49 protein-coding genes (1 of these 49 cut by a window edge) are annotated in these 56740 nt (G+C 72.8%); 17 read left to right on the forward strand and 32 right to left on the reverse strand.

Annotated features, from left to right (window positions below; genetic code table 11):
* Positions 1-86: 86 nt before the first annotated feature.
* The gene (locus ABTY04_RS32650) at positions 87-890 is read right to left on the reverse strand and encodes an SGNH/GDSL hydrolase family protein (RefSeq protein ID WP_352217112.1); all 804 of its coding nucleotides are present in this window, start codon (positions 888-890) and stop codon (positions 87-89) included.
* A 206-nt stretch (positions 891-1096) separates the two neighbouring features.
* Here ABTY04_RS32650 and ABTY04_RS32655 point away from each other — a divergent pair, with 206 nt between their 5' ends.
* Together ABTY04_RS32655 and ABTY04_RS32660 are read left to right on the forward strand one after the other, a co-directional pair.
* Positions 1097-2197 (forward strand): DUF5925 domain-containing protein, encoded by a 1101-nt coding sequence (locus tag ABTY04_RS32655; protein ID WP_502996763.1) that lies wholly within the window; start codon positions 1097-1099, stop codon positions 2195-2197.
* Between the two features lie 134 nt (positions 2198-2331).
* Positions 2332-2880: a heme-binding beta-barrel domain-containing protein gene (locus tag ABTY04_RS32660; protein ID WP_352217060.1), complete on the forward strand. Its 549-nt coding sequence runs from the start codon at positions 2332-2334 to the stop codon at positions 2878-2880.
* Here ABTY04_RS32660 and ABTY04_RS32665 read toward each other — a convergent pair.
* Positions 2877-3296: a GntR family transcriptional regulator gene (locus ABTY04_RS32665; RefSeq protein ID WP_352217061.1), complete on the reverse strand. Its 420-nt coding sequence runs from the start codon at positions 3294-3296 to the stop codon at positions 2877-2879. The two genes, ABTY04_RS32660 and ABTY04_RS32665, sit on opposite strands and share 4 nt — an antisense overlap.
* A gap of 196 nt (positions 3297-3492) precedes the next feature.
* Between ABTY04_RS32665 and ABTY04_RS32670 the strand changes: the two genes are divergently transcribed.
* Together ABTY04_RS32670 and ABTY04_RS32675 are read left to right on the forward strand one after the other, a co-directional pair.
* On the forward strand, positions 3493-3975 hold the full coding sequence (locus ABTY04_RS32670; RefSeq protein WP_352217062.1) for a ribonuclease FAU-1 family protein: 483 nt from the start codon (positions 3493-3495) through the stop codon (positions 3973-3975).
* Positions 3976-4227: 252 nt separating this feature from the next.
* Positions 4228-5247, forward strand: a complete 1020-nt coding sequence (locus ABTY04_RS32675; RefSeq protein ID WP_352217063.1) for a lytic polysaccharide monooxygenase — start codon at positions 4228-4230, stop codon at positions 5245-5247.
* Positions 5248-5298: 51 nt separating this feature from the next.
* Here ABTY04_RS32675 and ABTY04_RS32680 read toward each other — a convergent pair whose 3' ends face one another.
* Positions 5299-6165: an esterase/lipase family protein gene (locus tag ABTY04_RS32680; RefSeq protein WP_352217064.1), complete on the reverse strand. Its 867-nt coding sequence runs from the start codon at positions 6163-6165 to the stop codon at positions 5299-5301.
* Between the two features lie 202 nt (positions 6166-6367).
* Between ABTY04_RS32680 and ABTY04_RS32685 the strand changes: the two genes are divergently transcribed.
* The gene (locus ABTY04_RS32685; RefSeq protein ID WP_352217065.1) at positions 6368-7495 is read left to right on the forward strand and encodes an acyl-CoA dehydrogenase family protein; all 1128 of its coding nucleotides are present in this window, start codon (positions 6368-6370) and stop codon (positions 7493-7495) included.
* 91 nt (positions 7496-7586) lie between these two features.
* Here the strand turns inward: ABTY04_RS32685 and ABTY04_RS32690 are convergent, their stop codons facing one another.
* The gene (locus tag ABTY04_RS32690; RefSeq protein WP_352217066.1) at positions 7587-8576 is read right to left on the reverse strand and encodes a DNA polymerase Y family protein; all 990 of its coding nucleotides are present in this window, start codon (positions 8574-8576) and stop codon (positions 7587-7589) included.
* A complete protein-coding gene (locus ABTY04_RS32695; RefSeq protein ID WP_352217067.1) occupies positions 8573-12094 on the reverse strand; it encodes a DNA polymerase III subunit alpha in 3522 nt (1173 codons plus the stop codon). The genes ABTY04_RS32690 and ABTY04_RS32695 overlap by 4 nt, the downstream gene beginning before the upstream one ends.
* A 215-nt stretch (positions 12095-12309) precedes the next feature.
* Between ABTY04_RS32695 and ABTY04_RS32700 the strand changes: the two genes are divergently transcribed.
* Positions 12310-13170 carry an alpha/beta fold hydrolase gene (locus tag ABTY04_RS32700; protein ID WP_352217068.1) on the forward strand — a complete coding sequence of 287 codons (861 nt, stop codon included), beginning with the start codon at positions 12310-12312 and terminating at the stop codon, positions 13168-13170.
* 2 nt (positions 13171-13172) lie between these two features.
* Here ABTY04_RS32700 and ABTY04_RS32705 read toward each other — a convergent pair whose 3' ends face one another.
* The 4 genes from ABTY04_RS32705 to ABTY04_RS32720 form a co-directional block, all read right to left on the reverse strand.
* Complete coding sequence (locus ABTY04_RS32705) at positions 13173-13946, reverse strand: hypothetical protein (RefSeq protein ID WP_352217069.1); 774 nt, start codon at positions 13944-13946, stop codon at positions 13173-13175.
* A 100-nt stretch (positions 13947-14046) separates the two neighbouring features.
* The gene (locus tag ABTY04_RS32710; protein WP_352217070.1) at positions 14047-14922 is read right to left on the reverse strand and encodes a S1 family peptidase; all 876 of its coding nucleotides are present in this window, start codon (positions 14920-14922) and stop codon (positions 14047-14049) included.
* Positions 14923-15069: 147 nt separating this feature from the next.
* A complete protein-coding gene (locus tag ABTY04_RS32715; protein WP_352217071.1) occupies positions 15070-15438 on the reverse strand; it encodes a hypothetical protein in 369 nt (122 codons plus the stop codon).
* A 77-nt stretch (positions 15439-15515) separates the two neighbouring features.
* Entirely contained in the window at positions 15516-16826 is a 1311-nt protein-coding gene (locus ABTY04_RS32720) for a DUF5685 family protein (RefSeq protein WP_352217072.1), read from the reverse strand.
* 282 nt (positions 16827-17108) lie between these two features.
* Here ABTY04_RS32720 and ABTY04_RS32725 point away from each other — a divergent pair, with 282 nt between their 5' ends.
* Positions 17109-17558: a cell division protein SepF gene (locus ABTY04_RS32725; RefSeq protein ID WP_352217073.1), complete on the forward strand. Its 450-nt coding sequence runs from the start codon at positions 17109-17111 to the stop codon at positions 17556-17558.
* Between the two features lie 61 nt (positions 17559-17619).
* Here the strand turns inward: ABTY04_RS32725 and ABTY04_RS32730 are convergent, their stop codons facing one another.
* The gene (locus ABTY04_RS32730; RefSeq protein ID WP_352217074.1) at positions 17620-18789 is read right to left on the reverse strand and encodes an acyl-CoA dehydrogenase family protein; all 1170 of its coding nucleotides are present in this window, start codon (positions 18787-18789) and stop codon (positions 17620-17622) included.
* Positions 18790-19047: 258 nt separating this feature from the next.
* On the reverse strand, positions 19048-20829 hold the full coding sequence (locus ABTY04_RS32735; protein WP_352217075.1) for an MFS transporter: 1782 nt from the start codon (positions 20827-20829) through the stop codon (positions 19048-19050).
* Positions 20830-21123: 294 nt separating this feature from the next.
* On the opposite strand from ABTY04_RS32735, the gene ABTY04_RS32740 reads away from it, so the two are divergent.
* Both ABTY04_RS32740 and ABTY04_RS32745 read left to right on the forward strand, forming a co-directional pair.
* Positions 21124-22239: a putative hexosyltransferase gene (locus ABTY04_RS32740; RefSeq protein ID WP_352217076.1), complete on the forward strand. Its 1116-nt coding sequence runs from the start codon at positions 21124-21126 to the stop codon at positions 22237-22239.
* A gap of 261 nt (positions 22240-22500) precedes the next feature.
* The gene (locus ABTY04_RS32745; RefSeq protein ID WP_352217077.1) at positions 22501-23580 is read left to right on the forward strand and encodes a phosphatase PAP2 family protein; all 1080 of its coding nucleotides are present in this window, start codon (positions 22501-22503) and stop codon (positions 23578-23580) included.
* A gap of 364 nt (positions 23581-23944) precedes the next feature.
* On the opposite strand, the gene ABTY04_RS32750 is transcribed toward ABTY04_RS32745, so the two are convergent.
* On the reverse strand, positions 23945-24910 hold the full coding sequence (locus ABTY04_RS32750; protein WP_352217078.1) for a helix-turn-helix transcriptional regulator: 966 nt from the start codon (positions 24908-24910) through the stop codon (positions 23945-23947).
* A gap of 83 nt (positions 24911-24993) precedes the next feature.
* Complete coding sequence (locus ABTY04_RS32755; protein WP_352217079.1) at positions 24994-25770, reverse strand: LysM peptidoglycan-binding domain-containing protein; 777 nt, start codon at positions 25768-25770, stop codon at positions 24994-24996.
* 299 nt (positions 25771-26069) lie between these two features.
* On the opposite strand from ABTY04_RS32755, the gene ABTY04_RS32760 reads away from it, so the two are divergent.
* Together ABTY04_RS32760 and ABTY04_RS32765 are read left to right on the forward strand one after the other, a co-directional pair.
* The gene (locus ABTY04_RS32760; RefSeq protein ID WP_352217080.1) at positions 26070-26885 is read left to right on the forward strand and encodes a DUF8842 C-terminal domain-containing protein; all 816 of its coding nucleotides are present in this window, start codon (positions 26070-26072) and stop codon (positions 26883-26885) included.
* 179 nt (positions 26886-27064) lie between these two features.
* The gene (locus ABTY04_RS32765) at positions 27065-27532 is read left to right on the forward strand and encodes a hypothetical protein (protein ID WP_352217081.1); all 468 of its coding nucleotides are present in this window, start codon (positions 27065-27067) and stop codon (positions 27530-27532) included.
* Between the two features lie 19 nt (positions 27533-27551).
* On the opposite strand, the gene der is transcribed toward ABTY04_RS32765, so the two are convergent.
* The 4 genes from der to ABTY04_RS32785 all read right to left on the reverse strand — a co-directional run bounded on the left by der (position 27552) and on the right by ABTY04_RS32785 (position 31733).
* On the reverse strand, positions 27552-29015 hold the full coding sequence (gene der / locus ABTY04_RS32770) for a ribosome biogenesis GTPase Der (protein WP_352217082.1): 1464 nt from the start codon (positions 29013-29015) through the stop codon (positions 27552-27554).
* Between the two features lie 75 nt (positions 29016-29090).
* Entirely contained in the window at positions 29091-29678 is a 588-nt protein-coding gene (locus ABTY04_RS32775) for a lysophospholipid acyltransferase family protein (protein WP_352217113.1), read from the reverse strand.
* A gap of 56 nt (positions 29679-29734) precedes the next feature.
* Positions 29735-30433, reverse strand: a complete 699-nt coding sequence (gene cmk / locus ABTY04_RS32780) for a (d)CMP kinase (protein ID WP_352217083.1) — start codon at positions 30431-30433, stop codon at positions 29735-29737.
* Between the two features lie 211 nt (positions 30434-30644).
* Positions 30645-31733: a prephenate dehydrogenase gene (locus ABTY04_RS32785; protein ID WP_352217084.1), complete on the reverse strand. Its 1089-nt coding sequence runs from the start codon at positions 31731-31733 to the stop codon at positions 30645-30647.
* A 189-nt stretch (positions 31734-31922) separates the two neighbouring features.
* On the opposite strand from ABTY04_RS32785, the gene ABTY04_RS32790 reads away from it, so the two are divergent.
* The 3 genes from ABTY04_RS32790 to ABTY04_RS32800 all read left to right on the forward strand — a co-directional run bounded on the left by ABTY04_RS32790 (position 31923) and on the right by ABTY04_RS32800 (position 33593).
* Positions 31923-32264 (forward strand): DUF952 domain-containing protein, encoded by a 342-nt coding sequence (locus tag ABTY04_RS32790; protein ID WP_352217085.1) that lies wholly within the window; start codon positions 31923-31925, stop codon positions 32262-32264.
* An 89-nt stretch (positions 32265-32353) separates the two neighbouring features.
* The gene (locus tag ABTY04_RS32795; protein WP_352217086.1) at positions 32354-32854 is read left to right on the forward strand and encodes a Rieske (2Fe-2S) protein; all 501 of its coding nucleotides are present in this window, start codon (positions 32354-32356) and stop codon (positions 32852-32854) included.
* 28 nt (positions 32855-32882) lie between these two features.
* Positions 32883-33593, forward strand: a complete 711-nt coding sequence (locus tag ABTY04_RS32800; RefSeq protein WP_352217087.1) for a nucleotidyltransferase domain-containing protein — start codon at positions 32883-32885, stop codon at positions 33591-33593.
* Positions 33594-33643: 50 nt separating this feature from the next.
* Here ABTY04_RS32800 and ABTY04_RS32805 read toward each other — a convergent pair whose 3' ends face one another.
* The 13 genes from ABTY04_RS32805 to pyrG form a co-directional block, all read right to left on the reverse strand.
* Complete coding sequence (locus ABTY04_RS32805) at positions 33644-34651, reverse strand: ADP-ribosylglycohydrolase family protein (protein WP_352217088.1); 1008 nt, start codon at positions 34649-34651, stop codon at positions 33644-33646.
* Positions 34648-35376, reverse strand: coding sequence for an NUDIX hydrolase (locus tag ABTY04_RS32810; RefSeq protein WP_352217089.1), 729 nt, complete (start codon positions 35374-35376; stop codon positions 34648-34650). Before ABTY04_RS32810 ends, ABTY04_RS32805 begins: the two co-directional genes overlap by 4 nt.
* Entirely contained in the window at positions 35373-36461 is a 1089-nt protein-coding gene (locus tag ABTY04_RS32815) for an AAA family ATPase (RefSeq protein WP_352217090.1), read from the reverse strand. The genes ABTY04_RS32810 and ABTY04_RS32815 overlap by 4 nt, the downstream gene beginning before the upstream one ends.
* Positions 36458-37063, reverse strand: a complete 606-nt coding sequence (gene pnuC, locus ABTY04_RS32820; RefSeq protein ID WP_352217091.1) for a nicotinamide riboside transporter PnuC — start codon at positions 37061-37063, stop codon at positions 36458-36460. The genes ABTY04_RS32815 and pnuC overlap by 4 nt, the downstream gene beginning before the upstream one ends.
* Before the next feature lie 126 nt (positions 37064-37189).
* Positions 37190-38455 (reverse strand): pseudouridine synthase, encoded by a 1266-nt coding sequence (locus ABTY04_RS32825; RefSeq protein ID WP_352217092.1) that lies wholly within the window; start codon positions 38453-38455, stop codon positions 37190-37192.
* Positions 38455-39075: an SMC-Scp complex subunit ScpB gene (gene scpB, locus ABTY04_RS32830; RefSeq protein ID WP_352217093.1), complete on the reverse strand. Its 621-nt coding sequence runs from the start codon at positions 39073-39075 to the stop codon at positions 38455-38457. Before scpB ends, ABTY04_RS32825 begins: the two co-directional genes overlap by 1 nt.
* The gene (locus tag ABTY04_RS32835) at positions 39072-40205 is read right to left on the reverse strand and encodes a segregation and condensation protein A (protein WP_352217094.1); all 1134 of its coding nucleotides are present in this window, start codon (positions 40203-40205) and stop codon (positions 39072-39074) included. Before ABTY04_RS32835 ends, scpB begins: the two co-directional genes overlap by 4 nt.
* A gap of 791 nt (positions 40206-40996) precedes the next feature.
* The gene (locus ABTY04_RS32840) at positions 40997-41485 is read right to left on the reverse strand and encodes a hypothetical protein (protein ID WP_352217095.1); all 489 of its coding nucleotides are present in this window, start codon (positions 41483-41485) and stop codon (positions 40997-40999) included.
* The gene (locus ABTY04_RS32845) at positions 41470-42630 is read right to left on the reverse strand and encodes a ParA family protein (protein ID WP_502996764.1); all 1161 of its coding nucleotides are present in this window, start codon (positions 42628-42630) and stop codon (positions 41470-41472) included. The genes ABTY04_RS32840 and ABTY04_RS32845 overlap by 16 nt, the downstream gene beginning before the upstream one ends.
* 326 nt (positions 42631-42956) lie before the next feature.
* Positions 42957-44072: an alanine dehydrogenase gene (gene ald, locus ABTY04_RS32850; protein ID WP_352217097.1), complete on the reverse strand. Its 1116-nt coding sequence runs from the start codon at positions 44070-44072 to the stop codon at positions 42957-42959.
* 152 nt (positions 44073-44224) lie between these two features.
* Entirely contained in the window at positions 44225-46279 is a 2055-nt protein-coding gene (locus ABTY04_RS32855; RefSeq protein ID WP_352217098.1) for a tetratricopeptide repeat protein, read from the reverse strand.
* A gap of 105 nt (positions 46280-46384) precedes the next feature.
* A complete protein-coding gene (locus ABTY04_RS32860) occupies positions 46385-47014 on the reverse strand; it encodes an NUDIX domain-containing protein (protein ID WP_352217099.1) in 630 nt (209 codons plus the stop codon).
* Positions 47015-47097: 83 nt separating this feature from the next.
* Positions 47098-48750, reverse strand: coding sequence for a CTP synthase (gene pyrG, locus ABTY04_RS32865; RefSeq protein ID WP_352217100.1), 1653 nt, complete (start codon positions 48748-48750; stop codon positions 47098-47100).
* 476 nt (positions 48751-49226) lie between these two features.
* Between pyrG and ABTY04_RS32870 the strand changes: the two genes are divergently transcribed.
* Together ABTY04_RS32870 and ABTY04_RS32875 are read left to right on the forward strand one after the other, a co-directional pair.
* On the forward strand, positions 49227-51038 hold the full coding sequence (locus ABTY04_RS32870) for a glycoside hydrolase family 15 protein (protein ID WP_352217114.1): 1812 nt from the start codon (positions 49227-49229) through the stop codon (positions 51036-51038).
* Between the two features lie 99 nt (positions 51039-51137).
* The gene (locus tag ABTY04_RS32875) at positions 51138-52517 is read left to right on the forward strand and encodes an FAD-binding oxidoreductase (RefSeq protein ID WP_352217101.1); all 1380 of its coding nucleotides are present in this window, start codon (positions 51138-51140) and stop codon (positions 52515-52517) included.
* A 7-nt stretch (positions 52518-52524) separates the two neighbouring features.
* On the opposite strand, the gene ABTY04_RS32880 is transcribed toward ABTY04_RS32875, so the two are convergent.
* Together ABTY04_RS32880 and ABTY04_RS32885 are read right to left on the reverse strand one after the other, a co-directional pair.
* The gene (locus tag ABTY04_RS32880; protein WP_352217102.1) at positions 52525-54150 is read right to left on the reverse strand and encodes a flavin monoamine oxidase family protein; all 1626 of its coding nucleotides are present in this window, start codon (positions 54148-54150) and stop codon (positions 52525-52527) included.
* Between the two features lie 12 nt (positions 54151-54162).
* On the reverse strand, positions 54163-55608 hold the full coding sequence (locus ABTY04_RS32885) for an APC family permease (RefSeq protein ID WP_352217115.1): 1446 nt from the start codon (positions 55606-55608) through the stop codon (positions 54163-54165).
* A gap of 315 nt (positions 55609-55923) precedes the next feature.
* On the opposite strand from ABTY04_RS32885, the gene ABTY04_RS32890 reads away from it, so the two are divergent.
* Positions 55924-56740, forward strand: partial view of a PucR family transcriptional regulator gene (locus tag ABTY04_RS32890; RefSeq protein WP_352217103.1) — the 5' portion only. The gene runs 809 nt beyond the window's last position; 817 of the gene's 1626 nt are visible here — the first part of the coding sequence; its start codon is at positions 55924-55926; its stop codon lies off the right edge, out of view.

Consider the following 56740-nt stretch of genomic DNA (forward strand, 5'->3'; position numbering starts at 1 on the left):
ACCTCAGAGCTCGAAGGCTCCGGCGTCGAAAGTGCTCACCTACCGGCGGCTACGGAACCGAGCATTCCCCGGTTCCGTAGCTCCCATTAGGCGGCGCTGGTGAAGACGGGCAGGTAGCCCCCGGACTGTCCGGCGGCCGTGGGGTGGTACGACTCGCCGATGTTGAGCCAGTTGACACTGTGCAGCCACGCGTCGCCGGAGCAGATCTCGTGGCCGGTGAAGGCGCCGGCGACCGAGGCGAAGGTGAACCCGTGGTCGGCGGCGCGTTTGGCGATGGCCGCGTTCAGGTAGTCGGCGGCGCCGTTGATGGCGGTCCGCTCGCCCTCCGTGAGCCCGGTGACGCAGGTGCCGTTCAGCTTGTAGAAGCGGGGATAGCCGAGGACGACGACGTGGGCGCCGGGCGCCCGGCCGTGAATGGCGTCGTAGACCTGGTCGAGTTGGCCGGGGAGGGTGGTGTCGACGTACGTCTTGGCCTGGTTGACGCGGTTGACACAGGTGGACTCGGACTGGAGCACACAGGTCGTCATGACGTCGGAGAATCCGGCGTCGTTGCCGCCGATGGTGATGCTGACCAGGTCGGTGCCGGAGTTCAGCGGGCCGAGCTGGCCGGAGAGGACATCACCCGTGCGGGCTCCGGAGCAGGCGGTGAAGGAGAAGGTCTGCGGGGAATGGGTTGCGGCCCACAGGGCGGGGTAGGCGCGGGAGGTGCGTTTGCAGTTGCCGCTCCCGCTGTCGTAGTTGCCGGCGCCGACGCCGGAGGAGTACGAGTCGCCGAGGGCGACGTAGCCGAAGTCGGCCGTGGCGGCGGCCGCCTGTCCGGCGCCGAACAGGGCGGCGCCCGCGGCGAGTAACAGGGAGGAGGTCAGGGCGGCGAAGCGCGACATCTTCATGCTCATGTGTGCGGCTCCTTGTGGGGGTTACTCCTGAGTCCGTGGTACTGGGAGCCGGGGTTGGCCGGAAGTGTTCATGCCAAGAATTTTCTGGGCGGAGTTGCGACCCGAATCTTCACCACCGGGGCGTTTGAAGAGGGAACTCGGACACCCGATCCGGCGAAACACGGGTGCGCGGCGCCACTTCGTGCCGGATCATGGGCGCCATGCCAGCCAACCCGCATGACGCGCTGCCGATCCGGCTCAATGTCGACGACAGCGATTCGCCGTCGGATGTCGTGGACGCCCTGTTCCTCGGCCGGTTCGCGTCCGGCGAGCAGCCGTACTCGCACAGCGTGACGATCGAGCGGGTGAAGGCGGAAGCGACCCTGCTGCCGCCCGAGGCCACCGTGCTGCGCTCGGCGCGCGACTCCGACCGCAGCGCCACCCTTGCGGAGGGCGAGGGCTGGACGATGCTCGTCTCCCGCTGGAGCCGGGGCGCGGACGTGACCGTGACCGCGGTCAGCGACGAACTCGCCTCCAGCGTGCTCGGCGAGGCCACGGACGGGGCGCAGGACGAGCCCGAACCCCAGCCGGAGAACGTGACGATGGGGTTCTGGTATGTCTCCCCGCGCCGCGGTCCGTACCGGACGACCCGCCAGATCGCGGCCGGGACCTGGGCGGAGGTGCGGCCCAACTACACGGCGCCGGTGGCCGGGGCGATGGACCGGCTGATGAAGGTGACCCCGGACGACATCGCGGGGCGGCTGCTCCTGCTGCACGGCCCGCCGGGCACGGGCAAGACCTCGGCGCTGCGGACGCTGGCTCGCTCGTGGCGGGACTGGTGCCAGGTGGACTGCGTCCTGGACCCGGAGCGGCTGTTCAACGACGTGGGCTATCTGATGGACATCGCGATCGGCGAGGACGAGGGCAACGCGAAGGGCCGCTGGCGGCTGCTGCTGCTGGAGGACTGCGACGAGCTGATCCGCGGCGAGGCCCGGCACACGGCGGGCCAGGCGCTCTCCAGGCTACTGAACCTGACGGACGGGCTGCTGGGGCAGGGCCGCAACGTGCTGGTCGGCGTGACCACGAACGAGGACCTGGAACGGCTCCACCCGGCGGTGGTCCGGCCGGGCCGCTGCCTGGCCCGCATCGAGGTCGGCCGCCTGACGCACGGCGAGGCGGTGGACTGGCTCGGCACGGACGAGGGGGTGCCGCGCGAGGGCGCCACGCTGGCCGAACTGTTCGCGATGCGGCGGGGCACGGGCCCCGCGTCGCTGCTGCCGCCGCAGGGCCGGCCCGGTTCGGAAGCGGGCCTGTACCTGTAGGCGGCCGGTTCCCGGCGCTTACGGGCGGGGCGGGGCGGGGCGGACCCTCGCGCCGACGACAATGGGCCCCGGACGAACGCCCCGACGGCCGTGCGCGTACGGCACGCGGGGACACACCGAACAGGAGCGTGCACGTGCCCGAGCCGGCGCAGCGGAATCCGTACCCCGACAGCCACGTCCCCGGCGAGGGCCCCGAACCGCACCCGCAGCTCCGGCCGGTGCTGCCCCTGCTCGGACGCTGGCACGGCCGGGGCCGCGGCGAGTACCCGACCCTGGAACAGGGCTTCCGGTACGAGCAGGAGATCACCTTCAGCCACGACGGCCGGCCGTTCCTGCGCTACGAGTCGCGGGCCTGGCTGATCGACGAGTCGGGCACGGCCCTGCGTCCCTCGGGGCGGGAGTCCGGGTGGTGGCGGATCATGCCCGACGCCTCCCTGGAGGTCGTCCTCGCGCACCCGACGGGCATCGTGGAGACGTACACCGGCCGCGTCCTGGGCACGGAGATCGAGATCGCGACCGGCACCGTGGCCCGCACGCCGAAGGCCAAGGAGGTCACCGGCATGCGGCGCCGGTACTCCTTCCGCGACGGGGTGCTGACGATCGAGCAGGACATGGCCGCGATGGGTCAACCGATGCAGCACCACCTCCGGGCGCAGCTGCGCCCGTACGAGGACCGGGACTAAGGCCTGGCCGGCTGGTTGCCGTACCGGGCGCGCAGGGCGTCCAGCGCGGCCGCCGTCGCCTCGTCGAAGGTCAGGCCCAGCCGCTGGGCGCGCTCCGCATAGGCCTGCGCGGCGGTGGCCGCCTCCCGGGCGGCCCCGTCGGCGGCCGCCGCGACGAAGGTCCCGTGCCGGCCCCGGGTCTCGACCACCCCGTCACCCTCAAGGGCCCGGTAGGCCTTCGCGACCGTGTTCGCCGCCAGCCCCAGCTCTTCCGCGAGCCCGCGCACCGTCGGCAGCTTGTACCCCACGGGCAGGTCTCCCGCCCGTGCCGCCTGCGCGATCTGGGCGCGCAGCTGCTCGTACGGGGCGGCTGCGCCGGCCGAGCCGTCGATCCGGATCTTCAGGTTCGTCGAGGTCACCCGGCGATTCTCCCCCATCCCCCGGAAATTCGGAGGCGTCCGCCCGCTCTTCGCGCCTACGGTCGCGGACATGACCTTGAGACGTACGCCTGGGTCCTCGACGAGCCGGCCCACCGCGGCATCGCCGAGCGGCGCGGCTACCGCGCCGGCCGCTCCGCGCACTTCCTGCGATCTGCGCGACCGAGACGCGCTTCACGAAGAAGGAGAACCGGAAGTGACCGACCAGCTCACCGTCGCCCTGACCAAGGCGGGCCGCACCAAGATCCGCTACCCCGCCGCCCTGGTCGCCGACACGGGCGACCGGATCTCCGTACGCGCCCCCTGGGCCGCCGACGGCGTACGGGACTTCGGCTTCGTGCGCTTCGAACCCGGCGACGTGTTCACCGAGCACTTCTGGCGGACGCGCTGGTACGCGGTCAAGGAGGTGCGGACGGGCGAGGGCGTCCTCAAGGGCTGGTACTGCGACGTCACGCGCCCGGCGGTGGTGCAGGGCGGCGAGATCCTCGTCGAGGACCTGGACCTCGACTTGTGGGTCTCGGCGGACGGGAGCGCGGTGCTGCGGCTGGACGAGGACGAGTTCGCGGCGAGCGGCCTCGCGGAGAGCGACCCGCAGGCGGCGGCCGAGGCCGTACGAGCCCTCGACGCCCTGGCCGCCCAGGCCCACGCGCCGGCCGGTCTGACCGCGCTCCTGGCCTGAGCCCGGCAGGGCCGCACAGGCCGTTGGGGCCCGGTTCCTGAGGGGCCGCTTACCCCTGCCTTAAGCGGAGCGTAAGGATCTTCGGGAGGGCCTCGAAACGGGTGGAACCGCTGGTGCGGGGGGCTAGCTTGGCGGGGCCAGGGAGGCCTGGGGCGGCGTCGGATCCCACGGGGGGCGGCGCCGCGCAGCCGGATCCCGGCACGCCCACGACCGCCGTGGTGCCCGCATCGCCGCTCCGAAGGAGATCCATCCATGCCCGCACGCCGCACCGTGACCCGTATCGCCGCAGTCGGCCTCGCCCCGCTCGCGGTGGCCGCGTACGCCGCCGGGCCCGCGGCCGCCCACGGCTCGATGACGGACCCGGTCAGCCGCGTGGCGGCCTGCTATGCGGAGGGGCCGGAGTCGCCGAAGTCGGCGGCCTGCAAGGCTGCGGTGGCGGCCGGCGGCACGCAGCCGTTCTACGACTGGAACGCGGTCAACATCGCCAACGCGGCCGGCAACCACCGGTCGTTGATCCCGAACGGGCAGCTCTGCTCCGCCGGGAACGACAAGTACCGGGGCCTGGACCTGGCCCGCGCCGACTGGCCGGCCAGCCCCATGACCGCGGGCGAGCACACCTTCCGGTACAAGGGGACCGCCCCGCACAAGGGCTCCTTCGAGCTGTACGTCACGAAGGACGGGTACGACCCGGCGAAGCCGCTGAAGTGGTCCGACCTGGAGCCGGAGCCGTTCGCGAAGGCCACCGACCCGGGCATGCAGAACGGGGACTACGTCTTCTCCGGCAGCGTGCCGAACAAGTCGGGCCGGCACCTGATCTACAGCATCTGGCAGCGCTCGGACAGCCCGGAGGCCTTCTACACCTGCTCGGACGTGGTGTTCGGCAAGGACGGCGGCGGCAGCACGGGCACCGGCGGCAGCACCGGAACCGTCCCGGGCACGAAGCCGAGCTCCAAGCCGAGCTCCAAGCCCTCCGCCACCCGCCCGTCGGACGCGCCCAAGGCCCCGACGGACCAGCAGATCTCGGACGGCGAGAGCAAGTCCACGGTGGAGCACAACGGCCACGGAGACAACGACCCGAGGACGAACGGCAGCACCGCCCTCGCCCCGGTCCCGTCGCAGTCCCCCGTGGGCACCAACCTCGCCGAGACCGGCGGCAGCGCCGCCACCCCGGTGATCGCGATCGCCGGGGCCGGCGTGCTGGCCCTCGGGGCCGCCGTGCTGTTCGGCGTGGCCCGACGCCGTGCGACGACGCCGGGCCGCAAGGGTCTCTAGACGCGGACCCCGTCCGGCTGCTTCACCGTCCGGGCCGCCTGTGCGTCGTCGTCACTCGAAGACCGATGCGCAGGTGGTCCGGGTGGCGTGCGCCGGGTCGAGGGAGTTGAGCGCCTCGTGCCAGGCGATCCGGTCGGTGAGCCCGATGGCCACGTGCTCGGAGAGGTCCAGGGGGCACAGGTCCTGGAGCACGACGTTGCGCACGTTGGATTCGGTCCCCTGGAGGAACGCGGTCCGGTACGGCGTGACGACCTCGTCGTACTTCGTCGCGATGACCGTGTACCGGACCCCGGGGACGGTGTCCCCGCCGGCGTTCAGCTTGGTCACGAAGTCCGATCCGGCGATCTGGTCGGCCAGCCCCGGGGTCGCGGAGCTGATCAGGTCCTCGGCGCCGGGGAAGTACGGGAGCAGCTGGGTGAGCCCGTCCAGGGTGGTTCCGTGGTTGTCGGGGGCGAGCCCGATCAGGGCGTTGACCTTGGAGGCGCCGCCCAGGTACTTGAGGTAGTAGTTCGGCATCATGCCGCCCTGCGAGTGGCCGACGATGTCGGTCTTCGCGGCACCCGTGGAGGCCAGCACCCGGTCCACGAACACGTCGAGCTGTCCGGCCGACTTGTCGATGGGGCCGAGCCCGTTGAAGAACGGCACGCCGGGCAGTTGCCCGTAGTCGAGCGAGTAGACGCAGTACCCGCGGTGGACGAGGTACGGCGCGAATCCGAGCCAGTTGTCCACGGAGTTCCCGAACGTGCCGTGTACGAGGACGACGGGGCGGGGGTGGGCGGCGGAGGGTTTGCAGGACCAGTCGTTCCAGCCACTGCTGGGTGCGGACGCGGCCTGCGCGGCGCCGGTGGGGGCGACGAGGGCGGCAGCGGCAAGGGTGAGGACGGCCAGCGGGCGGAGCAGGCGTCGCCAGGGCAGCATCGTGTGGTCTCCTTGCTGGGTCAGGGGAAATACGTGGGGGTTCGTCCCGTGATCCGGATCACAAGGGAGTGCTGCTTCGGCCAAATTACGGTCGAGTAGCAAAACTTGGAAGTTACGCGTCAGTAAAGAATGCGTGTCCGCCCCGCCCCCACACGCGCCCGGGACAATGAAGGCCCCTACTCCGCGTGAGGTGAGTGCTCTGATGCAGTGGGCTCCCGGTGCAGGAACGGCCCTGGCGACCCCGCCCGATCTGGCCGCCGACCCGCTCGTTTCCGCAGTCACCGAGGTCGCCGTGGGCACACTGGGGCCCGTCGCCGAGGAGACCGCCCAGGAAGGTGTGCCGCGTTCGCACCTCGACGCCCTCGCCCGCTGCGGCGCGTACGGGGCCCTCGGCCACACGCCCCGCCCCGACAGCGGGCTGACCACACGCCAGGTGGTCCGCGAGGTGAACGAGCTGCTGTCGGCGGCGGACCCGTCCACCTGGTTCGTCCACACCCAGCACTTCGCCCTGGTGAAGGCGCTCCACGCAGCCACCGGGACGGAGGCCGCCGCGCTGCGCGAGCAGTGGGCGCCCGCCCTCGCCTCGGGGGCGTGGCGCGGGACGGCGGGCTTCGCCTTCCTGCGGCACGCCCGGCCGCCCGTCACCGCCGAACCGGTCGCCGACGGGTGGCGGCTGCGCGGCCGGGTGCCGTGGATGACCGGCTGGGGCCTCGCCGACGTGGTGTACCTCGGCGCCCTCGCCCCGGACGACCGGGTGCTGTTCGCCGCGGTGGCCTGCGGTCCGGACGGCGATCCCGGGCTGGTCGCGGCCGGATCGGCCCCGCTGTGGGCGATGAACGGCACCCGCACGGTGGCGGTCGAGGTACGCGACGTCCTCGTCCCGCCGAGCGCGGTGATCTCCGTGCAGCCCCGGGCGGAGTGGGCCCGCGCCTACGACCTGGAGAACGCGAACGCCCACCCCGCCGTCTTCGGGCACGTGCGCGCCGCGGCCGATTTCCTGCTGCGGTCGGCCCCGGCGGCCGGCGCCGCGTACGAGGAGCTCGGCCACCGGGTGGCGCAGGAGGCGGCCCGGCTGCGCGCGGAGGCCTACGCCCTGCGCGACGAACTCCGGCCGGAGGAACGGGTCGAGGACCGGCTGGCGCTCCGGGCGGCCGCCTTGGCACTCGGCGTGCGGGCGGCCACCGCCTGTGTCGCCGCGACGGGCGGCCGGGCGATCTCGTACGGGAACACCGCCGGCCGCCTCGCCCGCGAGGCCCAGTTCCACCTGATCCAGGCCCAGACCTCCCAGCTCCGCGACGAAATGGCCCGGCTCCTGCTGGGCGGCCCGTAGTACGGCCGCACCGCCCCTCCCGAGGAGGGCCGCCGCCTCGCCGCCGCCCCGCCGCCGCCCCGCCGCCGCCCCGCCGCCGCCTCGCCGCCGCCTACGCGGCCCGGTGGAAGGTGGCGGCCGGGCGGACCGTGCCCGGGCCGAAGCGGGCGTTCGCGCGGTCGATCGCCGCCTCCACCGTCAGGCGGGCCTCGCGGACCGGGTCCAGCGAGATCTGCCGGGACGCCCGCTCGGCGCCCGTGAGGTCCTCGGCGCGCAGCACCATGCCGGTCAGCCGGGCCCGTTGCAGCCCGGCCGCGTCCAGCAGGCGGTACGCCGCCGACCGCAGGTCCTCGTCGTGCGCGGACGCCTCCGTGAGCCGCCGGGTCCGCTCCCAGCGGGTGCCGCCGGCGAACTGGAGCGTCAGCGTCAGGGCCCGGGCGGCCTGGCGGCGACCGCGCAGCACCCCGCCCAGCCGGACCACCAGGCCGAGGAGCACGGCCCGGGCGTGCGGGCCGTCGAGCTCGTGCCGGGTGAAGCCGCTGCGGACGGCGGCCGACGCGGGCAGGTCCTTCGGGGTGACGGGGCGCGGGTCGATCCCGCGGGCCCGCTCCGCCGCCAGCCGGCCCGCCCGCTGCCCCAGGATCCGTTCGACGGTGCCCGGGGGGACGGCCGCGACCGCACCGACCGTGTGCAGGCCGTACCCGCGCAGCGCCTCTGCCTGCTTGGAGCCGATGCCGTGCAGGGCCTCCACCGGCAGCGGCCCCAGGAAGGCGTCCGCCGCGCCCTCGGGCACGGCCAGGACGCCGCCGGGCCCGGGCACCCGGGCGGAGGCCGTCGCCGCCACCGCCCAGGTCCCGGCGACCCCGATCCGCACGTCCGTGCCGAGCCGGGCGACCGCGCGCAGCCGCACCAGCTCGGCGATCCGGCAGGCGTCCGCGCCGAAGTACCGCCGGGCGCCGCGTACCTGCACCAGCGCCGTCCGGGGCGGCAGGGCCTGGACGGTCGGGGAGAACTCCCGCAGCAGTTCCAGGACTTCGCGGTACCCCTCCTCGGACACGGTCGGAGCGCACCGTACGTGCAGGACGCCGCCCGCCGGGGTCATCCCGCGCTCCCCGGGCTGGAGTGCCACAGCTTGCGGCCGGTCGCGGCGCGGTCGCCGGCCGGCTGGAGGTCGGCCCACGGACTCATCTCGTACCCGGTGGGCAGGTGGATGCGGCGCCCGGAGCCGGCGGCGCCCGCCGCGCCGGACTGCGGCTGCGGCTGCGCCAGGCGGGCCGCGACCGCGTCCAGGCCACCCGCCGCCCGCAGTTCCGCCAGCTCCGCCAGGTCCCAGGCCGCCGCGCCGACCACGCTCAGGCTCTGCGGTCCGCGCCGCTGTACGACACCCCGTACGAGCAGCAGGAACGAGTGGAAGACGGTGTGCGCGCACGCCTCGTGGCTGTCGTCGAAGAAGGCCAGGTCGACCAGGCCCGTCCCGTCGTCCAGCGTGGTGAAGACGACCCGCCTGCCGGACCGGATCGGCGGGGTCTGGGTGGCCGCCTTGGCCCCCGCGACCAGTACCGTCCGGCCGTGTTCGATCTCGCGCAGCCTGCGGGCCGGGACCGCCCCCAGCTCCGCCAGGAAGGCGTGGTGGTCCCCCATCAGGTGCCGCGAGGCGTCCATGCCGAGCACGCCCAGCTCCGCACTGAGCCGCTCCGCTTCGTTCAGGTCGGGCAGGCCGGCCGGGGCCGTGGACCGCCCGCCGTCCAGCGGGAGTTGGACGCTGCCCGGCCGGGCCCCCGCCTGCCGCTGCGCGCCGTGCAGCTCGGCCACGTGCAGCAGCAGGTCGCGCCGGTTGGCGCCGAAGGCGTCCAGCGCCCCGACCTGCGCGAGCCGCTCCGCGACCGGCCGTCCCGGGTGCGCCCGGTCCCAGAAGTCGCGCAGCGATCCGTACGGCTGCCCGTCCTCGATCCGGAGCGCCTCCGCCTCGCTGATGCCGTGGACGTCGGCCAGGGCCAGCCGCAGCCCCCACACCGGAGCAGCCCCGGCCTCGGACACCAGTTCGATGCGGTGGACCACCGCCGACCGGTTCACGTCCAGCGGCAGCACCGGGACACCGCGGCGCCGCGCGTCCGCCAGCAGCAGCCGCTTCGGGTACATCCCCGGGTCGTGCGTGAGCAGCCCGGCGTAGAACGCGGCCGGATGGTGCGCCTTCAGCCACGCCGACTGGTACGTCGGCACGGCGAAGGCCACCGCGTGCGCCTTGCAGAAGCCGTACGAGCCGAACGCCTCCACGATCTCCCAGGTCCGGCCGATCACCTCGGCCGGGTAGCCCCGTTCGGCCGCCTTCGCCGCGAACCACACCCTGATCCGTGCCTGCGACTCCGGGTCGGAGAGCCCGCGCCGCACCCGGTCCGCCTCGTCGCGTCCGCAGCCGGTCATGATGTCGACGATCTCGATGATCTGCTCGTGGAAGACCACCACCCCGTACGTCTCCCGCAGCGGCCCCTCCAGGTCCTCGTGCGGGAAGCGGACCGGGGCCCGCCCGTGCCGCGCCTCGATGAACGGCCGCACCATGTCGGCGGCGACCGGCCCGGGCCGGAACAGCGAGATGTCGACGACCAGGTCGTGGAAGGTCGACGGCTGGAGCCGTCCCACCAGGTCGCGCTGGCCCGGCGACTCGATCTGGAAGCAGCCCAGCGTCTCGGCCGAGCGGATGAGCTCGTACGTCGCCCCGTCGCCCGGCGGCACCTGCGCCGGGTCGTCCAGGTCGAGCTCCTCCCCCGTACCGCGGCGGATCTCCGCGACGGCGTGCGCCATAGCGGACTGCATCCGCACGCCCAGCACGTCGAGCTTGAGCAGCCCGAGCTCCTCCACGTCGTCCTTGTCGAACTGGGACATCGGGAAGCCCTCGCCGCTGGTGGGCACGACGGGGGTGCGGGCGAGCAGCGAGGCGTCGGAGAGCAGCACACCGCACGGGTGCATGGCGATCCCGCGCGGCAGCGCGTCCAGCGCCTCGACGAGCTCCCACAGCCGCCCGTGCTCCTCCTCGCGCACGCCGCGCAGTTCCGGCAGTTCGGCCAGCGCCGCGCGGGCGTCGCGGGCCCGGATGTGCGGGAAGGCCTTGGCGAGCCGGTCGACGGTGGCCGGGTCCATGGACAGGGCGGCGCCGACGTCGCGGACCGCGTGCCGGACCCGGTAGGTCTCGGGCATGGAGACGGTGGCGACGCGCTCGGTGCCGAAGCGGTCGATGATCCGCCGGTAGACCTCCAGCCGGCGGGCGGACTCCACGTCGATGTCGATGTCGGGCAGGACGCGGCGGCGCTTGGACAGGAAGCGCTCCATCAGCAGGCCGTGGGCGACGGGGTCGGCGTGGGCGATGCCGAGGAGGTGGTTGACGAGGGAGCCGGCGCCGGAGCCGCGGGCGGCCACCCGGATGCCCATCGCGCGTACGTCGTCCACGACTTGGGCGACCGTCAGGAAGTACGAGGCGAAGCCGTGGTAGGCGATGATGTCCAGCTCGTGGTGCATCCGCTCCCAGTACGCACGGTCGTCGGCGTAACCGCGCAGCACCATGCCTGCGGAGGCCCGCGAGGCGAGGACCCGCTGGGCGGTGCGGTGCGCCGCGCCGACGAGGTGGGCCTCGGGGAAGTGCACGGAGCCCATGCCGAGGTCGTCCTCGGGGTCCACTGCGCAGGTCTCGGCGGTGCGCCGGGTCTCCGCGAGCAGCCGGCGTGCGTCGGCGGGGCGCAGGCCGGCGGCCCGGGCGATCAGATCGGCGGTCTCGGCCATGGCGCCGGGGTCCTTGAGCCAGCGTTCGCCGCCGTCGAGGGGGCCGCGCGGGTCGACGGGGACGAGACGGCGGGCCGCGTCGAGGATGTCGGCGACCGGGCCCTGGCCGGGGTCGGCGTACCGGACGGCGTTGGTCAGCACGGCCGGGACGCCCTGCTCGGCGGCGAAGCCGACCGTACGGGCGGCCAGGCGCAGCGAGCCGGGGCCGGTGCCGGTGCGGCCGTGGTGGACGGCCTCCAGGCGCAGGGAGTCCCCGTAGACCTCCCGCCAGGGCGCGAGCAGCCGGGCGGCCCGGTCCGGCCGCCCGGCGGCCAGTGCCCGTCCCACTTCGGACCCGGGCCCGAGCAGGACGTACACCCCTTCACCCCTCAGCTCCCCCCAGGGCACGACGGGCGGCCCGCCGGCGCTCGCATGGGCCGCCGTGACCATCCGGCACAGTTCGGCCCAGCCGGCGGCGCCGTCGCGGGCCAGGAAGGTGGCCCGGGGTGCTGACTCGTCGACGAAGGCGCCGCCCGTGACGGGGAGCCGGCGCCGGTGGGACGCCGCCTCCCCGGATCCGCCCGCCGCTGCCGGGCCCGCGGCGGGCGCGGTGGCCAGGTCGGCCCCGAACAGCGGCCGGATCCCGGCCTTCGCACAGGCCTTCGCGAACCGCACCGCACCCGCGAGGGTGTCGCGGTCGGTCAGGGCGAGGGCGTCCATGCCCCGCTCGGCGGCACGCTCCGCCAGCCGTTCGGGGTGCGAGCCTCCGTAGCGCATGGAGAACCCCGAAACGGTGTGCAGATGCGTAAAACCAGGCACCCGCGGCCTCCTGCTTCGCTCGAACGTGAACACCTCCCCCGTGTCCACCATAGAGCAATTCGAATATCCGTGCGAAACGTTTGTTCGATAATCCAGTCGCCGTCTTCCCGTCACCCGCCCGGCGCGCCGCCGACCGCCACCCCTGGGCCGCGACCGGGGCGTCGCGCAGACGGCGCCGGCCTCGCATTCCCCGCGTTTCCCTCTCCGCCCCGGGCGGTCCGTGCTTCCATCGCAGGAGCGGGGCGTCGGAGCGGGAGGGGACCGGGGTGCGCATCGAGGTGGGCCGGGACGGCGGGCGGAAGCTGATCGCGCAGGAGTGGGGGGCTCCCGACGGCTCGCCGGTCCTGCTGCACCACGGCATGCCGGGCAGCCGGCTCGGCGTGGCACTCGGCGACGCCCCCGAGCGCCATCCACACGTCCGCTTCTTCGCCTACGACCGGCCCGGCTACGGGGAATCCGGCCGCGCGCCGGGGCGGCGCGTGGCCGACGCGGCCGCCGACTCCGCCGCCGTCGCGGACGCCCTGGGCATCGGCGACTTCGCGGTCGTCGGCCGGTCCGGGGGCGGTCCGCACGCACTCGCCTGCGCGGCCCTGCTCCCCCACCGGGTGACGGCGGCGGCCTCCCTGGTCGGCCTCGCCCCCCGGGGCGGCGCCGGCCTCGACTGGTACGCCGGCATGACCCCGTACAACGTCGAGCACTACACCCTCGCGGACAGCGACCCGGCGGCACTGGAACTGCGCCTCGCGCCCCGGGCTGAGGCCATCCGCAGCGATCCGGGCCGGCTGCTCGAAGACCTGCGTGCGGACCTTCCGGCCGCGGACCTGGCGGTGCTGGCCGACGACCGGGTCCGCCGGTCCGTCCTGGACAACTTCCGTGAGGCGCTGCGGACTTCCGCGTACGGCTGGCTGGACGACTCCCTCGCGTTCTGCCGGCCCTGGGGGTTCGAGCCGTCGCAGATCACCGGCCGGGTCATGCTCTGGCACGGTGCCGAGGACGTGTTCTCACCGGTGGGCCATTTCCACTGGCTGGCGAAGCACATCGAGCACAGCACGGCGGTGCTCAAGCCCGGAGCCGGGCACTTCGCGGCCCAGTACGCCCTCTCGGAGGCGCTGGACTGGCTCCGCTGAGGTCATTCGGCGGGCGTCCCGGGCCGGGGCACGGGCACGGGCGGTGTCACCCGGGGCCGCTCCACGGGCGCAGCCACGGCCACCCGGGCCCCCCTGAGGCAGTCGACGATCCGCTCGTGCGTGTCGCCGACGCTGTCCACCACCTGGATGCGCAGGTGGAACGCCCGCACTTCGTCGATGAACCGCTTCGAGAACACCCCCACCAATATGGTCTCGTACGTCCCGGTCGCCACCAGCGGGAATCCCGCCCCGAGCGTGACGAGGCGGAAGTCCGCCGTGGGCCGCAGCCCCACCGCGCCCAGCCGCTCACCGGCCTCGTCCAGGCTCATCCACGCCTCGTCGGGAACCGGCCCGTCGAGGGGATCACCGTCCATCACCACGAGGTAGTCGACGCGGTGCACCCCCGCATTGTGCTGGCCGCCGTTGAGGATGCCCGTGCTCCAGGCCTTCGACTCCCCCGGCAGCTCCCCCGCCACGTACTCGGAGCGCCACCCCAGCATCGGCCGGACCGTACGGGCGTACTGGGCGCGGGCGAGCACGGCGCCGGCCGCCACGGCCAGCAGGCTCGCCAGCGGTTCCTGGCTCATCAGCTGGAGCCGCCAGGGCCAGTGGGCGCGGGTCGCCTCGGACAGGTTCCCGCGGACGACCTCCCAGACGAGGACTGCGGTGAGCAGGCACAGCAGCACCAGGGGCGCGGTGAACAGCCAGGGACTGCGCCGGATGCGTCGCTGTGCGTCGGAAACGGGGCCGCCCCGGCCGGATGGTGCCTCGCTCATGCGTGCCGCCTCGATCCTCGACAGTGGGCCCCCGCCCGGGAGTTCGGGCGGGGGTCCACGATTGTGCCGGGTCCTGGCGGGCGGCACCCACCCGTTGCCGTCAGTAGACGCTCACCCCGTAGGCGTTGAGGGCTTCGACGACGGGCTGGAAGAAGGTGGTCCCGCCCGAGGTGCAGTTGCCGCTGCCGCCGGAGGTGAGGCCGACCGCGCGGGTGCCGGAGTAGAGCGGGCCGCCGCTGTCGCCGGGCTCGGCGCAGACGTTGGTGCGGATCATGCCGTAGACGATGTCGCCGCCGCCGTAGTTGACGGTGGCGTTGAGGCCGGTCACATAACCGCTGTGGGTGCCGGTGGTGGAGCCGCGCCGTTTCACGGACATGCCGAGGGTGGCGTTGACGGCGCTGGTGATGTCCTGGCTGCCGACCGTGCCGGAGTGGGCGAGGGAGGTGTTGTCGTAGCGGACGAGGCCGTAGTCGTTGTTGGGGAAGCTGGAGCCCACGGTCGGGCCGATCGTGGTGGTGTGCGAGGAGTTCGTCCACCAGGTGCCCGCGCCGTCGGTGCAGTGGCCGGCGGTCAGGAGGTAGTACGTGGTCCCGCTGCGCACGTTGAAGCCGAGCGAGCAGCGCCAGCCCGAGGTGTAGATGGCGTCGCCGCCCGAGGTCAGCTTGCGCAGCACGCCGGGGGTGCGCTCGATGCGCAGGGCCGCGGCGTCGGCTCCGGCCTCCTTGTAGATCCTGACGATGTCCCCGGCGGAGACGGTGGAGTCCGCGGTGACCACGAGGGTTCCGCTGGCGGGGTCGGCGTACCAGGCGGTGCCGGCGACGTCGGCGCGCTGGACGGAGGCGCTGGCCGCCGCGAGTTGTGCGTCGCTGAAGCCGCTGTCCGCGCTCGCAGCGGTGGGTGCGGCGAGCCCGGCGACGGCTGCCAGGCCGGCGGCCACCGCGAGCAGCCGGGTACGGGTGGTTCTCTTGATCCTCACTTCTCGTCCTCCCGGGAGGGATTGGGGGCCCGGCGGATGTGGGGGCGCCGGAGCCCGTGAGGCGCAGCCGGGGGTACGGCGGGCGCACAGGATTTCGTTGTGTCCCTGACAAGCCCCCGGATGGATGCTGTCGGGAGTGTCTCGGCGTCAGATTCGGGCGGCAAGGGCACCTTTCAGCCTCCGCTCGCCCGCCGTCGCCTCGAAGGGCAGGGCGTTCGCGGGCGGGGCCCCGTCGGCGGCCAGGACGGCTTCACAGGTGAAGGCCTCGCCGTCGGGTTCGAGACCTTCACCGGCGGAAGCGGTCGCTGCCACCCCGCCCTCGGCGGCGCGCCTGCGCCCCGCAACGGCCGGAATTCGACCCTCCGGGTGATCGGAGAGCCTGGGGGTCCCCCCGGACGGCGTCTGGAGGAGGGTGCCGGTGGGGGAAAGGCGGCCGTAGGGGGCGGACAGGGTGACCACCCGGTGCTCGTGCCGTTCCGGCGGGGCGGTCTTCGGATCATCTGTGTCGTCGCTCACGCCGTTGAGCCCTTCCACACGGACCCGGACGGGAATCCCGTTGTACGCCGTCCGGCCCCATCGGATCCGAAAGAGCCTCAGCAGTCGCAGCCGCAGTCACACCCGTCGCAGCTGCAGCAGTCGCAGCCGTCACAGTCGGGGCAGCAGTTGCCGCAGTCGCAGGCCTCGCACCACGCGTCCCGCTTCTTGCGGGACCACGGACCCTCGTGCTCGCTGCAGCACAGCTGGCAGGTGCAGAACAGCCCGAGGGCCACCGCGCAGCCGGCGAGCAGCCCGCGGCGCGGCTTCTGCGGGGGCAGGCCGCCGGGGCCCATGGGCGGTCCGGGTATCCAGGGGCCGCCGGGGCCGCCCGCGCCGCCGCCGTACGGGTTCCCGCCGTACGGGTTGCCCCCCTGGCCGCCCTGGCCGCCGTACGGGGCTCCGCCGTAGGGGCCGCCGCCGTACGGGGCGCCCTGGCCGGGTCCGTAGCCCTGCGGCGGCGCCCCGTATCCGCCGCCCTGCCCCGCGGCGTTCATGCCCGCGTGTCCGCAGCCGGTGACCCCGAAAGCCCGGTCCACGGAGGTCTTCAGCTCGTGCACGAGCAGCCGGTGGGCCAGCCCGGCGTCCGCGAACTCGACCTCACGCAGGGCCAGCCTGATGCCGTGCAGGGCGTCGTCGGCCAGCCGCCGGGCCTCGGCGAGCGAGGTCCCGGTGGCCGTCAGCGGGTTCCAGGCGCCCGCGGCGGCGTCAGCGGCCTGGTCCTCGACGGCGTCCAGCAGGTGCGCGAGGCGCCCGAAGTAGCGGCCCGCCTCGGCGAGCGCGGGGGCGTTGCCCGGCCGTCCGGCCAGCTGCGCGGTATGCGCGAAGGCGGCGGCGGTCGCGGTCTCCGTGGGCTCGGTCACCACGAGCACCGGCGTGCCGGGGCCGGCGAGCGTCTCGATGCCGGCCTGCCGGTCCACGGCGTCGACGAGGACCGCCGTGTCGAAGCCGAGCGAGGCCCCGGTGCGGGCGCCGGCCCGGTCCCAGCCGCGGGCCACCTTGCGCGCGGCCGCGGCGATCGGCGCACGGGCCAACAGCCCGTCCCGGTCCGCCACGTGGTCGCGTACCTTCGCCGAGGCGAGCACGAGCGAGACGGCGGCCGCGAGCCGCGCACCCTCGCCGTTGGCCACCGGGGCGGTCCGCATCCCGCGCAGCGGGCAGGGGCCGGCGGTGCGCCGGGAGCCGGGGGCCGGCCCGGACTGAGCCTCCGTCAGAACGGAGACGAGCAGCCCGTCGTAGTTGGTCACGATCCGCGCGAACTGGCCGTGGTCCCCGCGAAGTGCCAGGCACAGCCCGCAGAGATGGGCCATCCACTCCGTCTTGAAGCGCTCGCCCAGCCGGTGCGTGCAGGGTCTGACGATGCCGAACAAACTGGTCCCCCGTGTGTCATACGCGTGCGTGATGCGCATCGTATCGAGCCGGATCGCTCACCCGTACGCCTCTGTCGGTCACCCACACGGCAGCGACAATCGTATTTTCACTCAGACAGCAGTGGTACCCACCAGGATCCTTGACGGTGCAACGGATGTTCTGCACCAGTACCGTCACGAAACCCGTGCGCGGCGGCTATCCACTTGGCGCGTTGTCAGCATCATGGACGACCATAGGGACAGCGGAGAGAAGACAACTGACCGCGGTGAAAGGAGGCGACCATGGGTTCGGTACGCAAGGCGAGTGCCTGGTTGGGTCTCGTGGAGGACAGCGACGACGAGCGTTACTACGACGACGACTACGCGGAGACCGCGCAGGGTTCCGTCTCGGGCCCCGGCGACCAGTGGGTCACCGACCCTCGGGTCAGGGTCGCGTCGGAGTCGGCCGTCGATCAGGGCCGGCGGATCGCGACCGTCACCCCGGACGGCTTCCGTGACGCGCGCGGCATCGGCGAACTGTTCCGCGAGGGCGTCCCGGTGATCGTGAACCTGTCCTCCATGGACCCGTCCGACGCCAAGCGCGTGGTCGACTTCGCGGCCGGTCTGACCTTCGGCCTGCGCGGTTCGATCGAGCGGGTGGCGACCAGGGTCTTCCTGCTGACCCCGGCCGACACCCAGGTCGTGAGCGGCGAGCCCACCGGCCGCTCGCGCGACTTCTTCAACCAGAGCTGAGCCCGGGGGCACCTCTGGGGGTACCCCCGGACGGAGTCCGGGGGACGTGGCTGGGGGACCCTCAACGGAAGGCGTCGAGCCCGGTGAGCGCCTTGCCCAGCACCAACTGGTGCATCTCGACGGTGCCCTCGTAGGTGAGCACCGATTCGAGGTTGGTGGCGTGCCGCATGACGGGGTATTCGAGCGAGATCCCGTTGGCACCGAGGATGGTCCGCGCGGTGCGGCAGATCTCGATGGCCTCGCGGACGTTGTTGAGCTTGCCGAAACTGATCTGCTCCGGCCGCAGGGTGCCCGCGTCCATCCGCCGGCCCAGGTGGTGGGCGAGCAGGATGCCCTTGTGGAGTTCGAGCGCCATGTCGGCGAGCTTCGCCTGGGTGAGCTGGAAGCCGCCGATGGGCTTGCCGAACTGCTCCCGCGTCCGCGCGTAGTCGAGCGCGGCCTCGAAACTGGCGCGCGCCGCGCCCATGGCGCCCCAGATGATCCCGTACCGCGCGTGGCTGAGGCAGCCCAGCGGCCCCTTGAGCCCGGTGACACCCGGAAGTACCGCGTCCGCGGGCAGCCGTACGTCGTCCATGACCAGCTCGCTGGTGACGGAGGCGCGCAGCGACCACTTGTGCTTGATCTCGGGCGCCGAGAATCCGGCGGTGTCGGTGGGCACGGCGAAGCCGCGGATCCCCTCGTCGGTCTGCGCCCAGACGACGGCCACGGCCGCCACGCTGCCGTTGGTGATCCACATCTTGCGGCCGTTCAGCACCCAGTCGGTGCCGTCGCGCTTCGCGTACGTCCGCATGGCGGCCGGGTCGGAGCCGACGTCGGGCTCGGTCAGACCGAAGCAGCCGATCAGCTCGCCGGCGGCCATGCCGGGGAGCCAGCGCTGCTTCTGCTCCTCGGAGCCGTACTTCCAGATCGCGTACATGGCGAGGGAGCCCTGCACGGAGACGAGGGAGCGGATCCCGGAGTCGGCGGCCTCCAGTTCGAGGCAGGCGAGCCCGTACTGCACGGCGCTGGCGCCGGCGCACCCGTACCCCTGGAGGGACATCCCGAGCGCGCCCAGCGCGCCGAGCTCGCGGGCGAGCTCCCGGATCCCGGGCAGCTCGCCGCTCTCGTACCAGCCGGCGATGTGCGGGAGCACGCGGTCGGCGGCCCAGTCGCGGACGGTGTCGCGGATGGCGAGGTCCTCGGGTGCGAGGAGCTCGTCGAGCCCGAGCGGATCGGTGGGTACGAAGGACACTGCGCCTCCTGGTGCGGACCTGCGGTCGAAACCTAGCGGTGCAAGTTTGTCCTTGCGGCCGCCCGCGGTCCACCCCTGCCGGGCGCGGCTGCGAGCTGCCGTTGCGCGGGGAACCGCCGGCGGGGCTCTGAATTCGGCCCCGCCGGCGTTTGGGGCGCGGGGGTTCGGGTCAGCGCCCCCGCAACGGCGCCTCGGACGAACGGGGTCCGGTGCGGAGCCGCCGGGGAACGGCGAAAGGGCGGGGAGACCACGCAGCGGTCAGGCGGGGCGGACCGCCGCGTCGCGGTCCGGCTTGGCCGGGGCGGGGATCCGGGGAGCCTCCGGTCCCGGCACGGGCACCCCCTGCGCGGGGATGTGGACCGGCTCCGACTCGGGAGCCGCACACTCCATGGCCCGCGGCAGCTTCAGCGCCATCAGGGCTCCCGCCAACAGCAACGCGGCGCTGACCACGAGCGTGACGTGCAGCCCGTGTACGAAAGAGTGCCGCGCCGCGTCGTACAGCGACGCCCCGGCGGCGCCCCCGAGGGACCCCGCGATCTGGTACGCCTCGCCCAGGGAGTTCGCGGCGCCGGCCGCGTCCGAGGGCGACACCCCCGGCACGTGCAGCAGCCCCGGCGCGTAGGCCGCATTCATGACACTGCCGAGCAGTGCGATGCCCATCCCCGCGCCCAGCTGGTACGAGGTCTCGCCTATGGAGGCCGCCCCGCCCGCCGTGGCCGCAGGCGCCTCGCTCAGCATCGACTCGTACGCGGCGAACAGCGTGGTCTGCAGCCCGAAGCCGAGCAGGATGAACCCGGCCGTGAGCAGGACGGGACGGTCGTGCTGGCCCATGAACGTCAGCAGCAGCACGGCGAAGGCCGTCAGCACGAAGCCCAGCGACACCATCGTGCGCGGCCCGGTCCGGGCCAGCGTGTACGAGCCGGTGGCGCCGGCGGCCATGGCCGCGAAAGTGAGCGGCAGCAGTCGCAGCCCGGTCTCCAGCGGGCTGAGGTGCAGCACCAGCTGGAGGTACTGGACCGCGATCAGCTCCAGCCCGACCAGCGCCAGCATGGCGAGCACGATGCAGCCGACGGACGTCGAGAAGGCGGCGCGCGAGAACATCCGCATGTCGATGAGCGGGTACGGGCGCCGCTTCTGCCGCCGTACGAACAGGATCAGCAGCGCCGCGCCCAGAAGCAGCGGCAGCAGCGCCTCGGCGTCGAGAAGTCGGCGCTCCGCACCGAGCCGCTTGACCCCGAGCACCACGCCGAGCATGCCGCCCGCGGCCGTCAGCGCGCCGAGCACGTCCCAGGGTCCGTCGCAGGACCCCTTGGACTCGGGCAGCAGCCAGCGCCCGAGCGGCAGGATCAGTGCCATCAGCGGGATGTTGATCAGGAAGACCGAGCCCCACCAGAAGTGCTGGACCAGGAAGCCGCCGAGGACCGGTCCGCTGGCCGCGCCGATGGCTGCGACGGCGGTCCAGATGCCGATGGCGAGGGCCCGCTCGCGCCGGTCGGGGAAGACCTGCCGCAGGATCGACAGCGTGGCCGGCATGATCATCGCGCCGCCGACGCCGAGCAGGGCGCGGGCGGCGATGAGGACCTGGGCATTGTCGGCGAGGGCGGCCAGCGCGGAGGCCGCGCCGAAGAGCCCGTAGCCGAGGAGGAGTATCCGGCGGCGGCCGACCCGGTCGCCGAGGGTGCCGAAAAGGATCAGCAGGGATGCGCAGACGAGCGGGTAGGCGTCGACGATCCACAGGAGCTCGACCGCGCCGGGGCGCAGGTCCTCGGTGACGGAGGGGACGGCGACGTGCAGGACCGTCGCGTCGAGCGCGACGAGGACCAGGCTGACGCAGAGCACCGCGAGGACGAGCCAGCGGTTGGCCCCGCCGGAGGCGGCGAGCAGCCGCACCCGCAGGGAGCGCTGCCGGTGTCCGGCGGTCCCGCTGTCGGCGGTGGCGTCGTCAGCGGCCGCGACGTCGGTGGTCCGGTTGTCGGCTGTCCGGTTGTCGGCGGTCCTGCGGTCGGCGGTCCTGCGGTCGGCCGCGTTCGTCCCCGACATGCATGTACCTCCCAGATGATCGCTCGCACTCGGCGGACCAGCGTTTTGCGGTGCCACGGTGGCGGTGCACTGTGCGGCGTCCTACGGGGTCCGGCGTCGACACGCGAGTGAAGGGTCAGCGTACGCGAGTTCGCTTGTCCGACACGTGGCCAAGCTCTCACGGCGGCGGCGGCCGCGGTGTGGTGTGCGCCACTCGGATCACCTCGCCCTCACCCCTCGCCCTCCCACCGCGTACACGCGCGGTCACGACCCGTGGTTCTGCGCCGACGGCACGCGCGGGCGCCACCGATAATCATGCCCGTGAAAGATCTTGGATTTCGCCGGGCCGCGCCCGCCCTGGCCGTCTTCGCGGCGGTCCGGCTCCTCGGGCTGGCCGTGCTCGCAGCCTGGGGCTCGGCCGTCGGCAGCAGCCCGCACACGCTGCTGTCTGCACGCTGGGACTCGCTCTGGTACGCCCGCATCGCCGCCGAGGGGTACGGGTACGAGGTGGCCCTCCCGAACGGGCAGGTGCACTCGAACCTCGCCTTCTTCCCGCTGCTGCCCTGGCTGGAGCGGCTGGTCGCGGGGCCGACCGGGCTGTCGTACGGCTCCGCGGGCCTGGTGGTCTCGGCGGTGGCCGGGCTCGCGGCGGCCTGGGGGATCTTCGCGGTGGCGGACCTCCTGTACGGCCGCCGGGCCGGGGTGTTCGCCGTCGGGGCCTGGGCCGCACTGCCCGTCGGCATCGTGCAGTCGATGGCGTACAGCGAGGCGCTGTTCACGGCTCTGGCCGCCTGGGCGCTGTACGGGGCCCTGCGCGGCCGCTGGCTGACCGCCGGCCTCCTCGCGGCCGGGGCGGGGCTGACCCGTCCGGTCGGCGCCGCGGTGGTGGCGGCGGTGTGGGTGGCGGCGGCCCTGGCCTGGCGCGGGGGCGAGCGGTCCTGGCGGATGCCGGCGGGGGTGGCGCTGGCCCCGATGGGCGCGGCCGCGTACGTGCTGTGGGTCGGGGCGCACACCGGCCACGGGCTGCTCGGCTATCTGGACGTGCAGGGCGGATGGGGCAACGGCTTCGACGGCGGCTGGGCTTTCGCCCGGTTCATCGGGGCGAAGCTGGCCTCGTCCGCCGCCCCGGCCGGGGTCGGGCTGATCGCGGGCGTCGTCCTGGTGCTGTGGCTGTACCGGCTGTGCCTGAAGCAGCGGCAGCCGGCCGCGCTGCTGGTGTACTGCGGGATCGTCGTGGCGCTGGCGCTGTGCGCTTCGGGTTACTTCGGCTCCAAACCCCGGCTGCTGCTGCCGGCGTTCCCGCTGCTGCTGCCGGCGGCGGTGGCACTGGCCCGGTGGCGGACCGGGCGGGCGGTCGCGGTGCTGGGCGCGGCGGCCCTGGCCTCTGCGGTGTACGGAGCCTTCTGGCTGAACGGCTCGGGGCCCCCGTAGGAGCCCACCCGGGGCTCCCGAAGGGCCCGCATCACGGAATGGATCATTCCGATCCATGTTTGAGCAAAGTAATTGAGCCGGATCGATAAAGCCCGGCTAAGTGTGCAAAATAATGGCCAGGCCAATGGAATCAAGACGCTCCAACTAATGCCCTGAATACCGGGAATTAAGTCCTGCGTGAGACCAACTCCACATCACATGGTCATCACAAAGCCCGCGATTCGACCGGGCCGCCCATCGGCGCGCGGTAACGTCGATTGAGTGCGTACCGACCAAATCCTGACCCGTCTGGAGCGGGTGTTCGCCCGGCTGGACCGGGAACCAGAGCGACCGGCTCATCTGCAAACGCCGCAGATGAGCCGGCACCGCGTCGTGCTCCTCGGATCGACCCTCGCGTTCTACCTCGCGATCGTGGTGGCCGTCCTGACCACGTCCTGGCTCGTCCGCCTGGACTGGCAGGTCATGTTCTTCCGGCCCTACGAGCAGTGGCCGCAGCTGCACGCCTTCCTCGACTACCTCGTGGTCCTGGGCCAGCGCGGACCCACCGCGGTCATGGTCGCCGCATGGCTCGGCTGGCGCTCCTGGCGGCAGCACACCCTCCGCCCGCTGATCACCCTGGGCGTGGCACTGCTCCTGCTCAACATCACCGTCGGTGCCGTCAAGCTCGGCCTCGGCCGGCTCGGCCCGCACTACGCCACGCAGATCGGCTCCGCCGAACTCTTCGCCGGCGGCGATATATTTCCTTCCGGCCACACCGCCAACGCCGTTGTGACCTGGGGGATTCTGGCGTACCTGGCCTCCACCACGGTCACCCGGCGGGTGCTGTCCGTGATGTCCGCCGTCGTCTCGCTGAGCGTCGGCGCCACCACCGTGTACCTCGGCACCCACTGGGTCAGCGACGTACTGCTCGGCTGGTCCGCAGGTCTGCTGATCATGCTGGCGCTGCCCTGGTTCGAGCCGCTGATCGCCGGGGCCGAGGCCCGGGTCTTCGCGCTGCGCGAGCGGCTGCGCCGCCGGCTGGAGACCGGAAGCGTGCCCGCACCGGTCGCCGCCGCCCTCACCCCGCTGCTCTCCGCGGGCGGCAAGTGGCAGCTCCGGCTCGACACCGAGGCCGCCGGTCCGCCGGAGCCCGCCGCCGTGCCCGTCCCGGCCTCCGTGCAGGTGGCCGCCGGGCCGGGGCACGCCCCGGCGCCCCGGCCCGCCGCGCACATCGCCGGCCGGCCGCACCTGATCCGGTCCGAGCGGACCCCGGTCACACCGGCCGGCAGCCGCCGCCCGGCCCACACCGAGCGGCCCGCCACCGCGGGACGGGCCGCGGCCCGTCCGGCCACCGGCGGCTGAGTCACCCATACGGACACCGCGGGGCGGTACGCACCACCTCACCCGCACCACCGAGGCGGGCCGGGTCATGACCCGGCCCGCCTCGGCCATTCCGGTGGTTCCGCTCGTGCACACGAACGTAACGTCAGCGCGACGCCCGGAGGTTCGTCCGTACCGGGTCACGCTTGTGTCACGGAATGTCGACAGTTTTTTGACGGGGCCGGCTTCTTCCGAACCGCCGTGGGAGTGTCCGCGCGCGATTCTTTTTCCGGCCCGCGACCAGCCCGTCCCACATCCTGTTTCGCATTCCGTCCGAGACGCCCGGAATTCCCCCGGGGATTGCCCTGCTCCACCCGGTGCGGCCGGCTGAACCCCCTCGGTTTCCTTACGTCTTCTCCACAGCCCGCCCCAGAAGGTCCCGGGCCGCTCTGATCCGGTCCGTCAGCTCCGGCGGCTCCAGCACCTCGAACTCACAGCCGAGCAGCATGACGTGAATGACCAGTACGTCAAGGTTCACGGCCCCTGTGCGCAGCAGGCAGCTCCCGGCGTCGACGGGCTCCAGCGCCCCGTCGCTCGGCCCCACGATCCGGGCCGCCGCCTCCGCCGGCATCTTCAGCCGCAGCACCGCCCTGGCCGCGTACGCGGCCTGCGCCACGCCGCGCGACACGTACGCGGCGAGGTCCTCGGCGGGCGCCGGACGCGGGATGAAGCGCGGCCCGTGCGGCGGTCTGGGCTCGATCCGGTCGGCGCGGAAGGTCCGCCAGTCCTCCCGGTCCAGATCCCAGGCGACCAGGTACCAGCGCCGCTCGGTGCACACCAGCCGGTGCGGCTCCACCACGCGGCGGCTGACGTTGCCCTCGTGGTCCCGGTACCCGAAGCGCAGCCGCTCGCTGTCCCGGCACGCGGCGGCGAGGTCGGTCAGCACGGAGGCGTCCACGGTGGCCCGCTCCGGCCCGCGCAGCATCGGCACGGTGAACTCGTTGAGCGCCGACACCCGTCGCCGCAGCCGCCCCGGCAGCACCTGCTCCAGCTTGGCGAGCGCCCGTACGGAGGCCTCCCCGATCCCCTCGACACCGTTCCCCGCGGCCGTCCGCAGGCCCACGGCGACGGCGACCGCCTCGTCGTCGTCGAGCAGCAGCGGCGGCAGCTCGGCCCCGGCGCCCAGCTGGTAACCGCCGCCGGTCCCGGGGCTGGCGTTCACCGGGTAGCCGAGCTCGCGGAGCCGGTCCACGTCGCGCCGCACCGTCCGCGGGGTCACACCGAGGCGCTCCGCGAGATCGGCCCCGGTCCATTCGCGGTGGGCCTGCAACAGGGACAGCAGGCGCAGTAGTCGTGCGGAGGTCTCCAGCATGCCGAGCAGTCTGCCGGTACCCCGCCCGCCTTTCGAATCGCCGCGGTGCCCCGGCCCCGCACGGACGTACAGGCCGGACCCCGTCAGGGAACGGGAACCGCCACCGGAGCCACCGGGACCGGGGAGGACGACGGAGCCGGAACCGGGGCGGGAGCCGGGGCCGGGACCTGGACCGGGGAAACCGGAGTCGGGACCGGGACCGGGACCGCGGCCGGGGTCGGGACCGGGGTCGGGCGGCCCGGCTTCGGGGAGACCTCCGGTGGGGGCACGGGCGGCAGGGCCAGCAGCGTGCCGACCACGAGCCTCTGCGGCTCCGGACCGATCACCGCCCGGTTCGCCTCGTACAGCGACTGCCAGCCGCCCTTCACCCGGTACCGCCGGGCGATCCCGTCCAGCGAGTCCCCGGCCCGGACCACGTGCATCCGCCCCGCCAGCCCGTACCGCTTCGAGCACACCGGCCAGGCGTCCCACCCCTGGGACCCCAGCACGTCCTCCGCCACCCGGATCTGCTGCTCCCGGCTTGCCAGATCGGCCCGCGCCGCGAACACCAGCCCGCCGTGGTCCTCCCAGGTCGGCTGCCCGAACTGCAGGCCCCCGTAGAAGCCGTTGCCGGTGTTGACCGCCCAGCGGCCGCTGCTCTCGCAGTCGGCCACGCAGTCCCAGGGCCACTCCCCGCCCGGCCCGCAGTCCCCCGGCCCGGTCCCGATGATCCCGGGCGAGCCGGGCCGGGCCGCCCCCGCGGGCCCGGGCGCGGGGGGCGGCGGGGCCGCGCCGGCCCCCGTCGGGAGTACGAGGACGAGAGCCAGCGCGGCAGCGGCAGCGGCCGCCGAGGCGGCCCGCCGGATCCGGAGGTCGGGCACCGCGTCACGCTACGCAGCTCCGCGGCGCCCGCCAGGCCCGCCACGCGGCCCGCCCCGCACCCCACCCGTTCGGCCGAAACCACCGCCCCTCCGAAAACGGCCAGGTTCGCGCACCAACTGCACACATCCAAAAAACAGTTGGCACGAAAACAAAGCCCCGGTCCGAACGTTCACCCCTCCGGGGGCCTGGTTCGAATCCGTTCCCTCCAACGGCGTGACCCCGGCAGCCGCTCCGCCGTTGAGCCCGGCGTGCCGGGATCCACCCGGCCCCCGTTTCGCCTAGTCCGAGGAGCCAGCCCGTGCCCCGCATGCTCGACGTCAGTGATGAGGTACGTGCCGAGATCGGTGACGAAGAAGCCGAGAGGCTGCTCACCGGCGACGACGCCCCGCGCAGCTACGACTGCACCTCCTGCCGCACCCCCGGGGACCCCGAGACCGACCGCACCAGCACGGTGCTGTTCGTCGGCGAGGAGACGGCCGTCCTCGCCTTCGCCCACGCCGGCTGCATCCCCTCGCAGGTGGTCACCGTCTCCGAGGAGCAGCTGCAGGGCGCGGTCCGCAGCATCACCGGCGACAGCCCCGCACCGGCCTCCGGCGGATCCGCCGAGGCCGCACCGCAGAACGTACCCGGCGGCCAGGCCGTCCTCGGCATCACCAGCGGCCTGATCCTGATCGGCGGTGAGCTGCACCCCGCCCTCGTGGTCGAGCCGACCGCGCCGATCGCCCGCCCCGGTACCACCGGCCCCGGCGACGACTTCCTGCCGCTCCTCATCGAGCAGGGGTTCATCCCGGTCACCGACACCTCCGAACTGCCCTCCCCGCTCGCCGGGTGGTCGGTGCTGCTCGCCGCGGGCCAGCTGCACGCCGTGCTCCAGCCCGGCACCGAGGGCGGCGGCCAGGTCGCCTGGTGGCAGGCGCACCAGGCGCTGTCGGTCACCGACGGCTGGCGGGCCGCCGTCAACAAGACGCAGCGCGTCCTCGTCTACGCGGCCCCGGCAGGCTCCATCGGCCAGCAGCCCCGCGAGGACCTGCTCCGCGACGCGCTGGACAAGGCCGCCGCCGGCGGAAAGCTCGTGGCGGCCTCGATGCCGCTGGCGGGCACCTCCGGCGCCTGACGCCGGCAGAGGATCCCGGAACGGCTGCGCCGCCCCTCACCAGGGGCGGCGCAGCCGTGCGTTGGTGGGGGTAACCCCATCGGCGATCTGCGTTTTCTGCCCGTCGCCCGCATCCGCAGGGCCCCGGGTTCGTTGGCTGTTACGTGCATTCATACGACCCCTCCCGCGCCCCTGCCCACGTGAGCACCGTCTCCCCGATGCGCCCCGCAAGGGAACTGGAGAGCGCTCCGGCCGCCGTCTCGCACACCCCCATCTACGACACGCTGTACTCGGAGTATCTGCGGGCCTTCCGGGCCCTGCCGGGTGACCGCACGGGCGAGGAGGACCACGGATTCACGGCGTTCTCGTACGGCGGCCTGTACACGGGCGGGGGCCCGGCGTACGGCGGCGACGCCGGCGGGGGCGGCTCGCCGTACGGAAGCGGCTCGTACGGGAGCGGCTGGAACGGCTCCGCGTGGCAGACGGACCCGTGGCCGGCCGCGTACGCCCCGGCGCCGCAGCCCTCGTACGCGTATGCCGGATCCGTGTCCGACAACGGCGGATCCGGCGCGGGCCCCGGCGCCGCATACGCCGGCGGGCGGCAGCACCAGACCGGGATGCACCACACCCCGGCGGCCCTGCCGCCCGCTCCGCGCCGGGGCTACTGACCCCGGAACACCGCCGCTGCTACTTCTTCTTCTTGTACTGGGCGCCGCGCTTCTCGCGCACCCGCACGGAGATGTGGAGCGGGGTGCCCTCGAAGCCGAACTCCTCGCGCAGGCGACGCTCGATGAAGCGCCGGTAGCCGTGCTCCAGGAAGCCGGAGGCGAAGAGGACGAACCGGGGCGGCTTGCTCCCCGCCTGGGTGCCGAACAGGATGCGGGGCTGCTTGCCGCCGCGGATCGGGTGCGGGTGGGCCGCGACGACCTCGCCGAGGAAGGCGTTCAGCCGGCCGGTGGGAACGCGCGTCTCCCAGCCCGCGAGGGCCGTCTCGATCGCCGGGACCAGCTTCTCCATGTGGCGGCCGGTGAGCGCCGAGACGTTCACCCGGGGCGCCCAGGAGACCTGCTGCATCTCGGTCTCGATCTCGCGCTCAAGGTAGTAGCGGCGCTCCTCGTCGAGCTCGTCCCACTTGTTGTACGCGATCACGATCGCGCGCCCGGCCTCGACGGCCATGGTGATGATGCGCTGGTCCTGGACGCTGATCGTCTCGGTGGTGTCGATCAGGATGACCGCGACCTCCGCCTTCTCGACGGCCGCGGCCGTGCGCAGGGAGGCGTAGTAGTCGGCGCCCTGCTGGAGGTGCACCTTCTTGCGGATGCCCGCGGTGTCCACGAACTTCCACGTGACGCCGCCGAGTTCGATCAGCTCGTCGACCGGGTCACGGGTGGTGCCGGCCAGTTCGTTGACGACGACCCGCTCCTCCTTCGCGACCTTGTTGAGCAGCGAGGACTTGCCGACGTTCGGGCGTCCGATGAGCGCGATGCGACGGGGGCCGCCCACCGGGGTGCCGCCGAAGGTCTGCTCGGGCGCCTCGGGCAGCGCCTCCAGGACGGCGTCGAGCATGTCGCCCGTACCGCGGCCGTGCAGCGAGGAGACCGGGTGCGGCTGGCCGAGGCCCAGGGACCACAGGGCGGCCGCGTCGGACTCGCCGCTCTGGCCGTCGACCTTGTTCGCACACAGGACGACGGGCTTGCCGGCCCGGCGCAGCAGCTTGACGACGGCCTCGTCGGTGTCGGTGGCGCCGACCTTGGCGTCGACGACGAAAACGACCGCGTCGGCGGTCTCGATGGCGTACTCGGCCTGGGCGGCGACGGAGGCGTCGATGCCGAGGACGTCCTGCTCCCAGCCGCCGGTGTCGACGACCTTGAACCGGCGGCCGGCCCACTCGGCCTCGTACGTGACGCGGTCGCGGGTGACACCGGGCTTGTCCTCGACGACCGCCTCACGGCGGCCGATGATGCGGTTCACCAGGGTCGACTTGCCGACGTTGGGGCGGCCGACGACGGCGAGCACGGGCAGCGGCCCGTGGCCGGCCTCCGCGATCGCGCCCTCGACGTCCTCTACGTCGAAGCCTTCCTCCGCGGCGAGCTCCATGAACTCCGCGTACTCGGCATCGCCAAGCGCTCCGTGGTCGTGCTGGTCGTTCATGAAGTCCGTTCCTCGTCGTTCGTGGTGATCGGTGGTGCCCGCGCAGCGCGGTTCCACTACTAGGTCAAGTCTCGCTCAGCGCCCGGTGAGGCGCTTGGCGTCGGCCAGGTGGGCGGTCAGCCTGCTCTGGATGCGTACGGTGGCCTCGTCCAGGGCCGTGCGGGTGCGGCGGCCGGTGCCGTCGCCCGCGTCGAAGGCGGAGCCGAAGACGACGTCGACCCGGCTCTTGAACGGCGGCAGTCCGCGGACCAGCCGTCCTTGGCGCTCGGTGCTGCCCAGCACGGCCACGGGCACGACGGGCGCGCCGCTGCGGACCGCGAAGTACGCGAGCCCGGCGCGCAGCGAGGCGAAGTCGCCCTCGCCGCGGGTCCCCTCGGGGAAGATCCCCAGGGCCCCGCCGTTCTCCAGCACCGCGAGCGCCTTCGTGATCGCGCCCCGGTCCGTGCCGGTACGGTCGACCTTGACCTGGCCGATCCCTTCCAGGAACGGGCCGAGCGGGCCGATGTACGCCTCCTTCTTGATGAGGAAGTGCAGCGGCCGCGGGGCGGTGCCCATGACCATGGGCCCGTCGATGTTGTGCGCGTGATTCACGGCAAGGATGACAGGGCCCGAGGCGGGCACACGCCAGGCGCCCAGTACGCGCGGCTTCCACAGCCCGTACATGAGGCCTATGCCGATCCGCCGGCCGAGCGCCGCACCCTTGAGGGAGGGCGTTCCGCTCACTTGCGCCCCGCCCGCTTCTCTTCCACCAGGGTCACGACGCACTCGATCACCTGGTCGAGCGTGAGCTCGGTGGTGTCGACCTCGACGGCGTCGTCGGCCTTGGCCAGGGGCGAGGTCTTGCGGCCCGAGTCGGCGGCGTCGCGCTTGATCAGGGCTTCCTTGGTGGCCGTGAGGTCCGTGGCCTCCTTGCCCCGCAGCTCACCGTTGCGGCGCGCGGCACGGGCCTCGGCGGAGGCGGTCAGGAAGATCTTGACGTCGGCGTCGGGCAGGACGGTGGTGCCGATGTCCCGGCCCTCGACGACGATCCCGCCCTCTGCCGCGGCGGCGATGCTGCGCTGGAGCTCGGTGATCAGGGTGCGCACCTCGGGGACGGCGCTGACGGCGCTGACCTTGGAGGTGACCTCCTGCGTGCGGATCGGGCCGGAGGCGTCGAGCCCGTCGACCGTGATGGTCGGGGCGGCCGGGTCCGTACCGGAGACGATGCCGGGCTTGCCGGCGGCGACGGCGATCGCGTGCGGGTCGTCGGTGTCGATCCCGTTGGTGATCATCCACCAGGTGATGGCCCGGTACTGGGCACCGGTGTCCAGGTAGCGCAGCCCGAGCTTGGCGGCCACGGCCTTGGAGGTACTGGACTTGCCCGTGCCGGAGGGACCGTCGATGGCGACGATCACGGCGGACGGAGCTGCGGTTTCCACGGTGCGGGCACCTTCCTGGTTGCGCGTACGTGTCCGGGCGCGCCAAAGCGCCCCTCTTTAAGGTTACCGGCCCCGGACCCGTCCCCGACCCCGCGGGCGGGGACGGGGACGGGGGCGGGGCCGCGGCCGGAGGGGCGGGAGCCACGGACGCGGGGACGCGAAGATCCCCACCGGCACCGCCACCGCCCCGCCGGACCGCCTCGCGGCACCGCTACGGCTGGCGCAGGGCCCAGCCGCTGTCGCGCAGGCGGTCCGTGAGCGCCGCCGCCGAGCGGGGGTCCACCATCAGCTGGACCAGGCCCGCCTGCTGGCCCGTCGCGTGCTCGATGCGTACGTCCTCGATGTTCACGCCGGCCCGTCCGGCATCGGCGAAGATGCGCGCCAGCTCCCCCGGCTGGTCGCTGATGAGGACGGCGACGGTCTCGTACGCCACCGGCGCCGAGCCGTGCTTGCCCGGCACCCGGTCGCGGCCCGCGTTGCCGCGCCGCAGGACGTCCTCCAGGCCGGCCGCTCCCCCGCGCCGCTTGTCCACGTCGCCGGACTGCAGCCCCCGCAGGGCCTCGACCGTGGCCTCCAGGTCGGCGGCGATGCCTGCGAGGACGTCGGCGACGGGGCCCGGGTTCGCGGAGAGGATCTCCACCCACATGCGGGGGTCGGAGGCGGCGATCCGCGTCACGTCCCGGATCCCCTGCCCGCACAGCCGTACCGCGGAGTCGTCCGCATCCTCCAGGCGGGCCGCGACCATGCTGGACACGAGCTGCGGGGTGTGCGAGACCAGGGCGACCGCCCGGTCGTGCGCGTCGGCGTCCATGACGACGGGCACGGCCTTGCAGAGGGCCACCAGCTCCAGCGCCAGGTTGAGCACCTCGTGGTCGGTGTCCCGGGACGGGGTCAGCACCCACGGGCGGCCCTCGAAGAGGTCCGCGGTGGCCGCGAGCGGCCCGGACTGCTCCTTGCCGGCCATGGGGTGCGTACCGATGTACGCGGTGAGGTCGACGCCGAGCGCGGCCAGCTCCCGCCGCGGCCCGCCCTTGACGCTCGCGACGTCGACGTACGCCCGGGCGAGGTCGCGGCCGATGACGTCGGCGAGGGTCGCGGCCACGTGGGCCGGCGGCACGGCGACGACCGCGAGGTCGACCTGCCCGGCCGGGGCCTCGTCGGTGCCGGCGCCGAGTGCGGCAGCCGTTCGGGCCTGGGCGGGATCGTGGTCGGCGAGGTGCACGGTGATCCCGCGGGCGGACAGGGCGAGCGCCGCGGAGGTGCCGATCAGTCCGGTTCCGATGACGACGGCGGTTCTCACGGGGCGCTCCAGGGGTGCGTAACGGCAAGTCACGGCCAGGGTAGCCAGCCGGTGCGGCACGAGGGCCCGGCGGCCCGCCCCTCGGGACGGCGTCGCGCCCGGCTCCGAGGCGCCGACCACGTCACCCGATTCGCCGCAAAGGGCCACTTGGTGCGGGAACCCGGCGGCGGCTGCGGTAGAACCGTCCGCATGATCTTCCACATCGTGCCGCTCACCGACTGGACCGCCGCGCCCGAGCTTCCGTACGCGCCCGCCTCGCTCGACTCGGAGGGGTTCGTGCACTGTTCGGCGGACCGTCCGACGGTGCTCGCGATCGCGGACGCGCACTACCGCGACGTACCGGGTCCCCTGCTGGCCGTAGAGCTCGACGAACGGGCCCTGACCTCGGAGGTCAGCCGCGAGGGCGAGTCGGGCGGCCGCTACCCGCACGTCCACGGCCCGTTGGACCGGGCGGCCGTGGTCCGCGTCTGGGAGGTCGTCCGTGCGCCGGGCGGCCCGGCGGAACTGGCCCCGTGGGAGCAGGGCGCCTGAGACCGGCGGCGCGGGGGCTTCTCCTGTGGCCCGGGACACGCCAGGATGCTCCTCGCCACCCCCTCCCGGACCCGATCGAGGAGCAACCCATGAGCGACCCCACGCCGACCGCCCGTCGCACGGTACTGGCGGCAGGCGCCGCCGTCGCCCTGGCCGGCGGCACGCTGACCGCGTGCGGCGGTGAGGAGAAGAAGCCGAAGAGCGGGTCCGGCAGCGCCTCCAACCCGCAGGCGGCCCAGTCCCCCGAAGCGGCGGCCACACCGTCCGCCTCGTCCTCGTCCGGTACGGGGACGGGGACGGGCAAGGCCCTGCTGAAGTCCTCGGCTGTACCGGTCGGCGGCGGCACCGTCCTCAAGGACGAGAAGCTGGTGGTCACCCAGCCCACGGCCGGGTCCTTCCGCTGCTTCACGGCGGTGTGCACCCACCAGGGCTGCATCGTGAACAAGGTGGAGAACGGCACCATCGACTGCCCCTGCCACGGCAGCAAGTACCAGATCGCGGACGGCGCGGTGGCCCACGGCCCGGCCACCCGCCCCCTGGCGGAGAAGAAGATCACGGTGGCCCCGGACGGGGATATCTCGCTCGCGTAGCGGAGCCGCGCCCGCCTACCCTCGCCGGATGAACGAGCCGACGACGCCCGCGGAATCCCTGAACCTCACCTTGGTGCGCGACCACACGGTGTACGCGTGCGTCATGGGCTCCCGGGCCTTCGGTCTGGCGACGGAGGCGAGCGACACCGACCGGCGTGGTGTCTACCTGGCCCCGACTCAGCTGTTCTGGCGCTTCGAGAAGCCGCCGACGCACGTGGAGGGCCCGCGGGAGGAGGAGTTCTCCTGGGAGCTGGAGCGCCTCTGCGAACTCGCCCTGCGCGCCAACCCGAACGTCCTGGAGTGCCTGCACTCCCCCCTCGTGGAACGGCTCACCCCGGTGGGCGAGGAGCTCCTCTCCCTGCGCGGCGCCTTCCTCTCCCGCCGGGTCCACGCCAGCTTCACCCGCTACGCGGCCGCCCAGCACCACAGGCTCACGTCGGGCATCCGCACCCGGGGCACCCCGCGCTGGAAGCCCGCCATGCACCTGTTGCGGCTGATGCTGTCCTGCCGCGACATGCTCCGCACGGGCCGCCTGACCATCGACGCCACCGAACACCGCGACCGCCTGCTGGCGGTGAAACACGGCGAGCTGACCTGGCCCGAGACCGACGCCTGGATGGCCCGCCTGGCCGAGGAATGCGACGCCGCCCTGTCCACGACCCCGCTCGCCGCCGAACCCGACCGCGCCCGCATCGAGGACTTCCTGATCCGCACCCGCCGGTCGAGCGCACACGCGTAGGACCACCGAACGGCGGTCCGGCACGGAGGCGGTCGCTTGTCCGGCATCCGTCAGGCATCCCAGAGGGTGCCGAAGGTGAGGAGGTCCTCGCGGTATTCGATGCGGCCTTCCCAGTCGCGGGGCCAGATGTCCGCGCCGAGGTGGGCTCCGGCGAAGGCGCCGGCCAGGCAGGCGATGGAGTCGGAGTCGCCCTTCGTGCAGGCCGCGCGGCGCAGGGCCGTCAGCGGGTCCTCCGGGAAGAGCAGGAAGCACTGGAGGGCCGTCGCCAGGGCCTCCTCCGCGATCCAGCCGTCGCCCGTGGTGAGGCAGGGGTCCGTCTCCGGGGAGGGGGTGCGAAGGGCCGCCGTCAAGCGGTCCAGGACCGCGAGGCAGTCGTCCCAGCCGCGGGCGATGAAGGACTCCGGGGAGGCGTCCGAGGCCGTGCGCATCCAGAGGTCGCCCAGCCAGCGCTCGTGGTAGTGGGTGCGGTGGTGCAGGGCGTACGAGCGGAGCTGTCCGACCAGGCCCGTGACCTCGGTGCCCTGGGCCAGGAGGTGGACCGCCCGCGCCGTCAGGTCGGAGGCCGCGAGCGCCGTCGGGTGGCCGTGGGTCAGGGCCGACTGGAGCTGGGCCGCGCCGGCGCGTTCCTCCTCCGTCCAGCCGGGGACCAGGCCCACCGGGGCCACCCGCATGTTCGCCCCGCAGCCCTTCGAGCCGATCTGGCTCGCGTCCCGCCAGTCCCGGGACGGGTCGTCCAGCAGGCTGCACGCTCGCAGGCAGGTGTTGCCGGGCGCTCTGTTGTTCTCCGGGGAGTGGTACCAGTCGACGAACTCCTCCCGGGTCGCGTACGCGAGGCTCTCCGGGCTGTACTCCGTCGCCGTCCGTATGCCGCGGGCCAGGGCCAGGGTCATCTGGGTGTCGTCCGTGACGATCGCCGGGCGGGGCAGGGGCATGGAGCGCCACGGGCCCGTCTTCGCCAGGATCGACGGGACGTCGTTGAACTCCGTCGGGAAGCCCAGGGCGTCGCCGAGGGCGAGGCCGAGGAGGGCTCCCGTCGCTGCCCGCTTGTTCAGGGTCATTTCGGGTGTCCTTCCGTGGGGCGGAGCAGCGGGGGGTGCAGGGCGGTCGCCGGGCCCGCCCGGTACAGGGCGGCCGGTTTGCCGCGGCCTCCGGTCAGGCGGGCCGCTCCCGGCACGGCTTCGACGAAGCCGGGCGTGGCCAGGACCTTGCGGCGGAAGTTGGGGCGGTCCAGGGCGGTGCCCCAGACGGTCTCGTAGACGGACTGGAGTTCCCCGAGGGTGAATTCGGTCGGGCAGAACCCCGTGGCCAGGCAGGTGTATTCGAGTTTTGCACCGATGCGGGAGCGCGCGTCGGACAGGATCAGCGCGTGGTCGAAGGCCAGCGGCCCGGCCTCCCCCACCGGCATCCAGCGCGCCCGGTCCGCGTCGCCGCCGCCGTCCGCCGCCGGTTCCGGCATGTCGGGGACCAGGGCGGTGAAGGCCACCGAGACGACCCGCATCCGGGGATCGCGGTCCGGTTCGCTGTACGTGCGCAGCTGCTCCAGGTGGAGCGCGGCGACGACCGCCTCCGGCAGGCCGGTCTCCTCGGCGAGTTCCCGGCGGGCCGCGGTCTCGGCGGATTCCCTGGGCAGCAGGAAGCCGCCGGGCAGCGCCCAGGCTCCCGCGTACGGGTCCTGGCCGCGCCGGATCAGCAGGACGTGCAGCGCCCCGCCGCGGACGGTGAACACCGCGAGGTCGACCGTCACCGCGAAGGGTTCGAAGGCGTGCGGGTCGTACCCCTTCATCGGTTCTCCGGGAGGGGGTCCGCGAAGTGCCGGCCTTCGGCCAGCAGCTCGTCGACCGCCGCGACCGCCGTCTTCAGCCTGGTCTCCCGGTCCCCGCGCACGGTCAGGAAACGCCTGCCCGTGCGCGTGAGTTCCTCGTGGAAGCGGTCCGTCATCCAGGGCCTCAGGTGCGGTCCGTCGCGCAGGCCGTCGTCCTCGAACGGCACGTCCGCGTGGTCCGTGAGGAGGTACAGGTCCCGGTGCGTCAGGCCGGCGGTCTTCTCGACTTCCTCGCTGCGACCGCCCATGTACCGCTCGTGCCAGATGCCGGTCGCGAAGGAGTCGGTGTCGCAGAACAGCACCGGGGATCCGGCGCGCGCCGCCCGCTCCTCCTCCGCGTCCTGCAGACGGGCGATGAGCGGGAACTCCTCCGAGCTGAAGGACACGTCCTCCCAGGTGGCGGAGGGGTTCGCCGCCTGCGCCGCCGCGAGTTTCTCCTCGCTGTACGTGCGCCCGTACTCCGCGACCCAGCCCGTCCCGGCCCAGACCCCGCCGCGCGCCCGGTAGTGGGCTGCCAGCGCCTGCGAGAGCGTGGTCGTGCCCGTGGACTCGGCGCCGAGTACGACGATCCGCCGGGTCAGGGCGGCCCGTACGGCCGGCCCCAGGAACTCCCAGTTCCCGACCGGGTCCGCCCGTACGGCCGTGCCGGAGACGGGGAAGCGGGTCCGGCCCGGGTCCACGCAGACCTCCTCGGCCCCGAACCGCCGGGCGAGCTCCGTGCCGTACTCCTCGGAGGTGAAGACGGCGTCCACACGGCCGGGGACCGCGGCCCGGAAGACCGCCATGTGGGCCTCCCAGATCGCCGGGTCGTGCAGGTCGACCGGGATGTCGTCGACGGCGCCGACGACCTCGGCCCCCGGGTGCGCCTCGCGCATCCACGCCACCCGGTCGGCGAGCGGCACCGACTCCACCGAGGCCGCGCACACGAGCACGGTCAGCCGCTCGCACCGCTCCTCGGCGGTGCGCACGAGGTGGTGGTGTCCGGCGTGCGGCGGGTAGAACTTGCCGAGCACCAGGCCGTGGGCGTAGCGCCTCGTGCCACTCATGCCGTCGCCTCCGCCGTGCCGCGGGCTCCGCTGTCGCCGAGGGCCGGCAGCGTACGGCGCCAGCCGAGCAGCCCGACCACGCAGAGCGCGAGGAAGCCGGCGTACAGGGCCGAGGTCAGGTACAGGCCCTTGTAGGCGTAGAGCGGGATGTAGACGAGGTCGGCGGCGATCCACAGCCACCACGATTCGACGAGCTTGCGGCACTGGCCGTACGTGGCCGTGAGCGAGAGCCCGGTGGTCAGTGCGTCCCAGAACGGGACGGTGGAATCCGTGACCCGGCCGAGCAGGAGGGTGAGCCCGAGCACCCCCACCGTCCCCGCCGCGGCCAGCGCGGCCCATTCGGTGCGCGTGGTGCGGCGCACCGGCAGGGCCTCGGCGGAGCCTGGTCCACCCCCGTGGGTCCAGGACCACCAGCCGTACGCGGCGAGGGCGATGAAGACGATCTGGAGCCCGGCGTCGGCGTACAGGCCGGACTGGGCGAAGAGCACGATGAAGAAGACGTTGTTGGCGATGCCGATGGGCCAGTTGGCGACGTGCTGCCGGGCGACGAGCCAGACGCACAGGGCTCCGGTGGCGAACCCCAGTATTTCGGTCCAGCTCATGGCGGCCGACCCCTCTCGTCTTTAATAGTCATGCTGACTATAAACAGAGGGGCGGGTGGCCGGCAACCGAAAAGCCCGCAGCGCCACGTGGGCACTGCGGGCTTTTCCCGGCTGTCGGGCGAGCGGCTACAGACCGACCTCGCGCATGAGCATGCCGACCTCGGTGTTCGTCAGGCGGCGCAGCCAGCCCGACTTCTGGTCGCCCAGCTCGATCGGGCCGAAGGAGGTCCGCACGAGCTTGTCGACCGGGAAGCCGGCCTCGGCGAGCATGCGGCGGACGATGTGCTTGCGGCCCTCGTGCAGGGTCACCTCGACCATGTAGTTCTTGCCGACCTGGTCGATGACCCGGAAGTTGTCGGCGCGGGCCCAGCCGTCCTCCAGCTCGATGCCGTCCTTGAGCCGCTTGCCGATGTCGCGCGGCAGCGAGCCGGTGATGGCGGCCACGTACGTCTTCTTGACGCCGTACTTCGGGTGCGTCAGGCGGTGGGCCAGCTCACCGTGGTTGGTGAGCAGGATGATGCCCTCGGTCTCGGTGTCGAGCCGGCCGACGTGGAAGAGACGGGTCTCACGGTTGGTGACGTAGTCGCCCAGGCACTGGCGGCCGTCCGGGTCCTCCATGGTGGAGACGACGCCGGCCGGCTTGTTCAGCGCGAAAAACAGGTACGACTGGGTGGCGACGGTCAGGCCGTCCACCTTGATCTCGTCCTTCGGCTGGACGCGCTTGCCCTGCTCCAGCACGATCTCGCCGTTGACCTCGACGCGGGCCTGCTCGATGAGCTCCTCGCACGCGCGGCGCGAGCCCATGCCGGCCCGGGCGAGGACCTTCTGCAGGCGCTCGCCCTCCTGCTCGGCGCCCGGGAAGGTCTTCGGGGTCTTGATCACGGGCTTGTCGGCGTACCGGTCGCGCACGCGCTCCTCGATCCGCGCGTCCAGCTCGCGGGGGCGGGACTGGCCGCTGCGGCTGCCGGGGCCCCGGCGCGGGCCGCCGGCCCCGCCGATGCCGGGGGTCTTGGAGGTACGGGGGCCGCCCTTGGCACCGCCGCGCGCCGCGTCGCCCCGGGCACCGCCGCGGCTGCGCTCGCCCTCGGGGCCGACGTCGTAGCGGCGCTCCTCGGGGCGGGGGTTGCGGGGACGCTTCGGCCCCTGGTCACGGTCGCGGTCCCGGTCGCGCGGGGCGCCTGCGCCGGAGCCGCCGCCGTAGCCGCCACCGGAGCTCCCGCCCCGGTAGCCACCGCCGGAGGAGGAGCCGCCCCGGTGGCCGCCCCCGCCGGAGGAGCTGCCACCGCGGTAGCCACCGCCGCCGGAGGAGGAGCCGCCGCGGGAGTCACCGCGCCCGCCACCGCCGCCGCTGTTCCTGTTGCCGCCACCGTTGCCGTTGCCGCTGCTTCGCATCAAAGTTCCGTCGTCTTGTCGTCTTCGTCGGTATCCGGTGCATCCGGATCGAACGACGGAACACCCTCTTGCGTCTCGGCTTCGATCGCGTCCGCCTCGGGGAGGAAGGGCGCGAGCTCCGGGAGCTCGTCCAGGCCGCGCAGGCCCATCCGCTCCAGAAAGTAGTTCGTCGTCCTGTACAGGATCGCACCTGTTTCGGGTTCCGTGCCCGCCTCGGCCACCAGACCGCGCTGGAGCAGGGTCCGCATGACCCCGTCGCAGTTCACTCCGCGCACCGCCGAGACCCGTGCCCGGCTCACCGGCTGGCGGTACGCGACCACCGCCAGGGTCTCCAGCGCGGCCTGGGTGAGCCGGGCCTGCCGGCCGTCCAGTACGAAGCGCTCGACGGCGTCGGAGTACTCCGCCCGGGTGTAGAAACGCCAGCCGCCGGCGACGAGGCGCAGCTCGAAGCCCCGGCCCTGGACGGTGTACTCGTCGGCCAGCTCGCGCAGGGCGTCCGCGACCTCGCGCGGGGTCCGCTCCAGCACCTTCGCGAGGTGCGCCTCGGTCGCGGGCTCGTCCACGACCATGAGAACGGCCTCCAGGGCGGGCTTCAGCGCCGCCGCTGCCACGTCGCTCATTCCTTGGCCTCCACGATCTGATCGAACTCGTCGGTCACCTTCGGCATTCCGTCGCCGTCGCCGCCGCTCCAGCGGACGGTGAGCGTCCGCAGGGCCTCCTCCTGGTCGAGGACCACCGCCTTCTCCCGGTAGAGCTCCAGAAGGGCCAGGAAGCGGGCGACGACGGTGAGCGTGTCGTCGGTGTCCTCGGTGAGCTCCTGGAAGGTGGCCTCGCCGCGTGCCTTGAGCAGCGCGACCACCACGGCGGCCTGCTCCCGCACGCTGACGAGCGGGGCATGGATGTGGTCGACGTAGACCTGGGGCTCGGCCTTGGGCTGCATGGCCTTGACCGCGAGCCGGGCGAACCCTTCGGCGCCGATGCCGATGACCACTTCGGGGAGGAGCTCGGCGTGGTGGTCCTCAAGGCCGACGGTGCGGGGGCGGCGGCGGCCCTCGCTCTCGGCGCGCTGCTCGAAGATCTCGGCGATGCGTTTGTACGCGCGGTACTGCAGCAGGCGGGCGAAGAGCAGGTCACGGGCTTCGAGGAGGGCGAGGTCGGCCTCGTCCTCGACCTCGGCGGCGGGCAGCAGGCGGGCGGCCTTGAGGTCGAGCAGGGTGGCGGCGACCACGAGGAACTCGGTGGTCTGGTCGAGGTCCCAGTCGGGGCCCATGGCGCGGATGTGCGCCATGAACTCGTCGGTGACCTTGGAGAGGGCGACCTCGGTGACGTCGAGCTTGTGCCGGGAGATCAGCTGGAGCAGGAGGTCGAAGGGCCCTTCGAAGTTGGCGAGCCGCAGGGTGAACCGCCCGTCGCCGCGCGCGGCGTCCGCCGCCGCCTCCCCCACTCCGGCCCCACCGGCCTCCCGGGAGGCCTCCACGGCCCCGTCGGCGCCAGCAGGGGCCTCAGCGGGCCCGGAGGCGCCCGCGGGGCCCTCAGCGGGCCCGCCGACGCTCCCGGGGGCATCCGCGGGCGCCGCAGCCGCCACGGGCGCCGCAGGGGCCTCAGGGGGCGCGGCAGGCTCTCCCCGGCCGGGCGGTACGGGCGGCCCGTCGGGGCCGTCCGCCGGTCCGGCCGGGGGCGGGGCCTGTGTGCCCGGTCCGCGGCCCAGGCTGCGTCGGGCGGGGCGGCCGGGTTCGGCGGGAAGGGGCATTACGGTCCAGGGTGGTGCGGAAGGGGTGGCAGTTCGGCCGGAGCCAGCCCCAAGGCTGCCACGCTTCCCGCACCCCGAACCCCCGGGACCCGCCCGACGGACAACGGGGCGGGATCCGCAGCCGGAAGCGAAAACGTCCCGGGCGGCGGGGCTGCGAGGCGGGATCCGCAGCCGGGAGCGGAAACATCCCGGGCGGCGATACCCGCAAAGCAGGCCCAGCGGCCCGCCCTCCCCGCCTTCCGACCGCCCGTCACGGGCCCTGACGCTGACTGGGGCACCGGTCACGACGAGTGAGAGGGCCCACCGGCCGCAAAGCCCCATCAGACCGACGTCAGCATCCGTCACAACAGATCACGAACCCTGCACGCCGACAGGGACACAGGCCACGACAGGTCACGGACCCTCCACACCGGCTGGGGAACCGGTCACAACACGTGGGAGGGAGATGTGGAGGGGGAGGGACAGGCACCGGTAAGGGAAGGGGCTGTATACGACGGTCACAGCGGGCAGGGCAGACGGGACGACGGCGAGGGCGTCTTGAGGTGTGGGGATGACGGGCCGCAGGCCGCATCCGGCATCGGGCCCGGCGGGCAGGGGCGGCTGCGGGCCTGGTTGCGGGGCACCACCCCGCATCCCACCGGCACCGGCCCGCCGGAGCCATCGGCATCACCGCCCTGTGGCAATCGGGCCACCGGCCCAGCAAGGCCTCGGCCCCCAGGCTCGGCCACGCCCTCAGACCCACCGGCTCCGCAACGCCTCTACGCCGCCGCCCCGCCCGGCCGCCCGGCCGGTCAGCGGCCGCGGAGTCTGCGGACCAGGATGCTCGCGTCACCGCGGGACTCCAGGTCCGCCAGGACCACGGCCACCGCCTCGCGGACGATGCGCCCGCGGTCGACCGCGAGCCCGTGCTCCCCGCGCAGCACCAGCCGCGCATGCTCCAGGTCCATGAGCTCCTCGGCGGAGACGTAGACCGTGATCTTCTCGTCGTGCCGCTCGCGTCCGCTGGGCCGGCGGTTCGCCCCGCGGCCCTGGCCCTTGCCCCGCCGGGGCTCCGGGCTGACAGAACCTTCCTGCGGTCGCCGAGGTGCGCCCACCACCGGCTCCGCAGCGGCCGCCGCCTCCCGGCTGCGGCCCTCTCCCGCCGCGCCCTCCGGCGCCGCCGTGTGCTCCCCGGCGGGCGACTCCTCCGGGCCCCGCCTCGGCGAGGACGACTGGAGCGCCATCCCCCCGGTCGTACGGAACAGTTCGTCGGCTCCGGGCAGACTCACTCGGCGTGACACCGGGCGAGCACCTCCCTGGCCAGCTGGCGATAGGCGGCGGCCCCGACGGAGTTGGAGGCGTACGTGGTGATCGGCTCGCCGGCGACCGTGGTCTCCGGGAAGCGCACCGTCCGGCCGATGACCGTGTGGTAGACGTGGTCGTCGAAGGCCTCGACGACGCGCGCCAGCACCTCACGGCTGTGCACCGTACGGGAGTCGTACATCGTGGCGAGGATGCCGTCGAGCTCCAGCTCGGGGTTCAGCCGCTCCTGCACCTTCTCGATGGTCTCGGTGAGCAGCGCCACGCCGCGCAGTGCGAAGAACTCGCACTCCAGCGGGACGATGACCTTGTGAGCCGCCGTCAGGGCGTTCACGGTCAGCAGACCGAGCGAGGGCTGGCAGTCGATCACGATGTAGTCGTAGTCGGCCATCAGGGGCTTGAGCGCCCGCTGGAGGGTCGACTCGCGCGCGACCTCACTGACCAGCTGCACTTCGGCAGCGGACAGGTCGATGTTGCTCGGCAGCAGGTCCATGTTGGGGACCGCCGTCTTGAGCAGCACCTCGTCGGCCGACATGCCCCGCTCCATGAGCAGGTTGTACACGGTCAGGTCGAGTTCCATCGGGTTCACGCCGAGGCCCACGGACAGTGCGCCCTGCGGGTCGAAGTCGACGAGCAGCACTCGCCGCCCGTACTCGGCGAGTGCGGCGCCCAGGTTGATGGTCGACGTGGTCTTGCCCACGCCGCCCTTCTGGTTGCACATCGCGATGATCTTCGCCGGACCGTGGCCGGTCAGCGGACCGGGGATCGGGAAGTACGGCAGCGGCCGTCCGGTCGGGCCGATCCGCTCCCGGCGCTGGCGGGCAGCGTCGGGGGCGAGGGTGGCCGCGTACTCGGGGTCGGGTTCGTACTCCGCGTCCGGGTCGTAGAAGTGCCCTTCGGGCACATTGTCATAGTCGGCGAAACCCACGGGCTTTTCGCCGCTCAGGTCGCCGGCCCTGGAGTTCACGTCTAGGCCGTCCATGCTCTTTTGGGGCGTCGTCATGTGCTGGTGGTTTGCGAAGGTGCGGACTGCGACGGAGCCGACCGCTTCGAGCCCGGCGGGTCCTTGGCCCCGGTCAGGCGTCCCTGCTCGACCACCCCCGGGAGCAAATGTCGACTCATTCACAAGTCGTCTTACCTCCTCGGACGTGACCAGGACACTTATCGATAGGTCAGCGTGGCACCATGCCGACGGTTGGCGACTCTATGGCGTGTCACCGCTCAGCGGCAACACAATCCGTCGGACCCGCAACGATGTGTCGGCAACCGAACACCACTCTGTCAAGGGCGTCCGGGCTGCCACTACGAAGTTTCACGGGTGTGCGAAAGGGTTAAAGGGTTACGTTCGAGGCGAGTTGAGCCCCGTCCGCACGTACCCCGCAAACGCGTCCGGCCGGACCTTGCAGGCAAGGTCCGGCCGGATACGTGAGATTGACGTCAGTCGTTGACGCTTCAGCCGAGCAGCGTGCTCAGCTCAAGGGTCTCAAGGCCGTGGGCCTCGGCGACCGGGCCGTAAACGACCTGGCCGTCATGGGTGTTGAGGCCCAGCCCGAGCGCGGGGTCACGACGCAGCGCCTCGACCCAGCCGAGGTTCGCGAGCTGCACGATGTAGGGCAGCGTGGCGTTGGTCAGCGCGTAGGTGGAGGTGTTCGGCACCGCGCCCGGCATGTTGGCGACGCAGTAGAAGACCGAGTTGTGGACCTGGAAGGTCGGCTCGGCGTGGGTGGTCGGACGGGAGTCCTCGAAGCAGCCGCCCTGGTCGATCGCAATGTCGACAAGGACACTTCCGGGCTTCATCTTGGCGACGAGCTCGTTGGTGACCAGCTTCGGGGCCTTCGCACCCGGGATCAGCACCGCGCCGATGACGAGGTCGGCCTCGACGACGGCCTTCTCCAGCTCGTAGGCATTGGAGACGATCGTCTTGATCTTCGTGCCGAAGATCTTGTCAGCCTCGCGGAGCTTGTTGATGTCCTTGTCGAGCAGGGTCACGTGGAAGCCCATGCCGATGGCGATCTGCGCGGCGTTCCAGCCGGAGACGCCGCCGCCGATGACCACGCACTCGCCGGCGTGGGTGCCGGGGACACCGCCGGGGAGCACCCCGCGGCCGCCGGCCGAGCGCATCAGGTGGTAGGCGCCGACCTGCGGGGCCAGGCGGCCCGCGACCTCGGACATCGGGGCGAGCAGCGGGAGCGCGCGGTTGGCGAGCTCGACCGTCTCGTACGCGATGGCGGTGGTGCCGGACTCCAGGAGGGCGTCCGTGCACTCGCGGGAGGCCGCCAGGTGCAGGTAGGTGAAGAGGGTCTGGTCCTTGCGGAGGCGGTGGTACTCCTCGGCGATCGGCTCCTTGACCTTCAGCAGCAGGTCTGCCGTGGCCCAGACCTCGTCGGCGGTGCCGAGGATCTCGGCACCGGCGGCGACGTACTCGGCGTCCGTGATCGAGGAGCCGACACCGGCGTTCTGCTCGATGAAGACCTGGTGGCCGTTGCGGACCAGCTCATGCACGCCGGCGGGCGTGATGGCGACCCGGAACTCGTTGTTCTTGACCTCGCGGGGGATGCCGACCTTCATCGTCGATCACGGTCCTTGGCTCAGGGGATATTTCGGGGCACTTCCATACATACCCGCCCACAAGAACGCGCAACGGGATGCACCACGGGATGTCGTGGTGAAGCCAGTCTAATGAAGGATGAGTCGCTGTCTAGCCTTGCAAACCAATAATCTCAGTCGGAACGACTACGGATTTCGCAGGCTGCGGGGTCGTCTCCCAGCAATCTGTCGGCCGCCGAGCGGTGCAGCCTCGCGGCCGCCGGGTCGCCCAGCCGATCGAGGGTGTCGGCCAGCCGTACCTGGAGAGCGGCCTGAAGCCGCAGGTCTCCGGCCCTGCGTGCGAGCTCCACCGCCTCACGGCAGGTGTGCAGCGATTCCTCGGGCCGCCCGGCGTACTCCTGGATTCGCGCCATCTCGCTCAACGCCTTTGCCTGGCCCGGCACATCGGCCAGTTTCCGGTACCCTGCGGCGGCGGTCCGCCAGCTGCGCAGCGCATCCCCGTAGCGGCCCGCGTACATGTGCACGTTGCCGAGCCGTCCGTACAGCCGGGCCTCGTCCGCCCGCTCCCCGCGCGCGAGGGCCTGGGACAGGGCCCGGCCGAACCAGTCGGCGGCCCGGTGCCAGTCGGTGAGCTCCTGGTAGGCGCCGCCTACGGATTCCATCGCGCGGCCGGTCGCGTACGGGTCGTTCGCCGCGCGTCCCGCGTCCAGTGCGGCCCGGTAGCGCTCCAGCGCCTCCTGCGTGCGGCCGGTCTCGGCGTCCAGGTCGGCCAGGTTCAGCAGGGCCGCGGCCTGCTCCCGGTGCAGGTTCCGGCGCTCGGCCACGTCCAGGACGAGACGGTGCAGCCCGTACAGCTCGGGGGCGGCCCCGGCGGTGCCGCGGTGCTCCGCGAGGGCCCGTACGAGGGCTGCGACCAGCCGGCGGGCCAGGGTGTCCAGCCCGCCGTCGGCCACGGCCAGGGAGGCGGCCGCGGACAGCGCGGGCAGCCGGGTGTCGAGCCAGGTGGCGGCGGCCTGACGGTCGGGGAACCGCAGAGCGCGTGGGAGCACCTCCGGCTTGTCCGGTCCGTCGAGGCGCAGGCCCTCGCCGGTCTCGGCCGTGGCCCGGCAGGAGTGCAGCAGGCGTACGGTGCGCTCCAGCATCCGGGCCCGGGCCAGCTGGACCTCGGCGGTGCGCTCCTTGGTCTCCAGCAGGGCCTGGAGCAGCGGTGCGAGGCAGCCGGGCAGCAGGAAGAGGCCGTCGGAGGCGTGCCGGACGAGGCCCAGCCCGGCGAAGTCCTCCAGGGTGGACTGGGCGGCGGCCACCGAGCAGCCGGCGAGGGCGGACGCGGTGTGGCTGTCGACGATCCCGGCGGGGGCGAGCGGCAGCAGCCGGAGGGTGCGCTGGGCGGGCTGCGGCAGGGATTCGTAGACGAGCCGGAAACTGCGGGCGAGCGGGCCGCTGCCGCCCGGGGGCATCTCGTGGAGCTGCTTTGCCACGTCGGCGACGGCGGCCTTGGGGTGCGCGGCGAGCCATCCGCCGACCAGGGCCAGCGCGGCGGGCTGGCCTCCGCACTCCTCGGCGAGGGCTTCGGCGGCGCGGGGGTCCGCCGTGACGCGGGTGTCGCCGATGCGCCGGGCGAGCAGGGCGACGGCGGAGGGCGTGTCCAGGCCGCCGAGGGTGCAGGGGCGGACGTCCGGGATCCCGGTGAGCGGCCCCTCGGCGGTGATGACGACGAGGCATTCGGGGGTGTCCGGAAGCAGCGCGTCGACCTGGTACGGGTCGGCCGCGTCGTCGACGAGGAGGATCGTCCGGCGGCCGGTGAGGGCGGCGCGCAGGGCGGAGCTGAGCTCGTCCTCGGTGGCGCCGGGGGGTGTGGCCTCCCCCATCCCCTCCAGCAGGTTCCGGATCGCCCGCTCGGTGGCCACGGTCTCGCCTCCCGGGGAGGTGAGGCGGGTCCGCAGGACCCCGTCGGGGTAGTCGTCGGCGACCTCGCGGACGAACGCCTCGGCGAGGGCGGTCCGGCCGGAACCGGGGCGCCCCGCGACGAGCAGCACCCGGGCGCGGGGGGACTTGGCCTTGCGGCCGGAGAGGGTGTCGAGCCCGGTCCGCGCGATGTCCTCGCGGAGCTCCTTGAGCTCACGCCGCCGCCCGACGAAATCCGCCACGGATCCGCTCCTCTCCCTGCCTTCGGGTTGCGAGCGTAGTTCACGCAGAGCGACGACCCGTGTGGAGCGTGGCGGGCACATCGCCCGATCGGATCAGCCGATGGTCACACCACCGGCCCCAAGGGCCCCGCACGCCGGACACCCGCCCCCACCAGGCCTTGTGCGCCCCCGCCGGGCTGGAGCGGGCTAGAGCTCGTACGGGCGGGCCGGCCAGGGGGCCTGGGCCGGGCGGAGGGCGTCGAGGCCGCCGGGGGCGGCCAGGGCGGCGGACAGCGCCAGCGCTCCGGTCACCAGGCCCGGGTTGCCCAGTCGGCCCGCCAGGACCCCGCGGACCAGGTCGGCGAGCGGAACGTGGGCGACCTCCATGTCCGCCTCCTCCTCCGAGACCTCGTACCGCTCGCCCTCCGCCTCGGAGAGGCCGCGCGCGAGGAAGATCCGGATCGCCTCGTCCGATCCGCCGGGGGACGCGAAGAAGTCGGCGAGCACCCGCCAGTCCTCGGCCTTGACGTGCGCCTCCTCGTACAGCTCCCGCTGGGCCGCGTGCAGCGGGTTCTCGCCGGGTACGTCGAGCAGACCGGCCGGGAGCTCCCACAGCTTGTGCCGTACCGGGTGCCGGTACTGGCGCAGCACGAGCACGCGGCCCTCCTCGTCGAGTGCCAGCACGCACACCGAACCGGGGTGCACCTGGTAGTCCCGGCGCACCACCGCCTGGTCCGGCATGCGCACCTGCTCGGAGCGCACCGCCGTCTTCGCGCCCTCGAACGGCGTCCGGGAGGCGACGACCTCCCACGACTCGGCGGTGTCTGCAATGCCCATGGTCATTCCCGGTACCTTTCCGAAAAACGCGACGGCCGGGGCAAGATCCTTGCCCCGGCCGTCTACGTTATGCGGTCAGGCCGTCACTTGGCCGCCTGCTGGCGCTCCACCGCCGCCTTGACCAGGCCCGCGAACAGCGGGTGCGGCCGCGTCGGGCGCGAGCGCAGCTCCGGGTGGGCCTGGGTGGCCACCAGGTAGGGGTGCACCTCGCGCGGGTACTCGACGTACTCGACGAGCTTGTTGTCCGGGGAGGTGCCGGAGAAGACGATGCCCGCCTTCTTCTCCAGCTCGCCGCGGTAGGCGTTGTTGACCTCGTAGCGGTGGCGGTGGCGCTCGTCCACGTATGCCTGGTCGCCGTAGACCTCGCGCACGATCGAGCCCTCGGCGAGCTTCGCCGGGTACATGCCCAGGCGCATCGTTCCGCCCAGGTCGCCCGCGCCCTCGACGAAGGCCAGCTGCTCCTCCATCGTGGAGATCACCGGGTGCGGGGTGGAGGCGTCGAACTCGGTGGAGTTGGCCTCCGCGATGCCGGCGAGGTTGCGCGCGGCCTCGATGACCACGCACTGCAGACCCAGGCACAGGCCGAGCAGCGGGATCTTGTTCTCGCGGGCGTAGGTGATCGCGCCGACCTTGCCGTTGACGCCGCGGTCGCCGAAGCCGCCGGGCACGCAGATCGCGTCCACGTCGCCGAGCTGCGCCGCGGCGCCGGCCGGGGTCTTGCAGTCGTCGGAGGTGACCCACTTGATCTGGACGCGGGCACGGTTGGCGAAACCGCCGGCGCGCAGCGCCTCGGTCACCGACAGGTACGCGTCGGGCAGGTCGATGTACTTGCCGACGAGCGCGACCTTGACCTCGTGGTCGGGGTTGTGGACCCGGTCCAGCAGGTCCTCCCAGACGGTCCAGTTGACGTCGCGGAAGGGCAGGTCGAGCTTGCGCACCACGTACGCGTCCAGGCCCTCGGTGTGCAGGACCTTCGGGATGTCGTAGATCGACTTGGCGTCGATGGCCGCGACCACGGCCGCCTCGTCCACGTCGCACATCAGCGAGATCTTGCGCTTGATGGAGGTGGGGACGTCGCGGTCGGCGCGCAGCACGATCGCGTCGGGCTGGATGCCGATGTTGCGCAGGGCCGCGACCGAGTGCTGGGTCGGCTTGGTCTTCAGCTCGCCGGAGGGGCCGATGTAGGGCAGCAGCGAGATGTGCACGACGAAGACGTTGTCGCGGCCGACCTCGTGGCGGACCTGGCGGACGGTCTCCAGGAACGGCAGCGACTCGATGTCGCCGACGGTGCCGCCGACCTCGGTGATGACCACGTCGACGTCCGCGGTCGCCATGCGGCGGATGCGGTGCTTGATCTCGTTGGTGATGTGCGGGATGACCTGCACGGTGTCACCGAGGTACTCGCCGCGCCGCTCCTTGGCGATGACCTGCGAGTAGACCTGGCCGGTGGTGACGTTGGCCGAGCCGTCGAGGTCGACGTCGAGGAAGCGCTCGTAGTGGCCGATGTCCAGGTCGGTCTCGGCGCCGTCGTTGGTGACGAACACCTCGCCGTGCTGGAACGGGTTCATCGTGCCCGGGTCGACGTTCAGGTACGGGTCGAGCTTCTGCATCGTGACCCGCAGGCCGCGCGCCTTCAGCAGCGCACCCAGGCTGGAGGCCGTCAGGCCCTTGCCGAGGGAGGAAGCGACACCCCCGGTGACGAAGATGTGCTTGGTCGTCATGGATTTGGGCGGCATCGCCAAGAGGGGGCTCCCGTGGTCGCGAAGTGAGGTGCATCCGGCGCCGGCCACCATCGAACCGGAGGCTCTCAGGGGGCGCCGAAGCTGCGGTTTCGGGGCTCCTGATTCGCACAGGCAGACCACCGGTCCACGGGGTACCAGCCTATCAGCGCCCGGGACGGTCCGCCTCCGGCCACGCGCTGCTACGCCTGCTCGACCGAGCGCCACCGGCCGTCCTGCGCCCGGTCGCGCCACCGTTCCCGCCGGTCACCCATTTGGCCCAGTCTCATTGTCCCCGGACTTAAGAAGATCACTAGTGTGCCGTCATATCCTGCTCGGACACCGCTTCACATCGCCGCCGAGCAGACCGGCAGTCGGCGTAACCCGGCCGCATCCGGAATCATGAGCTCAGTGCGGGGATCCACACCCACGGGAGACCGCGCAACCGCGCAATGCAAGCGCCCTTCGGGGCGGACGTGGCCGTTCGACTGGAGATGCACGTGTCCGGGCGCATCGAGGATTACGCACTGATCGGGGACATGCAGACCGCCGCGCTGGTCTGCCGGGACGGATCGGTGGACTGGCTGTGTCTGCCACGTTTCGACTCCCATGCCGTCTTCGCGAGCATTCTCGGCACCGAGGATCACGGCTTCTGGCGCATCGGCCCGGCGTCGCCGGCGGGCACCGAGGCCCCCGCCGCGACCCGCCGCCGCTACCAGGGCGACTCGCTGGTCCTGGAATCGGAGTGGGACACGCCGCACGGCACCTTCCGCGTGATCGACTTCATGCCTCCCCGCGAGGACCACGCGCCGCAGCTGGTGCGCATCGTGGAGGGTGTCAGCGGGCGCGTTCCAGTGTGCTCCGCGCTGCGCATGCGGTTCAGCTACGGGCGGGTCGTGCCCTGGGTGCACAAGGTGGACGGGCGCACGGTCGCCGTCGCCGGGCCTGACTCGGTCTGGCTGGACACCGACGCGCAGACGTACGGCCAGGACCTGACGACGTACTCCGATTTCACCCTCGGCCCCGGCGAGCGCAAGACCTTCTGCATCAGCTGGCAGCCCTCCCACAAGGGCGCCCCGGAGACCCCCGACGCCCAGGAAGCCCTGGCGGCCACCTCCGCGTTCTGGCGCGAATGGGTCGACCACTGCACCTACCACGGCCCCTACCGGGAAGCCGTGATCCGCTCCCTGATCACCCTCAAGGCGCTCACGTACGGCCCCACCGGCGGCATCGTCGCCGCGCCCACGACCTCCCTCCCGGAGGAGATCGGCGGCGTCCGGAACTGGGACTACCGGTACACGTGGCTGCGCGACGCCGCCATCACCCTCTCCTCGCTGCTGCGCACCGGCTACCGCGAGGAGGCCCAGGCCTGGCGCGAGTGGCTGCTGCGCGCCGTCGCCGGCGACCCGGAGAACCTCCAGATCATGTACGGGATCGCGGGCGAGCGGGAACTCGGCGAGACGGAGCTCGACTGGCTGCCCGGGTACGAGAACTCCCGCCCGGTCCGGGTCGGCAACGGCGCCGCGCACCAGCTCCAGCTGGACGTGTACGGCGAGGTCACCGAGGCCCTTCACCTGGGCCACATGACGGGCCTGGCGCGCAACGACTACGCCTCGGTGCTCCAGTTGAAGCTGATCCGCTACCTGGAGACCCACTGGGACCAGCCGGACGAGGGCATCTGGGAGGTGCGCGGCCCGCGCCGCCACTTCGTGCACTCGAAGGTGATGGCCTGGGTGGCCGTGGACCGCACGATCAAGCTGATCGAGAGCGGGGACGCGGACGGCCCGCTGGAGCGGTGGCGCGAGCTGCGCGACGAGATCCACCAGGACGTGTGCGAGAAGGGCTACGACAAGGAACGCAACACCTTCACCCAGTCGTACGGGTCGAAGGAGCTGGACGCCTCCCTGCTGCTGATTCCGCAGATGGGCTTCCTGCCGCCGGACGACAAGCGGGTCATCGGCACGATCGAGGCGATCCAGCGCGAGCTGTCCACGCCCGACGGGTTCATCCTGCGCTATCCGACGACCGGCGACGAGGCCGGCGTGGACGGACTCGAAGGCGACGAGGGGGCCTTCCTCGCGTGCTCGTTCTGGATGGCCGACGACCTGGCGATGATCGGCCGGGTCGACGAGGCCCGCCACCTGTTCGAACGACTGCTCGCACTGCGCAATGACCTGGGACTGCTGGCGGAGGAGTGGGATCCGCGGCTGCAGCGCCAGGTCGGCAACTTCCCGCAGGCGTTCAGCCACGTGCCCCTGATCGACACGGCCCTGCGTCTGACGGCCAGTGGGGCGTACGGGGGGTGAGGCCGGCCGGGGTCCGGACCCCGGCTTCGCCGCGCCCCCCGGATCGGGCCCGCCTACTCTGGAGTGGTCCTATGCCTCCCCCGAAAGGAGGGGTGAGCGATGGCGCCCCTCTCAAAGGCGGGCACGGCACTGACCGTGCTCCGCGAGGATCTCGCCGGTGAGGTCTTCGCGCCCGGCGATCCGGGGTACGACGAGGCCCGCACGATCTTCAACTCGATGATCGACCGCAGGCCGGCCGTGATCGCCCGGTGCGAGAGCGAGGCGGACGTGGTCACCACCGTCCGTTTCGCCCGGGAGCTGGACCTGCCCGTCGCGGTGCGCGGCGGAGGCCACAGCGTCGCCGGGATGTCCCTCAACGACGGCGGCGTGGTCGTCGACATGCGCCGGATGCAGGCGGTCACGGTCCATCCCGGGGCGAAGGCCGTACGCGTCGGGGGCGGCGCGTTGATGAGCGTGCTGGACCGCGCCTGCCAGCCGTACGGGCTCGCCACCACCGGCGGCCGGGTCTCCACCACAGGAGTCACCGGCTTCGTCCTCGGCGGCGGCTCAGGCTGGCTGGACCGGAAGTTCGGGCTGGCCGTGGACAACCTGCTCGGCGTGGATCTGGTCACCTCCGACGGCGCCGCCGTGACGGCGACCGCCGAAGACAACCCCGAGCTGTTCTGGGCCCTGCACGGCGGCGGCGGGAACTTCGGTGTCGCGACCTCGGTGACGCTGCGCCTGCACGAGCTGCCGGAGTTCGCGATCTGCATGCTGCTGTACCCGACGGAGGCCGGGCCCGAGGTCCTGCGCACCTACCGCGAGATCGTCGAGAACGGCCCGGACGAGGCGGGCGGCGGCGTGATCTACCTGACCGCCCCGCCGGAGCCCTTCGTACCGGATCACCTGGTCGGGACCCTGATGGCGGGCGCGCTGCTCACGTACGCGGGCGGCGAGGAGGCGCTGCGGGCGCTCGCCGGGCCGCTGCTCGCGCTGCCGCACGAGGTGGAGGTGCTCACCGCCCTCCCGTACGCGGACTTCCAGTGCATGATGGACGACCCGCCGGGTCTGCGGAACTACTGGTCCGCGGAGTACCTGGCCGGCCTGCCGGACGAACTGGTCAGCGTCTTCTGCGCCCTCGGCGACGTGATGCCGACGGGCGGAACCCAGCACGTGTTGTTGCCGCTGGGCGGGGCCATCGCGGACGGGCCCCCGGAGTTCCCCGTTCCGTACCGGGACGCGAAGTGGGCCGCGCACCCCTTCGGCATCTGGGAGGACCCGGCCGAGGACGACCGCTGCCGGCAGTGGGTCCACGACGTCCGCGGCCGCGTGCAGCCGTGGAGCACCGGCGCGGTCTACCTCAACTTCACCGGCGACGAGGGTCCCGAGCGCGTGGCGGCGGGTCTCGGCGCGGAGAACCTCGCCAGGCTGGCCGCGGTGAAGCGGATGTACGACCCGGACAACGTCTTCCGCTTCAACCACAACATCAAGCCGGCGTAGCCGCAGGTCAGGTGAGGGCGGCGAGCACCTCGCGCGCCGCCCGCTCCCCCTCGGTGGCCCCGCCTTCCATGAACCCCTGGAAGTCGTAGCTGCAGTGCTCGCCGCCGATGTGGACCCGGCCCTGCGCGGTGCCCTCGTACATGGCGTACCGGTGCAGATAGCCCACCGGCCAGTACGAGTACGCGCCCAGCGAGTACGGGTTGCGGTGCCAGGCAGACAGCTGCGCCCGCCCGTTCCAGACGGCCTTGGTGCCCGGGAAGAAGGCGTCCACCCCCGTCAGCACCCGGCCGGCGAGGGTGCGTACGTACGGGTCGGTCTCGGTGGCGAACGGCGTGGCCGGGGTGAGCGCCCCGGCCAGGCTGCCGCCGCCGTACTGGAGCAGGATGCCCCCGTTGCCCGGCTGGACCTTGGTGGTGTCCCAGGTCTGCTGGACGTCGGAGTCGGTGAAGCAGTCCCCGGCGCTGACGCCCGGCCAGGGGCCGGTGCCGCGCCAGGGCCGAGCGGTGAACTGCATGTTCAGCTTGGTGCAGCAGCCCATGCGGGCGTCGCGCAGCAGGTTCTTCATCAGCGGGTCGAAACCGGCGCCGGAGAGGTCGATCCGCTGGAGGATCGGCAGCGGCAGGCACAGGATCGTGTGGTCGGCGACGACCGTGCGCGTCGCCCCGGAGTCGTTGAAGGTCAGCGTCTGGGTGCCGTCGGAGCCGACGCGTACGGCGACCAGCTCGCGGCCCATCACGAGCGAACCGGTGGGCAGGGCCTGGGCGATGGCGTTCGGCAGCCGGTCGTTGCCGCCGGTGATGTGGTAGCGCTCGTTGGACAGGCCCCACACGTTGAAGTTGCCCGGATTGGGCTGGTACCCCATCAGCAGGACCAGCGCGAGCGCGGACTGCTGATCGGTGTCGGCCCCGTACTCGACGTTGTACGCGACGTCGATGAAGCGGCCGAGCTGCGAGCCGTGGCCGCCGGGGATCCGGGTCTCGATCCACTCGTACAGCGTCATGTTGTCGAGGGCGGTGCCCGCCGGGGTCGAGGAGTTCCAGGAGACCTGGCCGGCCTCCTGGAGATCGCGGCGCAGCGCCTGGTAGACGGCCTTGAAGTCCTCGTCGGCCTGGGCGCGCGGGTAGTAGGCGCCGTTGAGCCAGAGGACTTCCTCGGCTCCGTTCGGCCCGCCGCCGAGGAAGTCCTCGGTGGGCAGGTCGAAGCGGCGGCACAGCTCCAGGATCTTCTTGTGGCTGGTGTCGATCAGCTCGCCGCCGATCTCGGAGGTCTGCCCGTACGCCCAGTGCGTGCGCTGGGACCACATGCGGCCGCCGACCCGGCTCGGATTGGCCTCGTACAGCGTGCAGTCGACTCCGGCGTCCTGGAGGGTGAGGGCTGCGGTCAGCCCGGAGATGCCGGCGCCGACGACGGCGACGCGGGCGGGGGCGACGGGCTTCTTGTCCGGGACCGCTTCGACGGCGTGTGCGGCCCGGGAGGAGGCCAGGGCGGTACCGAGGCCGAGGGCGGCGGCGCGGCCGAGCAGTTGCCGGCGGCCCAGGCCGCGGACCTCGGCGACCGGCAGGGCGAGCCGGCGGGCAGCGGCGTGCTCGGCGGCCAGCGTGCGGAGCGCGTGCATCAGGGGCGTGCGGGCCATGGCGGCGGCTCCCTATCGGACGTTCGCGGCGGGCGGGGCGGGCGGGGCGGACTCTTCGGCGCGTTCGGCGGAGTCCTCCAGGACCACGCGGCCGATGATCTCGTAGCGTTCGGGGGCCCTGTACTTCAGCCAGAGGCCGAGGCCGAGTCCGCCGAAGAACACGGCGCCGACGATCCACGGGATCAGCGTGAAGAAGAACGAGTCGGCGGCGAGCCCGGCGGCGGTCTTCATGTTGACCAGCAGCAGGACGACCACGGCGGTCATGCCGATCCCGCCGAGCAGCGGAGCGGTGAACGTGCGGAACCAGTGCCGGTCCTCGGGGTGGTTCTTGCGGAAGTAACCGATCACAGCGAAGGAGCACAGGGTCTGGACGATGAGGATCGCCATCGTGCCGAGGATCGCGAGCAGCGTGTACAGGTGGATGTACGGGTCCTGCCCGGTCAGCCAGAACAGCGCGACGAGGCCGGTGGCGATGGCCGTCTGCACGACGGAGGAGACGTACGGGGAGCCGTGCTTGGCGTGCGTGCGGCCGAGCCCGGGGTGCAGGAAGCCCTCGCGGCCGATGGCGTACAGGTAACGGGCGGCGCACTGGTGGAAGGCCATGCCGCAGGCGAAGGAGCCGGTGAGCAGCAGCCACTGGAAGGCGTCGACGGCCCAGGAGCCGATGAAGGTCCGGGTGGGGGCGAAGAAGAGGTCGAGGGGGCTGGTGGAGGCGGACAGCTCCACGGACTTCGCGAGCCCGTTGCCTGCGATGGTCATCCAGGAGACGTAGATGTAGAAGAGGCCGACGCCGACGACCGAGATCAGGGTGGCTCGGGGGATCACCCGCTTCGGATTCCGGGACTCCTCCCCGTACATCGCGGTGGACTCGAAGCCGACCCAGGACCAGAAGGCGAAGAAGAGCCCGAGCCCGGCGGAGGTTCCGGTGAAGGCGTGCCGGGGGTTGACGGGTTCGAGCGGGATCCCGTCGGGGCCGCCGCCCGCGATCAGCACGGCGGTGGCGACGGCGAACAGGACGGCGATCTCGGCGACGAGCATCACACCGAGGGCCTTGGCGGTGAGGTTGATGTCGAAGTGCGCGAGGGCCGCGGTGACGGCGAGCATGCCGGCCGCGTAGACGATCCAGGGCAGGTCGACGCCGAGCTGGTCGTGGACGGTGGTCTTGGCGAAGTAGGAGAAGACGCCGACGATCGAGGCCTCGAAGACGATGTAGGCGAGAACGGCGAGCATGCCGGAGGCCATGCCGGCGATCCGGCCGAGGCCGTGCGAGATGTACCCGTAGAACGCACCGGCGGCGGTGATCCGCTTGGCCATGGCGACGTAGCCGACGGCGAAGACGGTCAGGACGACGGTCGCGAAGAGATAGCCGGCCGGGGCGCCGGTGCCGTTGCCGAACCCGACCGCGATGGGGAGGTTGCCGGTCATGGCGGTGATGGGCGCGGCAGTGGCGACTGCCATGAACACGACGCCGACGAGGCCGACGGAGTTGGCCTTGAGCCGCTGGACCTGCGGGACATGAGGGGCTTGTGGTGTTTGTGGCGCTTGTGCGGCCTCGGGGGCTCTGCCGGCGGTACCTGCGCTCATGACGACCTCGTTCCTGGTTCCTGTCGGGAGGGGCGCCACTCTCCCCCTGCGTGACGCACGCCACAATCGGCATGCGGTCCGATAATCTCCTTGCAGGGACGACGAGTTGTCGGGCCGGACGGGGCATATCGGGCTCCGTAACCGCCCGGTGATGTGCTGGGAACAAGGCGGCCGGTAGCGTCCCGCGATATGGACAACCAGGGCGGGATCACCGTTCAGCGGGCACTGGAGCTGCCCGGACTGCGCAGCGGGCTGCCGGAGGTGGTGGCCTGCGCCGACCGCCTCGGCCGGACCGTCCGCTGGGTGCACGCGGGCGAGGTGCCGAACATCGCATCCCTGCTCAAGGGAGGGGAGCTGCTGCTGACCACGGGGCTGGGCCTCGGCACCCGGCCCGCCGAGCAGCGTGCCTTCGTACGCCGCCTCGCGGATCGGGGGATCGCGGCGCTGGTGGTCGAACTGGGCCCGCGCTTCACCCGGCTCCCGGCGACGCTCGTCGAGACGGCACGGGCGGCCGGCCTCCCGCTCGTCCAGCTCCACCGCGAAGTCCCCTTCGTGGCGGTGACGGAGGAGGTCCACACCGAGATCGTCAACCACCACTACGCGCTGCTCCAGCGGGCCGAGGAGGTCCACCGGCGGTGCACGGAGGCCCTGCTCAGCGGCGGCGGCATCCCCCAAGTACTGCACATCCTGGCCGACTTCACCGGGAACCCGGTGTTCCTGGAGACCCCCGACGGCCAACTCCTCTACGCGGCGGGCCCGGCCGCCGGTGAGGCCGCGGCGGATCCGCTCCAGGTCTGGGAGGGGCTGCGGGGCCAGCGCGAGGCGGAGCCGTCGGGCAACGCGGTCCTGGTCGACGTTCCCGGCGGCGGCCACGGCACGGGCTCGGTGCGCGCGCGGGTGGTCCTGCTGGGCGTCTCGGCGCCCCTGCTCCCGGTCCACCGGATGGCGGCGGAACGGACGGCGGGCGTCCTGGCGGTCGTCCTGATGCAGGCCCGCCAGGAGGAGG

The sequence above is a fragment of the Streptomyces sp. NPDC097981 genome, from assembly GCF_040302565.1.
In the GTDB taxonomy this organism is placed as follows: domain Bacteria; phylum Actinomycetota; class Actinomycetes; order Streptomycetales; family Streptomycetaceae; genus Streptomyces.

What these genes read in the sequence shown, in the direction of transcription:
- ABTY04_RS32675 (WP_352217063.1), top strand. Translation starts at nt 4,228, where the DNA reads ATGCCCGCACGCCGCACCGTGACCCGTATCGCCGCAGTCGGCCTCGCC.
- ABTY04_RS32790 (WP_352217085.1), top strand. Translation starts at nt 31,923, where the DNA reads ATGATCTTCCACATCGTGCCGCTCACCGACTGGACCGCCGCGCCCGAG.
- ABTY04_RS32705 (WP_352217069.1), bottom strand. Translation starts at nt 13,946, where the DNA reads ATGAGCGAGGCACCATCCGGCCGGGGCGGCCCCGTTTCCGACGCACAG.
- ABTY04_RS32750 (WP_352217078.1), bottom strand. Translation starts at nt 24,910, where the DNA reads ATGCTGGAGACCTCCGCACGACTACTGCGCCTGCTGTCCCTGTTGCAG.
- ABTY04_RS32650 (WP_352217112.1), bottom strand. Translation starts at nt 890, where the DNA reads ATGAAGATGTCGCGCTTCGCCGCCCTGACCTCCTCCCTGTTACTCGCC.
- ABTY04_RS32735 (WP_352217075.1), bottom strand. Translation starts at nt 20,829, where the DNA reads ATGTCGGGGACGAACGCGGCCGACCGCAGGACCGCCGACCGCAGGACC.
- ABTY04_RS32825 (WP_352217092.1), bottom strand. Translation starts at nt 38,455, where the DNA reads ATGCGAAGCAGCGGCAACGGCAACGGTGGCGGCAACAGGAACAGCGGC.
- ABTY04_RS32775 (WP_352217113.1), bottom strand. Translation starts at nt 29,678, where the DNA reads ATGTACGGGCTGTGGAAGCCGCGCGTACTGGGCGCCTGGCGTGTGCCC.
- ABTY04_RS32860 (WP_352217099.1), bottom strand. Translation starts at nt 47,014, where the DNA reads ATGGGCATTGCAGACACCGCCGAGTCGTGGGAGGTCGTCGCCTCCCGG.
- ABTY04_RS32795 (WP_352217086.1), top strand. Translation starts at nt 32,354, where the DNA reads ATGAGCGACCCCACGCCGACCGCCCGTCGCACGGTACTGGCGGCAGGC.
- ABTY04_RS32800 (WP_352217087.1), top strand. Translation starts at nt 32,883, where the DNA reads ATGAACGAGCCGACGACGCCCGCGGAATCCCTGAACCTCACCTTGGTG.
- scpB (WP_352217093.1), bottom strand. Translation starts at nt 39,075, where the DNA reads ATGAGCGACGTGGCAGCGGCGGCGCTGAAGCCCGCCCTGGAGGCCGTT.
- ABTY04_RS32665 (WP_352217061.1), bottom strand. Translation starts at nt 3,296, where the DNA reads ATGGGGGAGAATCGCCGGGTGACCTCGACGAACCTGAAGATCCGGATC.
- ABTY04_RS32880 (WP_352217102.1), bottom strand. Translation starts at nt 54,150, where the DNA reads ATGGCCCGCACGCCCCTGATGCACGCGCTCCGCACGCTGGCCGCCGAG.
- der (WP_352217082.1), bottom strand. Translation starts at nt 29,015, where the DNA reads ATGAACGACCAGCACGACCACGGAGCGCTTGGCGATGCCGAGTACGCG.
- ABTY04_RS32815 (WP_352217090.1), bottom strand. Translation starts at nt 36,461, where the DNA reads ATGAGTGGCACGAGGCGCTACGCCCACGGCCTGGTGCTCGGCAAGTTC.
- ABTY04_RS32690 (WP_352217066.1), bottom strand. Translation starts at nt 8,576, where the DNA reads ATGACCCCGGCGGGCGGCGTCCTGCACGTACGGTGCGCTCCGACCGTG.
- ABTY04_RS32885 (WP_352217115.1), bottom strand. Translation starts at nt 55,608, where the DNA reads ATGGCAGTCGCCACTGCCGCGCCCATCACCGCCATGACCGGCAACCTC.
- pyrG (WP_352217100.1), bottom strand. Translation starts at nt 48,750, where the DNA reads ATGCCGCCCAAATCCATGACGACCAAGCACATCTTCGTCACCGGGGGT.
- ABTY04_RS32805 (WP_352217088.1), bottom strand. Translation starts at nt 34,651, where the DNA reads ATGACCCTGAACAAGCGGGCAGCGACGGGAGCCCTCCTCGGCCTCGCC.
- ABTY04_RS32680 (WP_352217064.1), bottom strand. Translation starts at nt 6,165, where the DNA reads ATGCTGCCCTGGCGACGCCTGCTCCGCCCGCTGGCCGTCCTCACCCTT.
- ABTY04_RS32740 (WP_352217076.1), top strand. Translation starts at nt 21,124, where the DNA reads ATGCCCGTGAAAGATCTTGGATTTCGCCGGGCCGCGCCCGCCCTGGCC.
- ABTY04_RS32870 (WP_352217114.1), top strand. Translation starts at nt 49,227, where the DNA reads ATGCACGTGTCCGGGCGCATCGAGGATTACGCACTGATCGGGGACATG.
- ABTY04_RS32835 (WP_352217094.1), bottom strand. Translation starts at nt 40,205, where the DNA reads ATGCCCCTTCCCGCCGAACCCGGCCGCCCCGCCCGACGCAGCCTGGGC.
- ald (WP_352217097.1), bottom strand. Translation starts at nt 44,072, where the DNA reads ATGAAGGTCGGCATCCCCCGCGAGGTCAAGAACAACGAGTTCCGGGTC.
- ABTY04_RS32855 (WP_352217098.1), bottom strand. Translation starts at nt 46,279, where the DNA reads ATGTGCCCGCCACGCTCCACACGGGTCGTCGCTCTGCGTGAACTACGC.
- ABTY04_RS32725 (WP_352217073.1), top strand. Translation starts at nt 17,109, where the DNA reads ATGGGTTCGGTACGCAAGGCGAGTGCCTGGTTGGGTCTCGTGGAGGAC.
- ABTY04_RS32695 (WP_352217067.1), bottom strand. Translation starts at nt 12,094, where the DNA reads ATGGTGGACACGGGGGAGGTGTTCACGTTCGAGCGAAGCAGGAGGCCG.
- pnuC (WP_352217091.1), bottom strand. Translation starts at nt 37,063, where the DNA reads ATGAGCTGGACCGAAATACTGGGGTTCGCCACCGGAGCCCTGTGCGTC.
- ABTY04_RS32810 (WP_352217089.1), bottom strand. Translation starts at nt 35,376, where the DNA reads ATGAAGGGGTACGACCCGCACGCCTTCGAACCCTTCGCGGTGACGGTC.
- ABTY04_RS32655 (WP_502996763.1), top strand. Translation starts at nt 1,097, where the DNA reads ATGCCAGCCAACCCGCATGACGCGCTGCCGATCCGGCTCAATGTCGAC.
- ABTY04_RS32685 (WP_352217065.1), top strand. Translation starts at nt 6,368, where the DNA reads ATGCAGTGGGCTCCCGGTGCAGGAACGGCCCTGGCGACCCCGCCCGAT.
- ABTY04_RS32875 (WP_352217101.1), top strand. Translation starts at nt 51,138, where the DNA reads ATGGCGCCCCTCTCAAAGGCGGGCACGGCACTGACCGTGCTCCGCGAG.